This window comes from Streptomyces sp. Xyl84 (assembly GCF_059731885.1).
This window is the reverse complement of the sequence record NZ_AP029183.1, coordinates 1-55,766: the sequence shown is the minus strand read 5'-3', so window position 1 is coordinate 55,766 and position 55,766 is coordinate 1. Positions and strand designations below refer to the sequence as shown.

Sequence of the window (55,766 nt, the reverse complement as noted above, 5' to 3'; positions counted from 1 at the left end):
GCAGCTCCGTGATGGTGGTGCCGCGTTCCTCGGCGAGGACGCGCAGCCGATCGCGGACTTCCTCGCTGGTCTTGATACTCGTCGGCTTGCTCATGCCACCGATTCTACCGTCGGTAGAACCGCCGGGGACAGGGTCCGTCGTGCCGCCGCCCGCTGTCGTAGCCGTGTCTGCGCTGTCTGGCCCTGGGCCCTGCCGCCCGCCAGCCTGTGCCGCGCGTCCACGCTCGTCCGCCGGGCTGTGGCGATCCGCTGTCCGGAGCGTGCCGTCCCGGCCCGTCTTCCCGGGCCGCTCGCACCGCGCGGTCCCGGCCGTGCCAGCCGTGCCGGGGCGGCCCCGGTACGTCGTCCGGCCCGCGCCGCGGTAAGAAGAGTCACCACATTGGAGGCGGACGTGCACGAGATGCGCCCGCCCAAGAAGACGGCGAAGAAGCAGACAGTCGGGTAGGCCGGGAGGAAGCCGCTGGACCGCCGGTCCCGTAGCGCATGGGGCGCTGGCCGGGCCCGGGCGGGGCACGGCCATGGCGGAGCGCTGTTCCTGGCCGGCATCCGCGAGCTGGGCATCGTGTGGACGGAGTGTCTGCTACTGCCCCAGCTGTTCAGTTGGCGGCCCTTGCCGGCTGGAGCGCGCGGTATCACTGGGTTTTGGATCTACCCCGGATCGGCTCAGGCCGAGCTGTACGGCCCCTCGGCCGCCTTCAGCCGCTGCAGGGCCGTCAGCCGGGCCGCGAAGTGCACTGCGGCCGCCGCCGCGGCGATGTCCAGGATGTCGGCCGCTATCACCTGAAGCACGGCGTCCCGGATGCCTCCGAGGGTTTCGGCGTCCTGGTAGCGCTGCGAGGCGTACCGGTTGAACAGGGTCGTGGTGAGGAACAGGCCCCACCACAGGTTCACCGGCCAGAAAGAGACCTTGTACGGCTCGCCGTCGGCCGGCAGCCGCGTGCTGGCCCCCCACATGTCGACGGCGACCCGATAGGGCAGCCAGAGGTTCGCCAGCGGGATGAACCAGGACCCGATCGCCCAGCTGGGACCGTTGCGGAACCGGTCCGGCCCGAGAACCCCGGCGTTCCGGCGCATCCAGTGGAACCAGACGATGAAGACGATGGCGCAGGCAAGGAACGTGGCGATCTGGAGCTGTCCTGCCGTCTGGTACAGCGCGTCGGCACGGTCCGGCTCCTGCTGAGTGGCAAAAGCGAGGCCCCGGTCCTCGTCGATCAGCATGTATGCCCGGACGCCGGCGTAGACGGCGAACAGGTCGCTGAGGGCGACGGCCGCGAGCAGCGCCGACAGACCGGCCAGGAGGCCGCGCGGTGGCCGCGGTATCCGGTTGGGCAGCGCGGGCCGCGGACAGACATCGCTGGATGCGGACATGACGATGGCCCCCCACAGGCACGGAAACGGAATCGCCCGCGGAAGAGCGCGCGCTGAGGGAAGATACGCCGGCCGCGGGCGGCACGTCCATGGCAAATGTGCAGGACCGGCCCGGCACGCGGCGCATGACCGAGGGACGGCTCACATTGAGCTGTTCAGGCGGCGAGGCCCGGCGTCTGAAGCGCTCAACACCAGCAAGATCACGATTCGTCTACCGGGCGAGGGTGACGGTGATCGGGATGTCGGGGCACTGTTCGAAGACCTCGGCCAGCGCGGTCTGTTCCGGCCGCCTTCGCCGAGGTGCGCCGCCCGCACGGCATCCGGCGCAGCATGGGCCGGGTCGGCTCCAGCTACGACAATGCTCTCGCCGAGTCGTTCTTCCAGGGCCTCAAGCGCGAGTTGCTTCCCGGGAGGCGTTGGGCCCCGAAGGCGCAGACGCGGCTCGAGCTGTTCCGCTGGCTGTCGTACTACAACCGACGCCGCCGGCACTCCGCACTCGGCTACCTCACAGCCGAGTTCGAACAGCAACTGATCACGTCACGTACGCTGTCACTCGTCGCATGAGTCCCGGTGTCCACCGCCAGGGATCAACCTCACGCGCGACGTCACCCCGGCACAGCGACGCACCATCCGACCGGGACCGGCCGTGGCAGCACGCGCCGCTACAGCAGCAGGAGATCGAGCACAAGCTTGCCGATCTTGTAACGATGGGCCGCCACCTGTGACACGCAGGACCTGGGACGCGCTGAACACAGTGACCCCGGTCGGGGTCACGCCGCCTGCTCTCCGGGGGGAGGTACGCGGGCGGCATCAAGACAGGGGCGGGCCCGCCCCCTGTTCATCTCGCAGCGTTTCGAGCGGAGTTCACGCCGATGATCAGCGTCATAGTCGCCGCGTACGACCTTCACGGACAACTGGGGGTCTGCCTGAATTCGATACTGAACCAATCCTTCCGGGACGTGGAGGTTGTCGCGGTCCTGGACCAGTCCGCTGAATGCCCTGCGGGCTTGGTGGATGACTATGCTCGGCGCGATGGTCGGGTCTCGGTCGTGCGGCTGACGGGAGTCGCCGGCATCGGCCGAATACGCAACGCGGGGGCGGAGCGCGCCGCCGGTGACTACCTGCTGTTCCTGGACAGCGATCACATCATCGGGGGTGAAACGCTTCAGGCGATGGCCGATCGGCTGCAAGCGACAGGCGAGCCGGATGTTCTTCTCTTCGGGCACACTCGCCTCCATCGCGGCCGCTCATGGCCCGGTGCCGCCGCCGATCTGCTCGCCCGGCAAGGACGTGAGTCTTTCGCCCCGCTCGATCAGCCCGAGCTGTTCGGTGCTCCCGCCTACTCCTGGGACCGTTTGGTCCGCCGCGACTTGTGGATCCGGCAGGAACTCGCGTTCCCTGACGGTCTCCACGAGGAGGTCGCAGTCGTCCACCGCGCCATGCTCGCCGCTGACCGGGTCGCCGTCCTGAAGTGGAACTGCGTCCAGATCCGCCGTCGGCACACTCAACACCCCGCAGGCTCACCGGACGGCACCCACTTCGACGTCTTCAGCCGGTACGAAGAGAGCTTCGACTTGCTCGAGGAGCGCGACGCCCTGGACGTTGTGGCTCCCTTTCTCTTCACTCGTATGATTCGTCACTACCTCTTCCTCCTCAATCTGGAGGGATGTCTCTCCCGCTCCGAGCGCCCTCAGTTCTTCCAACGCGCCAGCGAGCACTACCGGCGGTTCCTCCCCGATGGCTACGAGCACCCCGAAGGCCGGGAGGGTGTCAAGTTCCAACTCGTGGCGAGCGGGAGATACGGTGCGCTGGAGGCCGCCAGTCTCCCTCAGCGCGCGCGGGGTCTCGTCTCCCGGGGCGCCGCCGTCCGCGGACGGTAGCCCCAGGCTGGGCGACTTCGACGGTTGCTGCCGCCGACAGAGCGGCGCCGCATGTACCGCACCCTGCACCGCCGGGTCAGCGCGTCCACCCAGATGAACGCATACGGTCCGGCGTCCAGCAGCCGGTTGCGAGCACCAAGCCGCCGAAGCTCTGGGAGCGGCGCTGCGGGACGTCCCGCCGAAGGTCGAGGTACGACGCAGCCTCGTGGAAGGGCCGACCCGCCGCGTGCTCCTGGGCGCCGCGTGCGAGGCCGATCTGCTCGTGGTCGGTGCCTGCCGTCGTCCGGGGCACTTCGGGCTCCAGCTGGGCCGGATCTCCCCCACCGTCCTGCACCACTCGCCCTGCCCGGTCGCCGTGGTGCCCGTCGCGGTCACCGATGACCGGGCACGGACCCGCTCCGCCGAGGAGAGACGCCACGGCTACCAGGGCGGCTGACGGGGACGGTCGTCTCTACCCGGTCGGTACCGCCGACTCGACGCGACCCGGGGATGTGAGGGCGGTCACCGCTCGGGCCGGAAGACGGGACGCAACGCAATACCTGGCGTCCGGACGAGGGGAGGCGTCGTCGCCACGTCGGCGCCGACCCGCCTCCCTGCCGGAGGGCCGCCCCGCGGGTGCGGTCGACCGGGGGAGGAGAGGGCAGACGCTGCGGACGTACCGGACCGAGGGGCCTGCGCCCCTCCCGCCGAGTACGCAGCACCGGTTGCTTCCCGGAGGGGGAACGAGCACGGCGCGGGGAAGGTGCACAGTTCGGGGAAGGAGCACCGGCGCTACCGCAGGGGATCGTGGCCCCGGCTCATCAGTGAGTGGCGCCAGCGTGTTCCGCGTACGTCACCGGACGGCCGCTGCGCGAGGTGGCGGCGGATGCAACCGACCACCTTGCGCATGTGCTCGTAGTCCGGCTCCGACAGATCCGCCTTCTTCTTGCGCAGGATGGCCACGATGCGGTGCCCCAGGCATGGCCCGCAGACTCGCCGCCGTCCGTGTGCCGACCGGCGGCCCGGGACTCCTCGGTCGCCGGCCACTCCTGCAACGCAGACGGTGGCATGTTGTCCACGTCCCGAAACGCGTCCCCCGTCTCGCGTCGGTGTTCGACCGGCACCGAAGGCTACTTCTTTCTCTTCAGGGCCGACGGTTTGTGGACGGCCGACCGTCCGCTCTTGTCACTGCGGACCTGGTACTGAGGCTCTTCCGGCGAAGCATCCACCGTGCGGCCGGCCGCCTCGGTCCGCTCGGTGATCTTCTTCTCCACCTGGCCCGTGGTCTCGCTGCCGTGGCTCCGCCAGGCGACTTCGTCGCCCTTGGCCGGGTCCTTCTTCCTGGACGAACTGTGCTTGGCCGTCATCACGGCGTCCTTCCGAACACAAGCGGACAGTGTCTTGTCCAGCATGGCGGTCGTCGCCTCCGCCCGCACATCGACGCAGCGCGTGCCGGCACACCGCGCCCTCGTCGAGACGCGGCACATACTCCTCGCACAGGGGTCCGCACGGGTCCGCGTGCTCCGGGCTTCCGCGCCCGCGGACGTGCTCCTCGCGCACGGGCGCCACAGCCCGGTCGGCGGATCACATGCGGTCCTGCAGGGGAATGCGCAGGTCACGTACGCATATTTCTGGTGCGTCGCGGTGCCGGCTGTGGCAGCCTCCCCCCATGCCGATCGTTGACGTGTCTCCTGCAGTGGCCCTCGCGTACGAGGCCTTCGGTGACCCCGGGGACCCCCCTGTCCTGCTTGTGATGGGCTTCGGGGCGCAGATGCTCGCCTGGCCCGAGGATTTCTGCCGGGCGCTGGCAGATCGCGGTCGTTACGTGATCCGGTACGACAACCGCGACTGCGGGCTGTCCACCAAGTTCGAGGATCACCCCGTCGACATGGACGAGTTCATCGCCGCCGTGACCGCGGGAGACATTCCAGCCGCGCTCGCGATGGTTCCCTACCGGCTCTCTGACATGGCCGACGACGGCTTCGGCCTGCTCACCGCGCTGGGTGTCGAACGTGCCCACGTGGTCGGTGCTTCGATGGGCGGAATGATCGCTCAGACAATGGCCCTCTCCTGCCCCGAGCGGGTTCTGACCCTGACGTCGATGATGTCCTCGACCGGCGAGAGCGAGTACGGCCAGGCCAGCCCGGAGGCCCAGGCGGTGTTGTTCAGGCCCAGGCCCGCGGACCGTGAGAGTCACATCGCGGCGGCGGAGGACGAACTGGTCTGGGCTTCCAAGCGGTACGGGGACGCGGCGGTGTTGCGCGAGCTGGCCGCCGCCGGCTACGACCGGGCCTACTACCCCGCGGGGGTCGGGCGCCAACTCGGTGCGATGATCCTCAGCGGCTCACGCGCGGACGCACTTCGCGAACTGCGGGTGCCGACGCTGGTGATCCACGGCCTGGAAGACACGCTGATCGACCCCAGCGGCGGTCGACGCACCGCGGACCTGGTGCCCGGCGCGCGACTCCTGCTGGTCCCCGACATGGGTCATGATCGCCCGCGGGAACTCTGGCCCACGCTCATCGATGCCGTGGTGGCCCACAGCAGCTGAGCAAGTAGCCACCCGGCGGCGGAACTTGCCTTCGGCAGGCTCGATGCAGTGTTTGCGGACCGGGGGAGAGCCGGGCTTCCACCGGCCCTGTGTGGTCGGGTCCCGGCCCGCTTCGCCGGTCTCCTGGCCGGACCCCGGCGCAGGGGGTGCGCGGTGACCGCGCGGTCGCCCGGAGCTTCGATCTCGGCGGTCCGGGCGTGGGCCCTGGCGAGGGAGAAGGCCAAGGAGGGCGGTTGGTACTTCCACCCCTCCTACAACCTGAACCTGTGCATGGACTCGCCGAACGCCTCCGACGACAGGCCTGTCATCTGGCGGTGCAAGGGCAACTCGAACCAGCGGTTCAACGTCTACGGCACCAGCGTCTACGGCGGAAAGTACTTCATCCAACTGCGCCGCAACGGGCGCTACGTCACGGAGGACGGCCGGGGCGGACAGGTGGTCATGGCCTACCGGCTCAGCGACTTCCACCGCGCTTCTCTATGGAAGTAGCGCTCCCGCCACCATGCCCTGCAACGAAACCGTGCCGGGACCGGCGCAGCGGACGGATGGCCTGCCACGCCACTGATGACGTCGTGGTCGGCGCGTGACCTCCTTCTCGCCCGCGCCGTCCCCCGCCCCCCCATTCGGTGTGGGCGAAGCAGGGGCTCAACCCTCCGGAACCGGCCCGCGATCCGGGCCATGACCTGGTCGGACATCGCCGACCGACGGGCAGGGTCTGGGCTATGCCGTGCAGCCACCGCACGATCTTCAAGAGTCGACACAACCCCCGATGATCACGCGATGGCCGTGCCCGTTCCCTGCCGGGTCCGATACAAGATCACGAACCCGGACTGAGGTGTCAGGAGCGATCGAACAGAGTAACTACGCTCTGCGGTGCTTCCTGGCCGAAGAAGATCTCCAGGTTCTGCGCCGAGCGGCTGGCCGCGTCGCCACTACGCAGGAACAGCCGCTCTTCGTAGGCGGTGAGCGCGACCTCGATGTCGGGTTGCTCAACCAGCTGGCGCGCCAGGTCCGCGCCGTCGTACATGGCGAGGTTCGCACCCTCGCCGGCGAAGGGCGACATCAGATGCGCGGCGTCGCCGACGAGCGTCATGCCGGGCACCCTGTCCCATTTGAGCCCGACGGGCAGGGCGTAGATGGGTCGGAGCCACGGTTCCACGTCGCTCTGTGTCACGAAGGCGGTGAGCAGCGGTGACCAGCCGTCGAACTCGTCGGCAAGTTGACGGAGGCCAGCGGACGGGTCGCCGAAGTCGATCGACCTCATCCACTCCTCGGGCTTGTTCAATGCCACGTATCCGCGCACGTGCCCGTCGGCGTAGCGATGCGCGATGATGCCTTTGCCCGGCGCGACCGCCATCAGCGTGCCGCTGCCGATCGCGGCCACGCTCGCCCGGCACTCCTGGCCGCCCGGGGCGAGGGCGATCTCGATGAAGCAGGTTCCGCTGAAGACGGGCTTGGCGGGGGTGAGCAGCGGACGCACCTTCGACCAGGCACCGTCCGCGCCGATGACGATGTCGGCGCGCGTGGCGGAACCTTCCGCGAAGGTCAGGACGTAGCCGCCCTCCGCACGATGCCGGACCGAGGCGAGCTTGTGACCCCACATGATCGTCCCGGGCGCCAACGAGCCGATGAGCAGGCGCCGCAGTTCGCCACGATCCACCTCAGGACGGGCCGAACGGGGGTTCGCAGGCATGTCGAACAGGATCGTTCCGTGGCGGTCCACCACGCGCTTGGCGTCCTCGCCCGGGCGGACCAGAGTGAGGAACTCGTCGTACAGACCGGCTGCGCGAACTGCGACCTGGCCAGTCTCTTCGTGGATGTCGAGCAGGCCGCCTTGCGTACGGGTCGTCGCCGAGGCCTCACCCTCGTAGACCGTCGCGGCGACGCCGTGAGCCTGAAGCACCCGGGCGAGCGTCAGCCCGCCCAGTCCCGCTCCGACAATGGCGATGGTCTTCTGCACGCTGCGCTCCTCTGTTGCGCCGGCACGCGCCGGCGATGGTCAGCGCCGAAAGGGGACGGGGTGCCCGATCTCGGCAAGGAGACGCTCACCGATCAGAACCATCTGCATCGATGTATGCGCGATGTCCGGCGGGTGGACCGCGGAACACCGTTTTTCGCGACCTCGTGACTATAGCTCGGCATCCGCCTCGCGGTGACCGGGGCCGCTCATGCTGCGACGCACCATGCCAGCCACGTTCATCCTCGACAACCGCCTCGACCGGCTCGGCAGTGCTGCCGGAAAGATGACACTCGCGGGTCGGCCGTGACGACGAGGACTGGCCCGACAGCCCGTTCCTTCTCATCGCCGACGAACAGACTCCAGCCTCGGCGGAGTTTCCGTTGCTGGCCGTGAACAACCTGCCCGACGAGGACGACGTCCCGTTCAGGATCACCCTTGCCGCGGCGGTTCCTTCGTCGTCCACCTGGAGCTGGGCAACACGAGCTTCGATGACTGGGCCCGCGGCGTCGGCACCGACGGTGTCTACCGAGGGCAGCACTACTGACAGTCGCCGTTTGTGGGCGAGTGAACCGCCGGGGTCCGGCCGCTGGGCACCATGCACGCCGCGCTCTACACGTACCCGGAACACCGCACGGAAGCGAACGGGAAGTGTCGTCTCGCTCCCTCACGGAGCCTGATCACGCCCCACAGGTGCGGTCGGTTCGTCTCGTCTTTGTGAGGACGGCTCTTCATCGCGGCATTATCCCGGTTGGCCGGATTCACGCTGTCCCAGTCTGGGGGACTCATGAATGCTGAAGGCGCCGGCTGTGGTTCGCGGCAGCCGCCCTTGCATCCCAGAGAAGAGGACCGCTCCGTGCGCGCATCCATCCGAACCGGGCTCATCATAGGTGCCGCCGCCGGCGTCATGCTGACCACAGCGACCGCGGCCACGGCGGCCACTCCCCGCGCACCGCAGGCGTACGTCCAGCGGTGCACCAACCTGGGCAACGGTGACCTCTGCATCGACGTCACCGGTGGGGTGGGCCAGACCGGCCGCATCGGGGTCGGCTACTGGAAGCACGCGGGGGACATAGTCCACGTCCGGCTCGGCTGGCAGAACACGACGGGCGGCGCCGCGAACTACAGCCGCACCGTCCACGGCCCGCTCTTCCCGGGCGATGACACCGGCACGGAAGTGTGGACCACCTATCTCGCCGCAGGCTGTGTCTACCCGCTCATCGAGGTGATAGAGCAGTACACGATGAAAGGCCAGGAAGTCTGCGTGCCGGCGTGAGGGCACCCGCGTCGTCCTCGGCAACCATTGCGGCACGGGTCTCACCTTTCGGCCGGGCAAGGCCGTGTGAGAACGGGACCGGCTCATGCCGACTGGAACCGATGCCCGCCGTCGCCGCGACCCCCGCTCTGCGCCACGGGGAGAAAGCGGGACGGGCGGCGAGCCGCCCGGCTCTCCTACGGGCTGCTCCTTGACCGGGCGCCGTGGCGCGGCCGAGGTCACCGTGATCTTCAGTACGGGACCGGTGGCGGCGTCTGGGATGGAGATCGATTGCCCGCGGACCAGCTGGCGGCTGGGCGGAGGCGAAGGCGCGCAGGGCGTCATCGCGTTACAACTCGCGACCTGAACAGCCCTCGCGCGAACGATAAGCCGCATCACCGCGCACCGGCCTGTCACCCCTCTCACCCCAGCAGTTATCGCGAGCCGTCCGGGGTGCGGGACGGTCGCCTCACAGGAATGGGGATGCGCGCGGTGCGCCGGAGCCCGTACGGGACCTGCGGATGACCGGCCGTGCAGCCGGCCTGACCCACGCACCATCGACCCTGCCGTGAAAACCTCAGTACCGGAGGACGTGACGGTGAGCTGTGAGTTCGAGCTGAGCCCGAACATCGACGGTTACCCGGGCACGGGCGAGGTCTACGTCACCGTGCTCGGAGTCTGAGGGCGACAGCCGCTGACCACCCGAACCAGTGCCCCCGGTGCTCGGTGCTCGGCGCGGGGCGCCGCATGAAGTGAGCCGCGCGGCGTGCCGTGTTGTCCATGACCGCGGCCAGTCGCGCCCCGGTCCCGTCGAACGGTACCTCGACCACCTTCCGCAGGTGTCCCTCAAACTCGTAGGACTGCTGCGCGGCCGCGAGATTGGCCACGCGTGGCTCTCCCGCCGTCCCATCAGCTTCAGCCCGCCGAGAGGCCCCGCTGATCAATGGCTCGTCCGATCCTCGATCACTCCTCGGCGGTCAACCCGTGCAGTGGGCCGGAGGCGAGGACTCTGGTGACGAAGTTCGCCAGTTGTGCCCGCATTCTTTCCCTCGGAATGCGCTCTTCTCCGGCCAGGTGTTCGACGAGGTCGGCTCGTGTGGCGGCGAGCAGGGCGTGGGCGGTGAAGTCGCTGCCGGTCAGGCCGGGGATCTGCTCCAGTGCCGCTCGGAGCAGGCTGTGCCACCGCTCGTAGTGCTCCGCCCGGTACGGGCTGCTGCTCCCGCCTTCCTCCAGGGCCAGCGCGAGGCGCCGGTTGTCGAGTTTGAAGCACAGGACGGCGTCGAGCAGGGCGGGTACGCGATCGCGTGGCGGGGTCGCGGGTCCCAGGGGTGGTGGGCCGGTCTCGACGGCCTGCCTGATCGGTTCGAGCCGTGCCTCGTACAGCGCGCGGAGCAGCCCGGCGCGATCGCCGAAGGCCCGGAAGAGCGTGCCCTTGCCGACGCCGGCCGCAGCCGCGACGTCGGCCATGGTGACGTCTTCGGGACTCTGGCGGCGGGTGAAGAGGGCATCGGCGGCCGCGAGCACGGCTTCCCGGTTGCGGATGGCGTCCTTGCGAGACGACTGGCGTTCGGACATGTCGCTCCCCTCTCTTTGCAAAACGGACCCGCGGTCCATATCGTTGAAGCGGACCCAGGGTCCGGGTTCTATGACTGGAGGATACCCATGTCCGCACCGACCTCCCCGGCGGATCTGTACCGCCACAGCCTGCGGCTGCTGCTCGACAAGAACATTCCCGCGTGGGTCGCCCTGTGGGCCGAGGACGGCCTCATGGAGTTCCCCTTCGCGCCCGACGGCTGGCCCCGGCGTCTGGAGGGCAAGGAGGCCATCGCCTCCTACATGCGCCACTACCCCGACCACATCGACCTGCACGACTTCCCCGACCTGCGGCTCCACCAGACCACCGACCCGGCGACCATCGTGGTCGAGATGCGCGGCGTGGGCCGCCTGGTGGAGAGCGACGCTCCCTTCGACATGACCTACATCGCCGTCGTGACCGTTCGAGACGGACACATCACCTCCTACCGCGACTACTGGAACCCCCTCGCCGTCCAGGAGTCCGGCGCCGACTTCACCGGGAGCAGCCGATGACGACCACCGGCACCATTTTGGTCATCGGCGCCACCGGCACCACCGGAAGCCGCACCGCCGCACAGCTGACGGCCGCGGGTCACCGCGTCAAAGCCGCCAGCCGCCGGGCCACCCCGGTCGCCGGCACCGAGCCGGTGCCCTTCGACTGGCACGACCCCGCCACCCACGCGGCCGCCCTCGACGGCGTCGACCGCGTCTACCTCATACCGCCCGTGGGTGACTCCGCTCCCGCGGCGACCATGCTTCCGTTCCTCCATCAGGCCCGCATTGCCGGCGTGCAGCGCGCGGTGCTGCTGAGCTCCTCGGCCATCCCCGAGGGCGGCCCGGCGGTGGGAACGGTGCACCAGGCCCTGCCTGATCTGTTCGAACAGTGGGCGGTACTGCGGCCCTCGTGGTTCATGCAGAACTTCACCGGCACGCACGCGCACGCCCGCAGCATCCGCGACGAGGGCCTCATCTGGACCGCCACCGAAAGCGGCCGGGTCGGCTTCGTCGACGCCGAGGACATCGCGGCCGTAGCCGTCCGGGCTCTGACCGACGAGCAAGCCCCCAACACCGATCTCGTCCTCACCGGACCCGAGGCACTCAGCCACGACGACATCGCCGCGATCATCACCGGGGCCACCGGTCGGCTGGTGGTCCACCGCCGTCTGTCCTACGAGCAGATGCGCGACCGCCTCACGAAGCAGGTGCCGGGCGAGTTCGCCGCAATGCTGGCGGGCATGGACCGTGCCATCGCCGAAGGGGCGGAGGACCGCATCACCGACACCGTCCAGCGCCTCACCGGTCGGCCCCCGCGCACCTTCCAGGCCCTCCTTGAGAGGGAGCTGCGACGCAGCAGCTGATGTTCCAGGAAGATCAGCAGTTCTGGTTCGAGACCCTGCGTGATCTCGGCCTGGCCGGCGGGCCGGTGGGGCTGGGCCTTCTACGCGAGACCGGTGGATTTCGGGAAGTGATCCGGACACGGCCGGGACGTCCGTTCAGAACACGCGATCGCGCCGGATGTGGTGCGGGACCAGGTCGAGGAAGGCATGCAGCGCCCGCGTCGGCGGACGCGTCGCGGAGGCGACCACGCTGAGCGTCCAGGCCAGCCGGGCGTCCGCGAGGGGGGACGGTGCAAACGGCGTCCCCGGCCGCCGCAGCGAAGTCCGGGGGCAACAGCGCCACGCCCAGGCCGTGCGCCACGTAATCCGCGATCGTGGTGATGTCTGAGACCTCGATGAGGACCCGCCGGAACAACTTCTCCTTCGTAAACGCCTCGTCCGCGTTCTGACGTTGCCCGAAACCGGCGGGCATGTCGACGGAGGCTTCCCCGGCGATGTCTCAGAGCCGCGCACTCTTCCGGCGGGCCAGTGGGTGATCGGCGGGGACCAGCAGCTGGTCGGTGACATGTTCGGCGTCATGCGGGCGACCCTCGCCTACCAGCAGCTGATCCTCGCCGGTGCGGCCGGGCCCATGGACCGTGTTCCCGGCCTGCCCACGTTCGACGCCGCGGACCTGCTGTCCTTCGCGACCATCGAGGGCGCACGGGCCGCGGGGATCGAGGACCGCACCGGCAGTCTGACCCCGGGCAAGGAGGCAGACCTGATCATGATCCGCCTCGATCACGCCCACATGCTGCCCGCAACGGACGCCGCGGCCACGATCGTCGCGGGCGGCCACGCCGGCAATGTCGACCTGGTCGTGGTGGCCGGTGCCGTCCTCAAGGAGAACGGTGTACTGAAGGGAGGCGACGCCGTCTTCGACGAGGCCGCAGCCTCCCGTGACCGGCTCTTCCACGCCGCCGGTCCGCCGCTCCCGGTCTGAGCCGACCACCAGGCAGGCGCGGGCCGACGCGAACGACGTCCCGGCCGGCAGATGCACCTCACCGTGGCGCACCGGAAACTGCTCCGACACGTACCCGGCGTCCCCGGAGCAGCGGAGCTGCGCACCCACTGCGCGACCGGTGTCCCGCACCGCGCAGATTCACCGTCAGGCCCGGGGCCTCCGTGTGTCCTCGCCGGACGCTCGGCGGCCGCGTTCACGGAACTGGTCATGCCATGCCCCGGACGACGGCGACCGGGCAGTGCGCGTGATACAGGAGGGCCTGGCTCACCGAGCCCAACAGCATCCCGGAGAAACCACCGCGCCCCCGGGCTCCGGCCACCATCAGCTGCGCATTCCGGCTCGCTTCGATCAGGGACTCACGGATCTCACCGCTCAGCACTTGCTGCCGGACGGTGATGTCCGGATACCTTTCCTTGCGACCGGTGACTGACAGGGCCAGCAGCCGCTCCGCGCTCTCCGCCCCGGTGCCGGGCGGCGCCAGGTCGGGCTGCCACGCGTGTAGGGCGTAGAGCTCGGATCCCCGCAACGAGGCTTCGGCGAAGGCGAATTCAACCGCCTTTTCGCCTTCAGGGGAGCCGTCGACGGCCAGCAAGACCGGTCCGACATCATCCGGCTCCTCACGGACCACCAGCACCGGACAATGGCTCTGGGCCACCAGAGACACCGCCGTGGAACCCAGAAGCACACCGACGACCTTCCCGATGCCCCGGCGGCCGACGACCACCACATCCGCGGTTCGCGACTCGGCCGACAGCACCGGCACCGCGTCGCCGACCACCACGGCATGGGTGACCTCCACCTCGGGCACCACACTGCGGGCGCGTTCCGCGGCGTCATGTGCCAGGCGGTTGAGTGGCGCCGGGTCCAGTGGCGCGTACATGGGCCTGGCCGGCCAGCTCAAGGCGTGCACCACACGGAGCCTTGCACCACGCCGCCTGGCTTCCCGGGCAGCCTGTGCCACCGCGGCGTCGCTCGACGACGAACCATCCACTCCCACGACGACCAGACCACTCATCGCGCCTCCGCGCTCGCCTCGATCCAGCACCCCCCGTCAGGCACTGCGATTCCAAGCCTCACTCCGGCCGAGCCCGACCGCCAGCCGACCACGGCCAGGAGGCCCCACTGCCACCACTCGCGCGGCTGGTCACCCGCCGGCGGCTGATGATTCTTCGGTCATCGAAGTGCCCCCCGGCCGCCCGGGGGCGGAGGCGCGCAGCCGGGGGACCCAGCGGCGCGGGGTGGTCACATCGTCCGGGCCGGTCAGCCGGGGCTGTGCCCAGGCGGCTTCTGGATGTCGCTCGGCCTCGGCGACGAGCCGGGCGAGGACGTCGGGGCGGGGGAAGCTGGCGTCGTTGTCGAGAAAGTACAGCCAGTCGGCCGGATCGGCCGCCTCGTGCAGCGAGTCGGCGCCAGCGTTGCGACCGCCGGGGATGCCGATGTTCTCGGGCAGGCACACGGTGAGCACACCGGGTGGCACGTCCTCGGGCTTGCAGCCGTTGCCGACGACCACCATCCGCACGTCGACGCCGCTCTGGGCAAGGAGTGTCGCTTGCGCGGCTGCTTCCTCGGCAGGGCGATCATTCATGGTGAGAACGACGACGTCGACGCGTGGGCGGGACATGGGTTCCTCCAGGCCGCGGCGGGCCGTGTTGTGGTCAGGGCGTGGGAACGGGGGTGCCGGTGAGGTGTTCGGCCTGGCGGGCGACGAGCGGGGCGAGGTGAGGGTGGACGCCCCGGGAGCACGCCTGGAGGAGTTGTCCGAGGGCGATGAGCTCTCCGGTCCGGCCGGCGTCCGTGTCCAGGACATGGCTGAACTCGCGCCGGATCCGGGCGGCGGTCGCCGGCGCGGCCAGCGAGTACGCATGAAGCAGACCCAGGTCGTAGCCCACGGGCAGCCGGCCCCAGTTCTCCCAGTCCAACAGGACCAGGGGCGCACACGTCAGGTTCGCCCAGTGCAGATCGGCGTGCCCGGTCGTTGTCTCACGGATCCGGACGGGGTCGATGCCGAGGAAGCGGCGGAAGTTCCGGTCGACCCAGTTCTGCCGTACCGATTCCCGGTCGGTGGGCACCGTAGCGAGCGTCCCGAGCGCGGACTTCAGCTCCGCCCACCACGAGTCCGGCAGCACGACGTCCTGGTCGAGAACGGGAGTGCCATTGGTGACCGGTGGGACGGACACGTACTCGGTGAGCTCCGCCCGGTAGGCGATGTCCGGTGAGGTCCAGTCGAGAACGCCGCGAAGCCGCGGCCGCGGTACCGACCGCGGCACACGCGTATCAGCGGTCGCCGTCCCCTCCCACAGCCGTCCGCCCGCCTTGCTGGCCTCGGCGGAGACGATGCGCAGCCAGCAGTCCCCGGCCCGCCGCCCCAGGGTGCGGCCCTGCCACCCCCACACCTCCCGCCCCGACGCGGACACCCGGAACTGCTTCGCCGCGGCCGCGTGCGCGCGACGCATCCTGTCGCGCTCGTCGCGCTCCGCCGGGGCGGCGAACACCGCCTGCCGCACGGCCCGTTCCACCGTCACACCCCCTCCGCCACGACGTCGGCCACAGGTCGCTCAATGGGGCCGGGCAGCACCGCGTCACGCCCTGGCCACCGGAACACCAAGCGGCAGTGCAGCTTGTCCAGGACGTCGCCGGCGGGCAGCGCATCGTCGGGCGTACCGGCCGGGAAGACCGTCAAAAGGGGATCGGCGTGCTGGTCGTTGTCGTCGGCGCGGATGTGGCGGTCCCAGGCCCGGACCGTGGCCACCAGCCGCTCGGCGAGCTCGGGCCCCTGCTCGCCAAAGGCATGGGCGACCCACTCCCACTCCTTGCCCTGTGGGCTGTCGCCGTTCTTGGTCTGGACGTGCATCAGGTAGGCCAACGACGCCCCGCCGACGATCGCGGGGGCGTCGTGGTCCTTCGCGATGGCGGTCACCCCCTTCTCCGGGTCCTGGTGGGCAACCAGGCGGCAGAAGCCCGGCAGGGTGGTAGCCGCGTACAACTGCAGGGAGCCGAAGTACGAGTTCGCCCCCATCGTCACACCGGTCGCGACCTCTTGCCGCCGCCCGCGCAACGCCTTCTCCAGGCCCTCCGTGTCCGCGGCGGCGCCGTCGTCGAAGCGGAGCGTCAGTCCGCCGTCGAGAAGGGGGACGACCGGGACGGCGTGGGCCTGCTGCCCCTGGGCGTGGACGAAACCGCAGTAGGTGAAGCGGCGGGCGTGCAGCACCTCGCCGCGCCGCTCGAACGCGATCGCCCTGGTGTAGCCGCCCATCTCCAGCGGCAGGACCAGGCGCCCGCCTTCGGCTAGCTGCTCACGCCAGGCCGGGGGGATGTCCCAGCAGTTGTAGGTGATCACGCCGGCGTCGAAGCCGCCGCGGGGAACGAGGTGGGCGGCCGCGCCGAGCGCCGCGTCGGCCTCGACGGCGGTGACGCGTCCGCTGCCGGCCTCCGTGAGGAAGGCGCGGGTGCGGCGTACGACCCACGGGTCGATGTCGACGCTCACCACGCGACCGTCGGGCCCGGCGACGTGGGCGAGTAGCTCGGCGTTGTAGCCACCGGATCCCGCCTCGAACACGATCGCACCCGGCTGAAGACGCAGGCTCTCGAGCATGTCGGCCTGGAGCCAGGCCGCGGACACCGAGCTGATCGCCGTCCCGGTCTCGTCGCGTCGGGTGATGACGGCCCGGTCGCCGCCGTCGTACGCGGCCACCAGGTTCGCTTCCGGGGCGAAACGATGGCGGGGCACTGTGCGCAGCGCGTCGCGGACGGGCTCGGACGGGGCCCAGCCGCCGTCGATCACCGTCTGGGCCATCACCTGGCGCAGCCGGACGGCCTCACCCGGCTCGCCCGGCACGGGCGGCCGATCGGCGGCGAGCGGGTAGGAGACCACAGGCGGCAGGTCGGGGATGACGCCAGGCCACACGCTGTCGACCGCGAGTGCCGCCGGGACGAAGACCGCGCCGACACAGGCGAGAGCGTGCAGGTCGAAGAACTCCCAGCGGGCGGACTTGTCCGCCTCCGCGTTGGTCAGGGTTCCCGTCCACGCGGTGATGCGGACGACGGCCGTGAGCCTCGGGATGCCGTGGCTGTCGTCGACCAGCATCGTCACGACGTGCGCATCCGCCGGGTCGGCGACCAGGCCCGTCTCCTCGGCGAGCTCGCGGACCGCCGCGGCGGCGAAGTCCTCCGGGCCGGAGGTCTTGCCGCCGGGCAGTTCGAGCATGCCGCGGCGGGAGCGGCCGAGCAGGACCCGGCCGGCGTCGTCGGTGACGACGGCGAGGGCGCCGGTCAGGGCATGGGCGGTGGTCGGCCGCTTCTCGACGGCCCTCGTGCCGGCGTGGCAGGGGCCGCGCAGGACCAGGAAGGCCAGACCGTCCGCGTCCAGGCGGTCCACCGTCTCCCACCCGGCGGCGAGCACGGCGATCTCGTCCTCGTCCAAGGCGATCCCGCGCCGCTCCTCGGGCGTGGTCTCCGCCACCGGGGTGATGACGACGAGAGCGCCGCCGTCCCGCAGCCGCTCACCCAGCCCGTGAAGGACGCGCCCCCTGTCCTGCACGAACGGGTACATCAGGCGGAGCGTGATCAGGTCGTACCCGTCTTCATGAAGCGGGGCGGGGTCGTCGCGCTCGATGTCCAGGTGCAGCCAGCGCACGCCCTCGACGGCGGCGTGCTCCTCGCGGGCCCGGGCGAGCGCGCTTTCCGTGAAGTCGACGGCGTCCACTGTGTAGCCGAGGGAGGCGAGGTAGGCGGCCAGCTCGCCGGTGCCGCAGCCCACGTCGAGCGCGCGGCCGCCGCCGTCCGGGGCGGGGGCGTGTTCGGCGAGGAGCTCCCGCTCGCGCTCACCGACGTGCCGGAACCCCTTTCCGTCGCTGAAGTGCCTCTCCCAGTCGTCGCGGGCTGTGTACGTCAACGTGCTGCTCCTCGTACGTAGGCGTGTGGTGTTTCAAGGGCGTTGTGCGGCGCGGAGCCGGGCCAGCGTGCGCCGGCCGCGCTCGACGAGCTCGGGATCGCCGTGGGCAGCGCCGTAGGACATGCCGGAGACGGAATCCAGGACGGACAGGACCGTGAGGTGAGCCTCTTCGTCCGGGGTGAAGCTACGGCCGTAGCCGTTCATCACGGCCTGGAAGAGGTCGGGCCGGCCGTGCCAGGTGTCGGAGAGCCGTACGAAGTCCCGCACGGCCGGGCCTTCTTCCGACCGCTCGAAGTCGATCACGTACAGAGCGTCGGCGGTCTCGTCCCAGCGCAGATTGCGGAGCTGGAAGTCACCATGCGTGGGCACCGTCATCAAGGGGGCCAGGCCGGCGGCCCTCTCGGCGGCGGCACGGATGAACTGCTCGTCGCCGGGGCCGAGGTGGGGAAGGGCGCCCGCGAGGTGGCGCTCCAGCTTCCCCAGTGGCAGGCCGTCGGCGGCCGGCCGGGGCGGGGCGCTGTGGTGGATGGCCGCCGCGAGTTGCCCGATGCGGTGGAAGATGAGGCGCTGCTGCTCGGGCGGGTGGACGGCGCCGGGCAGGGTGCGGCCGCCCACCGCGGTGAGCACGACGGCCCGCAGCGTGGGGTCGGCGGTCACCAGCCGGGGTGCGGCCGCCCCGAGGGCGGCGACCCAGCTGCGAAGGGCGTCCACTTCACGATGGTGGAAGCGGGCATTCTGGTGGATCTTGACGTACCACTCGCCGCCCTCGGCACCGGTAGCCCGCCACACGCGGCTCTCCTCCCGCGCCCAGGACACGTCCGTCCACGCGGTGATCCGGCCGACAGCCTGCTCGGTGAACGCGCGCACCGCCCGGTCCGGGACCGCGCCGCGCACGGCGGGTTCAGGGAGCAGGACCAGCCGGTCGGCGGACCGGTCGTAGGCGATCGGGTCGCCGGGCTCCTGGAAGTGCACGGCCATCCGCGCGCCGGCCCGGTAGGCATCCAACCCGGCCCGGCAGTACGCCACCATCGGCTCCGGTAGGGCGTCGAAGGCGAACCACCCCATGGCGTCACAGACATGGGGCTCCATGACCTCCGGGGTGCCCTCCCACCGATCCACCACGAAGAACACCCCGATCCTGGCGCCGCCGGCAGGGGCCCGGTGGTGCACGGTGACGGCCGCCCGGACATCGGCCCGGTCGATGACGACACCGGCCTCCTCCCGGGCCTCACGCACCAGGGCAGCGACCATGTCCTCCCACGGGCCGTCCAAATGCCCGGACACGAGATGCCAGCAGCCAGCCGCGTACACGTCACCGGCCCGCCGCGACAGCAGCACCTCAAGCCCCGCCGCGCCCTCGCGCACGGCAATCAGGTGGACGTCGAGCGGCTCGGTGTGCCGCTGGGTGCCGCTCACGCAGCGCCGCCGGGGCGGCACGCGAGCAACACGGTGAACACCGCTTTCCGAGGAGGCGCGGTCATGGCACCTGCCGGGGCACGGCGGCGAGAGGAGGAAGCGTCCAGGCCAGCGCCTTCGGGCCCGCGCCGGAGGTGACGTGCTGAGCCTCGACGCTGTCACGTAGGTCGACCCGGTACTGCTCGGGCCGTCCGGCCTGCTCCCAGCGCGCGTGGAGGTTCTCAAGTTCAGCCCAGACGTCACGCGGCCCATGGACTCGGACGGTGCCGTCGCCAGGGCCAGCCACGGCCCAGGAGTCGTCCTCGGCCGCGACGACGGTCATCGTCTCGGCCTGGAAATCCCGGACCAGACCGGGAGCGAGGTAGGCGGCGGCGAGCCAGAATCCGTACGCCTCGTCCGGCGGCGGCGTGAGCCGCGTGGACCGTGCCGTACCCGGGTCGTCTTTGATGCGGGCGCGGTGGTCCACAGCGTTGAGCCACCGATAACCGAGCAAGGGCCGGTACCCGCGCGGCCGGCCCCGCAGGAGCGCCTCGACCGTGCTGTCCGCGGTGCGGGTGACGAGGAGTTGTCCCGGCCAGCTCGGCGTACGGGTCGCGAGCGTCGTGACCAGCTGGCCGCCCGGCGCGAGCTGTTCCACCCACGGCGCCGGGACGCACGGCACGCCGATGCCGGAGTGGATCCGGTCGTACGGCGCCCTCGCCTCGTGCCCTTCGAGCGCGTCACCCTCGATCACCTCCGCACCGACACCGAGACGGTCCAGGTTCCGCTGGGCGAAGGCCGCCATGTGCCCGTCCCGCTCCACGCCGGTGGCGAGTCCGGGGCCGGTGATGGCGGCGGCGAGTGCGAGGGAGACGCCGGGGCCCGGCCCGAGCTCCAGATACCGCTGCCCGGAGCCGAGTTCCATGGCTTGGAGGACTTCGATGGTGGCGGGGGTGTAGGTGGACATGGACGTCATGTGTCCGCCTGTGACCGGCCCGCGGGGGAGTGCGTCGAGGGGTTCGCCGTCGCGCTGGAGCAGGATCGACTCGTCGCTGTGGATCAGGTCGAGCCATTCCTGGCGGTCGTCGGGGTGGGAGCCATCAAGGAGGCGCCAGTCGATCGGGTCCGCGCCCGGGTCGCTGACCCGGACGTACGCGTGCGGGAGCAGAACCTCGCGCGGCAGGCGAAGCAGCGCGTCGCGCAGCAGCGAGTCGGTCAGGACACCTTCGGCCGAGAGCCGGTCGACCATGCCCGCTCGCCGACGGCTTGTCGCTTCCTGGAGATCAAGAGGCATGAACGGGGCCCTTCACGGGAGTGGAAGGAGCAGAGGGCATGCTGGTCAGGCGGCGGACCGGAGAGGGCCACGACAGTCCAGCCGGCACGAGGCAGAGACCGTCCCGGCGATCAGCGCGGCCTGTGCGGAGGAGACGACGGCGCTGGCGCCCCGCCAGGAGCCCCCGCAGCACGTACCTGGACTCGGCCTGGGGCCGCCCGCCGGGGCCGCTACCGGCGGGTGTGCTCACCCTGCTCACCAGCCCAGCTGAGAGTAGGGGCGGCCTTCGGCGATCGCGGTGATGGCCGTGCGGGTGTAGGAGACGATCGGGTCCGGCAGCTCGTCCCGCGGCCACCACTGCCAGGTCAGGCACTTGTCGGACTCGCGCACCTCGGGGGTGCCCTCCCACCGGCGAGCTCGGAAAACGAGCTGCATCAGGGGCAGGCTGCCCGGGGTGTCGACGACGTGGACGACGTGCACGAGCTTCACGTCGGCGGGGTCGATGACCAGCCCTGCTTCCTCCCACGCCTCGCGGACCAGGCACGCGAGGGCGGACTCCTGCTCGCACCGCCCGGCGAGGTAGTGCCAGGTGTCCCCCGCGTATTTCGAGTCGGGGTGACGCAGGCCCAGAAGCACCCGGCCTGCGGAGTCTTCGAGGTGGAGGTGGACTCCGACGCCGTTCAGCACCACCCGGCTGCCCCCGTCCCACACGGGCGGAGCCGCGGCCAACGTGTTGTCCGGGGGGTTCTCGGCCGCATGCCGGCGAATCAGGTCCCGGGTGGCGGGGCTCACGCGCAGCCGATCCAGTTCATCGGGCGCGAACCAGCGCAGCAGCACACCCTCGTGCAGCGCGAGACGGTCGGGATTGCCGCGCCACCGGCCGGCGAAGACCTGGACCGGGACGCTGAGGCCGTCGATGCTGGTCGCGGCCTCCACGGCGTAGGGCTTCACGTCCTCGAGGCGTAGGTCGGGCACCTCCTCGGACAGCTCCCGCAGCAGGGTGCCCTCAAGGCTCTGGTCGTCGTGCGTGCGACCGCCGCCGAGAAGGGCGAACGCCCCCGACTCCCAGATGACGCCGGGCTTGTGGTCGCGCAGATGAAGCAGGTACCGGCCGGCCCCGTCGTGGATCAGCGCGGAAGCGTTCACCGGCTCCGGCAGGCCGTCAAGGTCCGCCGCGAGGAGCTTCGCGCGCAGTGTCGGCGAGGTGACCTCCGGCTGCGGGAGCCACTGGGCGCCGGAGACCTCCTCGTCCTGCAGCGCGACCTCGGGCGGCTCCTCGCCGGAGAGGCAGAAGACGTAGCGGACGTCGTAGTGGCGGTGGGCCGGTTCCCCTTGGGAAGGGCTGGCGTCGATGTCGTGGACGTCGATGTCGATCGGAGAGCCGAGCAGTTGCCGGGTCGGGCACAGGGCGCCTGGCGGGATACCGGCTTCTTCCGCCATCTCGCGCAGCGCCGCGGCGAGCAGTGTGCGGTCCCCGGGCTCGATGTGGCCGCCGGGGGCGAGCATGAGGCCGCCGGTGGCCCGGTGCCGGATGTGCAGGACCCGGCCCTGCCGGTCGATGATGACGGCGCTGCACGTGATGTGCCCGGGCAGCATCGTTCGGGCGGTCGCGTCGCCGGGCCGGTCGAGCGCGGCGAGAAGCTCGGCCAGGGCGTCACGCTCGCCCGGGTGCCGGCCGAGGTACGCCTCGACGGTCCTGCGGATCGCGGTGGAACTGGGTGGCATGGGCGTCGTCTCGCCTTCGATGTCAGGGGCGGGCAGGCGGGGCAAAGAGGCTCCGGTGGTTCAGCTGGCCGTTCCGTGGCCGGACGGCTTGACGCCTCGAGGACCTGGTACGCCGCCGGTCGACGGAGCGATTCCGTACTGGGGGCCTCGGCGGTGAAGGTGCCCTGGGAACAAGCCACGCTGGAGATCAGGTCCTCGTGGGTCTTGTCGCCGCCTGGTTCGGCTGGCGTCCATGTGTTCCCCTCTCGTGGATGTGGCGGTGACGTCGCCGTGTTCAACGACGCCACACGATTTCGAGCACCTGTTCCCTTCAGACGCGTTGTGCGCCCTGCAATTCAGCGGTTTTCCGAGGGTGCGCAATGCATCGACCCTTGCCGCGAAAGGGCCTGCGGCTCGGGGGAGGTTGGCCGAAACGCCGACGTTCGGTCGCTGCGGCGGTCGGCTGTCAGCCAGCCCCCGTCACTGAGGCTTCGCCCTGTTCGCCCGGGGTGGACGGCAGGCCCAGGCGCAGCGTCATGACCGCGTGGCCGGTCAGCCCCGCTTCGCGGGCTTCCAGGTGGTAGTCGCAGCTCAGGACGCATTCGGCGTGGGGTGTGGAGACGAAGAGGTGGTCGAAGCGGAAGCCGTTGCCGCTGCGCCCGAACCATGAGTGGGCGACCTCGCCGGGGTGGAGGTGGCGGAAGGCGTCGGTGAGGCCGGCGGCCTGGAACGAGTCGTAGAAGTCGTACTCCCAGTTGCCGAACACCTTGTGCGGCGACTGGTGGCCGCGCTCGATGACGTTGAAGTCTCCGGCCGCGATGACGGTCATGTCCGGGAAGGCGGCGAGCAGCCGTGGCAGGCTCTCGGTGACCGAATCCTGGAAGGCACGCTTGGCGACATTGCGCTGGTCCTTCGGGCCGCGGGAGGGCACGTACAGGCCCAGCACTCCGATGTCGTGGCCGCCGACGGTGACGCGGGCCGCCGGGGCGCGATGGGGGGTGACGGTGACCGGGCTGGGGACGGGCCGGACGGTACTGATGCGGCAGGCGATAACCGTGCGGTAGTCGGGCGTGGACGGCTGGGGGGCGACCACGGTGGCGTACCCGCGCTCGGTGAGCGCGGCGACGAGGGCGTCGCCGCTCTGAGTGGAGGACACCTCTGTGAGGACGGTGATATCGGCGCCTTCCTGGCCGGCGATCCATTCGGCCTGGCGGCGCGAGCGTCCGGCAGAGGCGTGCTGGGCGTTGAACAGCAGCAGCCGCACGGCGTCGGTGGCCGGCTGGTGGGCGGGTGCGTCGGTGGCGAGCAGGGACAGCTGCTCAGAGGACTGAGTCATGCTGAGCCGCACTGCCACCCTATTCGAACAGCGCGCCGCAGCCGGCGACAGCAACCGAACCGGAGCCACCCGCCGCCAGCGAGACCTGCACCTCTTCGCGAACACCAGCGCCTGCCTGTCCGGCCCGTGGGTCAACGGCACACCTGAGCGCGGCGGCCGGTCACCGATGCACCGGTGGTGGCAGCCGAAAGGATGGCCCGGGTGACACTCCGGCCACCCGGGCGGCGGCCCCGCGAATTGGCCCCAGAGCGGTTCACCCGGCCACGACGGCAGCGCGCGCACAGATCTCCCCAGTGATCACAGAGCGTCGCAACTCCCTGATCAACCGGAGCTGTGCCCGTCCTGCTACCGGTATCCCCCAACCGCGCCTATCCGCGCGACCTCTAACCCTGTCCCCTCTCTCTGTGCCGGGGACGCAGCGGCAACCGACGTTACACCTGACGCAGAGACGGGAACGACGAGAGAGACGGCTGCGCCGGAAGAGGCCACCGCTTCGGCTGCTGCCGGAGTCCCGGCGCCCCGCGACTTGAACGCGCGACGGTGGCCCGTGAGGCCCTGGGCGACGCAGCCTGACAACGTCGTCGACAATCACCCCATGGATGTCACCGAGCTGCTCGAATCGGCTTCCCTTCTGGTCCCGGAAGAGATCGCCACCAAAAACGACGTCACAGTGCGAGACGTCTGGGACTACCTCGCCCACGACGAATGGCAGATCGCCCTGAGCCTGCTGGAGGAGCTCGGGGACGGGCATCCACTGCCCCTGTCGTTCTGGGAACAGATGGCTAAGGCGGCTGAGCAACTCCGTCTCGAGCGGAGCGCAGCTTGGTGCCACTGGCGGTGTTCTGAGATTCGAAACGGGATGGTCCGGGCGGACCTGACACTTCGTCCAGGCGCGGAAGCCCGACGCAGGACACCGATCGCCGGCCACGGTGTTTTGCGGCCCATGTGGGACATCGGGAACCTCTCACCCGCTGGGGTGCTTCGGTGAGTATTGCCGGGCTTTGGGTCGAGGACGTGCCCCTCCTGGAGCCCGGCGGCCGGGCCACTGTTCGCCTCGTGCCTCTCACGCCGTCTCACTGGAAGCACGTCGAAACCGGTCAAGAGATCAGCATGCATGAGGACCGGACCGTGTCCGGCACCGCAGTCGTGCTGGAGGTTCATCTTCCTGCCACCGCCACGCCCACGAGCTGACGTCGACTGTCCCAGACCTCTCAATGGCGCAGATAATCACCGTAACTCGCGGAGCACACACGGGAGTGCGCCGTCAAGGAGGAAGATGGGGCTGAACAAGAAGGGTTCCCGGCGCATAACCGTTGACGGGACCGAGTACCGCTGGCGGATCCGCAGGAAGCCCTCCTCCATGCAGGGATTCTGCTGGACACCCATGACCTACGCAGTCGAAGCGGCCAGCGGCAGCCAGCCAGGCAGGACCTTGATCGTCACCAGCGGGCAGGCCCATCCCGGTAACTGGGTGGGCCTCGAGACAGAGCCCATTCGCCCAGTTCACGTTGCTGACAGCATTCGAGCAGCACGGGATCAGGGCTGGGATCCAAGCCGGGTCGGCTCTCCGTTCCAGCTCGACCGATCCGCAGGATTCATCGCCCAGCCATGAGACAAAGCGGAGTAGCGCGACGCATCTGGCCCGGCATCATGGCCTGGTGACCACATGGATGCGCTGCTACTGGGACGAGGAAGACACCTGGTTCTATTTCGAGGTCAACGCCGAAGGCTGGGTGATACGGCAGGTCGAACTCGAAGGGCCTGAGCTGATCCCGATCGCAGCTGCCTCACTCGCCGAGTGGCAGGGGGCTCGCGATGCAGGCCGCCTCGATGAGTACGACAACAGGTTCGGGATCACGGCCGAGCTGCCTGTCTCGGAATGGGAAGGCCACGACACCGAACGACTCACCTCCGAGGAGTTCGAGGAAGTCTGGGCTTTTGCCCGTCGGCAGATCGTGTCCCGGCCAATCTGACCTCTCGGCGCCGCGGAGGCTTCTTGGGATCATCTCGACATGGCCCCGACCCTTCCCCGCACCGTCCGAGCCATCGACACCGCTCAGCTCCTGGGCCTGGCCCAGGAGGCCGCCATGCACGGCTTCAGCCAGCGGCTCCCGGTCGACTGGCTCCGAGAGCACCTCGCCGCAGATGCGACGCACTACCTGTTCCCGACACTTGTGCAGCGGCTCACGCACCGGCCCGAGATGCCGCTGCAGTGGAGGTGCCAGCAACTGCTGACTGTCAGCACCGGCGAACAGATCTGGGGTCTGCTTGATGTCCTTCCCGACACCTTCGACAAGATCCCGGAGACCTTGGACACGGCGTCCAAGAAGGACATCGTCAGCCGCATCGAGCGAGCAGCGAAGGTGCGCGAGTGGATAGAACGGATGGGTGTCGAAGCCGAAGCAGGGTCGTGATGCCTCTGGGCAGCGATGCGGAGGTAGTCGGCGACCTTGCCCGGCATGTCGAGGGTGACCGGCAGCTCCGGGGCGGGCGCGTCCTCCTCGGCGGTGGCATGGTCGGGCAGGAGGTCGGCGACGGCTGTGCGGATTGCGCTGCGGCTGACCCGGTGCTCGCGGGCCCAGGCGGCGATGGAGCGTCCCCCCAGGTGCGCCGTGCGCACGTCGCAGGTCTGCGCGGCCGCGACGGCGGGGCGGCGTCCGCCCTTGCTGCCCTTGGCCTCGGCGGCGCGCAGACCGTCGCAGGTCAGCTCGCGCTGGAGGTCGCGTTGGAGTTCGCCGGCGGCGGCGAGGGTCTGCACCATGAACTTCACGGTGGACAGCAGCTTGCCGGTGCGCGGGTGGCGGACTGTGAGGTCCATGGCGGAGAACGCGCCGTCGTGGATGCGCAGGGCGAGCTGGTCGCGGTGCAGGACTTCGAGGACGTCGAGGATGTGCTGGTTGCCGCGCACGAGGCGGAACATCTCGGAGATGTGCACGGTGTGGCCCGGCCGCGCGTAGGTGAGCAGTTCGCCGAACTTCGGGCGTTGGAGCGGGTGGAGGCGGCTGGAAGTCCCCGGGTCTTCCTCGAAGACGATCGGGTCCTCGATGCCAGCCTCGGCCAGGACGAGGTCGTGGCGGGCGGTGGACGTTCCCACAGCCTCGCTGCCAACCTGCAGGATGACAGGGCCACGAGATCCCGAGCCATTGCGGGACAGCCCTTACGCAGCCGAGATCAGCCGCCGTCCCGACAGGCTCACCGACGCACCCGCACACGACACAGGGCAGGACACTCGATGACCACCCCAGACCTCTCGGCGGACTGGCTCGCCGTCTGGCAACGCGAGATCAGCACCATGCTCGACCAGATGCTCGCCCTCTTCGAGACCGCCTACGGCTACCCACTGGGCGACAACGGCGTTCTCATGGCTGACGACGAAAGCCGATCTGCAGCCGCACAACTGCAGAGCACCGCCGCCGTCCCCGCTGCCCTGGTCGCCTTCTACTCCTCGATCGCCGAGCTGCGACTGCCCGACATCGGCCACGGATACTTCATCCACTCGCCCGACCTGGTGCTCGACCACCTCACCGGAAACGGACCAGTCCGCCTCACTGACCACAGCACCGGTATCGTGTTCGGCAGCGACGGCGGAGGCATCCTCTTCGCTCTCGACCAGGCCGGGCAGGTTCACCGAACCACCACAGCGTCGTGGTTCGACGACTTCGAACCGGAAGCCCCAGCCCTGAGGCAGTTCCTCGAACGGCTCCACCGGGCCGTTGCCGACTTCACAGACGACACTAAGCGCCCCTCGGCTACCGAACACCGCTGACCGATCACGCCCTGGGCACCGCCCACGAGGCATTCCGAGGGTTCCAATACCCGACTCCATCATGAGAGGTCTTCCAGGACGACTTGATCAGGACTTACCGCGGCTTCCTCGACCGTCGACGCGCGGCGCATCCCCAGGAGGAGTACCGGGCGACCACTCCGCAGGAGTGGCGCGACTTCCAGCAGCACTCCGGCCAATCCCAAGGGCGGCCGACCGCCCAAGCACGGCGGCGAGTTCGTCTTCGGCAACTCCGCAACCTGGGGCGCCGAGCAGGCCGTGACGGTCACGGACATCCGCCTCTACGGGAAGGCGACCGCGCAGGCGTGGGACCGGCTGCACCCGCGGCTCACCCGCCGGGCCGCATGGCTCGACCACGATGGGCTGCTGCCACTCATCGAGGGCACCGTCATCCGGCTGGTCGTTCAGAAGCTGCCCAGCGGCGGGGTCAACGCGCCGGTCTGGCTGTGGTGGTCACGCACCGGCGCCACCGAAGCGGACGTCGACCGCTGCTGGCAGTCCTTCCTCCGCCGCTTCGACATCGAGCACACATTCCGCCTGCTCAAGCAGACCCTGGGCTGGACCAAGCCCCGGCTCCGCAGCTCGGAAGCGGCCGACCGGTGGACCTGGCTCGTGATCGCTTCCTAGGCCCAGCTCCGACTCGCCCGACCGCTGGCCACCGACCTCCGCAGGCCCTGGGAGAAGCCGACTGAACCGAACAGGCTCACGCCCGCCCGCGTCCGCAGAGGGTTCAGGAACCTGCGCGCGAAGACCGGCTCCCCGGCTGGTGCACCGAAACCATTCCGTCCCGGCCCAGGCAGGCCGCCAGGCTCGAAGAACCAGCGACCGGCCACCCGTCACGACATCGGGCGAGTCCTCGCCACCGGTGAGGCGTTCAGCCGCCCCGCCCACCACGAAGTCGGCACCAAGCCCCGCCGCGGGGCGCCTGAAGTCCCGCCTGCCTGAAACGTCAGGAAGCCGACCAGGTTGGATGGCTCCATGGTGAGACGGAAACGGGAGAAGGAGAGGCAACCGCCCTTTGCCGAAGGGCATCGTCCTGCTCGCGACGCCGGAAGGCTGGCGCCACAGTGTCCTCACCGTGGACGGCGGGATGCACTGCGGGCGCCTCACCGACGTTCCGGTCAACGCCGACCCAGCCGAGGCACGGGCCGCCGCGGCGGCCATGGTGATCGGACTCGCGCATGACTTCCACGAAAATCGGGTTGACGTGACCTGGGATCCGCCCCGGGAGCCCAGGTCCTGGACCGCCCAGGTGACCGTTGCCGCGTCCCCGCCGAACACCTTTGGTCAAACGACAAGCTGAGGGCCGGAGTTCGTGGAGAGTGCCGCCTTGGAGCAGCACGCGGTTCAGCCTCCGAGGCGGTGTGCAAGGTGGAGCAGATCTGCTACGTGCAGTACCCGTCCGTCGAAGCCTGGGAGGGGGACATGGAGTGGCTGGGTCCAGCGGGCGGGGATTGCGTCCAGCCCGTAGTACGCCCCCGCGAGGCCTCCGGTCACGGCGGCGACGGTGTCCGTGTCGCCGCCCAGGTCGATTGCCGCGCGTATCGCGTCTTCGAAGCTGGTGGTGGTGCGCAGGGCCCAGACGGCGGAGCCCAGGCAGGGCCAGACGGCACCGTTGAACTCGGTCGCCTGATCGGGGTGCCAGTCGGGCGAGAGGACGGTGACGTAGCGGCCGCGGTGGTCGGGGTGGACATGAGCCAGGATGTCCGGGAGCGCGGTGAAGGGGTCGGTGTCCTCGAACGTGACGCGGATGAGTTCGTGGAAAATCGCGGTTCCTTCACAGGCCGCGCGGTCACCGTGGGTGAGAGCAGCGATGCGGCGCGCGGCGTCCATGGTGGCTTCTTGGCCGGCGGCCGCGAAGTGGACTGCGGAGGTCGATGCCCGCATCAAGGAGCCGTTTCCGGCCGCTCGTTGGTTGACCTGGAAGTGGATCGCGGCGGCGAGGTCCCAGGGCATGCCGTTGGTCAGGACGTCTTCGGTCTGCAGGCCGATGTCCTTGGGGCCTGATGCTGCCCACCGCTGGAAGCGGGCGAAGATGTCCGGCAGATCCAGTCCGCCCTGCTCCAGCAGTGACTCCGCGACCAGGACGGCCATCTGCGTGTCGTCAGTGGCCTCACCGGGGTCCCAGCCACCGCCTCCGCACATCTCGCCACCGGCACCAGGCGCGGGAAAACGCGCGGAAAACGCTCCCTGGGGACCAAACTCGAATGGGCCGCCCAGGGCGTCCCCCACCGCTGAGCCGACGACCGCGCCAGCGGCCTGCTGAATCCGCTTCATTCGCGCAGGTTATCTGTGCCGCGCTGACGGCCCACACGGCCCTGTTCTCGGCTCCCTGAACCAACGGCGGCGAACGCCTCTCGTCTACAGAGGTGCGCCACATGAGACACCCTGGGGCTGAGACACCCGCACAGGTCACATAACGCCGTCCATCCCGGTGTCCGACGGCAGCTGGGTGAGGGCCGCGGCCTGGATCTCGGGGAACGCGGCGGTTATGTCCCCGGTGCCGTGCCGCAACAGAGTCTGACGATCGAGGAGGTCCTCGCAGCTCGACCGCGTGGGGTGCAGGTCGCTCGGCGGCGGGTTCGGCTTCGACGAGGACGGGCCGGCCAGGCTGCGCGCATGGATGGAGGCCGATGACCCTGCTGATGACGGCGGCACCTTTCTCAGGGGTCTGACCTCGCAGTGATGGGCTTTCGACGCCGCCGTACGAAGACCCGGTGACGGGCTGCCGTGCATGCGTTGCCTTTGGCAGCCCGCCGAATTCGGGATGACGGTCCGGCCGGGCGCACGGTAGAACCCGACCTGTGACTGTCTTCTGCTGCGCCAAGTGCGGGACCCCTCTCACCGGGGACCTGGTGGCGCTCCCGGCCGTTCCGGACGTCGATGACCCAGATCAGGGCCGGGACAAGAAGACCGGTCGGGCTCGTTCCACCGTCCCTCGCGGGCACTACGCCGTCGACCCCGACCCGTGGGGAGCCTCGTTCGTCGCCGCCCCCCGCAACCCGCCTCGCCCGCAGCAGCGGGCGGGAACTGCTCCGAGCCGACACAGGGGTTACGGTGTCCGCCGGATGGCGTGACAGCTTCGTTGTCCACCCTGACGATGCCCTGCCCCACCTCGAACCCTTCACCTTCGGTGACAACTGGCTCGGCTGCTGCGGTCCCACCGGCTCGCACGGCCCGAATCTGGCTTGCTTGTGCGGCTCTCCCCTTGCCACCTGGGCTGCAGACTGCATGGGCCCGAACGAACTCCACCTCGACCGCATCCGTGTCTATTGATCCGCATCTGTCGCCGTCGGCGCAGGAGGCCCTGCGGTTGTGAGCGGTGGCTGCGTTGGTGACGGGGCGGGACCGTGAGGACGTAGCGGCGGTGTTCGGTGTGTCGCTGAAGGCGGTCGATATCTGGTGGGCGAAGTGGCAGGCCGGCGGCCGGGAGGCGCTGGTCATGCAGCCGCGGGGCATGCCGGTCGGGGTGCACCAGGTGCTCGGAGAGGCCGAGCAGAGTGCCGTGCGGCAGGCGGTTCTCGTCACCGGCCCTGTGACGTGGGTCTGAGCGGGCAGCTGTGGTCGCGGCGGCTGGTGGTCGAACTGATGGTGAAGCTCTGCCGGGTGCGGCTGACCGAACCGGGGGTGGGCAAGTACTTCCGGCGCTGGGGGTTGTCCTTCCAGCGGCCGGACGAACGAGCCGTCGAGCAGGACCCCGAGGCCGTGGCGCGTTGGCGCCAGGAGACCTGGCCGGAGATCCGGGCGAAGGCGAAAAGGGAGGGTGGCGAGGTCCTCTTCGCCGGTCAGGTGGGCATCCGATCCGAGCAGGTCACCGGCCGCACCTGGGGCGAGAAGGGGAAGACGCCGGTGGTGAGGCGGAGCGGGAACCGGTTCTCGGTGAACGCGATGTCGGCGATCAGCACCAGGGGCCGGATGCACTTCATGGTCTTCACCGAAAGCTTCACCGCCGAGGTGATGTGCCGTTTCCTGGACGGGCTCGCCGGCCACTTCGACCATAAGGTCCACCTCGTGGTCGACGGGCGCTCCGCCCACCGCTCCAAGAAGGTCCGCGACTGGCTCGCCGCCCACCTTGACGACGTCGAACTGCACTTCCTGCCGCCGTACCCGCCCGAGCTGAACCCCGACGAGCTGGTCAACGCCGGCCTCAGGTACAGCCTGCCCAAGCAGCACCGAGCCCGCGATCAAGCCGAACTCGCCGCTGAGACCCGCCGCTTCTTTCGCAGACGCCGGCGTCAGCCGCACATCGTCCGCGCCTACTTCGGTGGCCCACACGTCCGCTACATCCTGGACGAGAACCCCCATGAGTTCCTGATCAATATGACAGGACCGCCCGGTGCCGGCGGATCGGCGCCGAGCGGTCCCGGTGGTCAGGACGGCGCAGCCATTACCTGAGATAGATCGTCAGCCCGAAGTCGTTGCCCCGGTGCCAGCCGGAGATGTATTTCGGGCTGCCGTGCTTCTCATTGCCCCAGCCGTAGAACTGCTGCCAGGTCACGTCGTCGCCGTACCAGTGGTTGTAGTCGGTCTCCGCGTAGGCCTGCACAGCCTTGCCGTCGTGCTTGGTGTCCCACAGGTAGAAGGCCCCGGAGGCGTACGACTTGCCGTTGACCTTCTTCGTGCACTCCATGTACTTGGCGGCACCGCCCTTGATGTGGATCTCCTTCCAGCCGCTGCACTTGTTGGCAGTGGCCTGGACCTGCCCGATGACCGGGGCAGCGATCGCGGCAGAGGGCGTGACGAGGCCGACTGTCAGAGCCAGTCCGGTGGCGGCGAGGGCCAGACGCTTGCGTGACATCACGTGAACCCTTTCCGTCGGCCGACGGGTGGCCCCTGCCGGGTCCCCCGAGTCCGTCGGCACGACAATTCCCTGTGCTTCCACGTAGAGGAACAGATGGATGGTTCCCGGCAGGCCGCCGATTTTCGGACACCTTGCAGGATGTTTGGCGCATCGGTAGGCGATGAGCATCCCGACCCGGATGAGCGTGACGCCCAGGTGGCGGGCGGTTTCTGGCTGGGACATCCAGGCGTCGGCCCGCCTCCTGAAGGACACGATCAACTGGTTCTGATCACTGAGCCACAACTCGTGACGACGGCTCAGCGATTCTCGTCGAAGGTTGAGTGACTGCGCCTGGGCATCATCGCTCGTCGGCGGCAAGTAGCTGCTCGCGCAGGATGTCGGCGTGTCCGCAGTGGTGGGCCAGCTCGCGCAGGACTTGGAAGTAGACCCAGCGCAGCGTGCGCGGCCCGGCCCGGTGGCCGGTCACGACGGTGTCCAGCGGAAGGTCGGCTACCACCGCCCGCGCCGTCGCGCATGCCTCCTGGTGGGCCGCCGTGACGGAAGCGATGGTGTCGTCGTCGGCGAGCTGGAAGGATTCGTCCGGGGTCTGGACCAGGCCGAGCTCCCGACGGGATGTGCCGCCGACGCACTCCTCGAACCACACCCGCTGCATCCACGTGACGTGCTTGAGCAGCCCGAGCAACGTCGTCGCCGACGAGACGAGTCGGTGTCGGACCTGCTCCTCGGTGAGGCCCTCGAGGGTTACCTCGAGGGCGCTCCGGTACTCCGTGACGAACGCATCGAGTTGGGTGCGTTCGTTATCCAACGGCACATCGAACGAGCCCATGAGAGTCTCCCATCCCGCCGTATGCTGAGGGCGCATCAGCTCGTGCGAGCGGCAACCCACGGCGACATTCAGTATCAGCCCGGATAGCTGCGGCCGCCCCGTCGAGCGGGGCCCGCGCATCGGAAGCACGTTCTCGACTCGAACACCCTACCCGGCGCCTAAGAGCTGCGAACAAAAGTGGGCCCCGGCGGCCGGCGCCCGGCACGCGCCCTCGCCGCGTTGCCGAAAAGCCCTGGTAGCTCCGCTACAAGGACCTTCCGGCGCCTTGCGATCGCACGCACCGGACACCGCCCGCTGATCGGAACCCACTTTTGTTCGCAGCTCTAACCTCCGCGTTTCGCTTCGGGTGGCTGAGCTGGTGTGATGGCCGTGAAATGGGGGTTCTGGTTGTTGGCAGCCGGGCGGGCATGGTCGAGGCCCGACGCGCGGGTCGGGTTCTCCAGGGTTCCTCGGTCGTGGGTGTGCAGGGACGGTGCCGAGGTTCAGGTGGCTGGCCGTGGCAGCGCCGCTAGGCGGGCGAATGCGCTGGTCAGCTCGTTTCGCCAGGGCCAGGTCGCGGCGATCCGCAGGTGCATGCGGCGTCCGCCGCGAGTGATGCGGGCAGCGGCGTGCAGCAGCCGGTAGCGGAGCTTCTTCGGCTCGGCGGCTGCCAGTTCGCCTTCCAGTAGCAGGATGCGTGTCCAGGCGAGCAGGTCGAGGGCGGTCAGGGACAGCTCCAGCCACGCTTGGTTGACCTGGAAGTGTCGGGAGGGGAAGCGGCCGAAGCCGGTGGTCTTGCCGCAGCGGATGCGGTCCTCGACGCGGGCGTGCGCGCGGTGGCGAACTTCCAGGTGCTGCAATGAGCCTTCGCCGTAGGCGGTGTCGGTGAGGAAGACCTGGTGGCGCATGCCCTCGTCGAGATCGAACAGGGAGAGCTGGGCGCCGGGATGCGGGCGCTCGCGGCGGACGATGACCCGAGTGTCCTCGGGCAGGCCCGGCAGGTCGACCAGGCCGGTGAGCTCGGCGACGTGGGCGCCTTGTCGCAGGGTGCCGTCCTGTTCGAGGGCGGGGTGCCAGACCTGGTCGGGCAGCTGGCGTATCGCTCGGCGGACCGGTTCGGTGATGGACCATCCGACGGAGAAGGAGGTGTGGATTCCGCGCGAGCGGAGGCCGCGGATGTGGGCCAGGAACGCTTTGGCGGATCCGGCGCTGTCCGCACGGATGAGGATGTCGGTGCCGTGGCGGTGGACATCGGGGAGCTGGGCGAGCGCGGCGTCGAGCACGGTGATGTGGTCCTCGGCGGTGTTGGCCGCGGCGTTTCCGGGCCGCAGCAGGCCGGCCAGGGCCTCGCCGGTGTTGTCGAGGAAGCACAGCAGCGGGTGGTAGCCGAAGCCGTGTTTGTAGGTCGGCGCCGCGTTCTCCTTCTCGGAGTGGCAGGTGACCAGGGTGGCGTCGATGTCCAGCACCAGGCCCGGCAGTTCGCGGCCGCCTGCGCGGGAGGCCGGTATTGCCTCCCGTCTCTCGCCGGCTTGCAGCCAGGCGGCTTGCAGCCAGGCGACCTCGCGGGCGGTGGCACGGGCCGCGCGCAGAGCGCCGAGTGCGGCCGGATCGATGCCCGCCAGCAGGCGCCATGCGGTGGGATTGGAAGCGACCGGGCCGAACACCTCGGCCTGATCGCGCAGCAGGGCCAGGTCGGCGATCGCCTCGCCGCCGTCGGCCAGCATCACCGCCAAGTCCACGGCGATCCGGCCGGGGGCGTGTCCGGTGCCACGCGGCCGTAGTTGGCGCAGCGCGTCGGTGAAGGCCGTGGTCAGGCCGGTGGCATCGGCGAGATCGGCCAGCAGCCGGGACCCGGCATGACTGACCACCCCGCGCCCGTCGGCTGATACGACGAGCTTGGGACGCGACCCGGTAGTGTGCACGCAGAAAGTGCCTTCCTGCTGTGGTGACAGAAGCCCTAGACAAGCCTCATCATCCCAGCTCAGAAGGCACTTTCGCGTTCCCGCTCAAGATCCGGACGCCACCGCAAGTGAAACGCGGAGGCTAAACGCCGAGCAGAGACGCTGCCCGCTGCCAAAGACGTTCAGAGGCCGCACAGATAGGCGGCGCGAGGCAGCCATGACAGCAAGGCAGGCACAGGTCTAGGTGATCATGGAGTTGCGACGCTCTGTGATCACCGGGGAGACCTGTGCCTGTCCTGCCATCATGGCTGACCGAACCGCTCTGGGGTCAATTCGCGGATCTGCTGCCCGAGCGCCCGACGGTCGATCCGACCCATCCGCTGGGCTGCCACCGCCGCCGCATCAGCGACCGGATCATCTTCGGCAAGCTGCTGCAGCTGCTCCGGTTCGGCTGCTCCTACCAGGCGATCGCCGACACGACCTGCTCGGCGACCACCATCCGCAACCGCCGCGACGAGTGGATCCGACTCGGCGTCTTCGCCCGCCTGAAGCAGATCGCACTCGAGTCCTACGACCGGATTGTCGGGCTGCTGCTTGACCAGATCGCCATCGACGGCTCCATCACCAAGGCCCCCGGCGGCGGGGAGGCCGCCGGGCGCTCACGGGTCGATCGCGGCAAACAGGGCATGAAACGCTCGGGCATGACGGATGGTTACGGAATACCGCTCGGTAGGGTCCTGGCCGGAGCGAACCGCCACGACTCCCCGCTGCTCACCGCGACCCTGGACCGTCTGAAGGACCTACGGCCATTGCCCGACCACATCACCGTGCACCTGGACGCCGGCAACGACTCGGACAAGACACGCACCGAACTCGCCACCCGCGGTCTGTACGGCCGCATGGCGCGCACAAGGGTGAATAGGCGCCGATCCAGGCCGGCCAGCTATGGCACGCCGAGCGCACCCACGCCTGGCAGAACGCCTTCTACCGGCTCGCCCGCTGCTACGAACGCCGCGCAACGGTCATCGACGCCTTCTTCGACCTTGCGGACACCATCACCGTCCGTAGCCTGATCCGCCGGGCCTGGACGACCCACCCCTGGGACGACCGCCCGAACCGCCGTCCATGAGTACACGCTTATCTGCGAGCTCTCAGCGGCCCAGGAGTTCGAGCGCGGCCTTGACGGAACCGAGCAGGGGTTCACCGACCGCGCCGACGGTGGCGGCGATGGCCGCGAGCGCCATCAGTGACCGGCGCCGGGCCGGGGGCTCGGCGGAGGCGGGGCCCCTGCCCGGACCCCGCCGAGTAGATCTGAAGAACGTGATCGCAGCCCACACCGGACGCTCGCCGGAGACAAAAGGAGCCTGGTGACCCTTCTTAACGCCTGTCGGCAAACGATCGTTTGACGACAGGCGGACGGCGCGTCCAACGAATCCGGACATTCCGGGACACCAGGGCGGCGCCGGTCCAATCGGATCCGATGGTGATTGCTGACAGGGTTTGACGGCAGATAGGGTCTGATCCTCCGCACGGAAGGCGGCTCTCGGTGGCGAACCTGGGGTGTCGGTAAGAACCCTGTCACCAACCGCAAACGGTGGCGATTAGTCCTCCAGGCCCTCGCTCTCCCCCTCCGGGCTCGGCGGCTGCCGCAACGTCCGGATCGCCGCCGCCTGGAAGTTGAACCGTGCCGTGTTAGCCCGGACCGTCACCGGGTTCCACTCATCCCAGTGCGGACAGGTCGCACCGGTCGCCATTTGAGCTGCGATCACGTCCCGCATCTCCCGGAAGGCGTCCTCCATCGCCCGTACCGCGACGTCGATCCGCTGAGGGCCCAGCAACTCCACCCGTTCGAGATCCCTACGGACCGCGCGCCGCGCATCTCCTAGCAGACGGCTTGGTTCCTCAGTCGGGTCGTCGAGTCGGTCGCCCTGCTGGTACTCACGTATCCGCGGCTCCCACGACTGCTGCAGGCGCTGGAGGCTGACCACCGTGGTGTCCCAGGTGTCTAGGAACGCCAGGTAGGCCTGCTGGCGTTGCCCGCGTAGCCATTGGCCGTGTTCGACGGTGGCCTGGTCAGTGGTCTGCCGCCGGCCAGCCCTGTAGCCGATGTATGCCACTGCGAGGGCGAACAGTCCGCCCGCTATGGCAGTGAAGATGGTTGCCGTTGCATCGCTCATGGTGCGCATCCTGCCGTTTGCGGCTGGTGACAGTGATGAGGATCTCTGAATTCGGCTGTGGCGGATATTTCGTGATTCCTACTGTCACGCGATGCTGATCAGCGGGGCAGGAAGGATGCCAGAGCAGAATCCCACTGTTCAGCGGCGTGAAGCAGCGCATCCGTATCCGCCCGTACCTCCACGGCGTACTGGTGTCTGCGGTGCGGTCGGGCAGGAGATCGATGGGCCGGCGTGTTTCGACGTCGATGAGGACGGTGCCGTAGGCTGCATCCTTGCGGAACGCGAACTCGTCGATCCCCAGCACCCTGACATGGGCGGACGCTGGGTCCGGAAGTCGCCGGAGTTCCCCGAGAATCACGTCCCGGCTCGTCCGCACCGGCAGGCAGCCGGCGAGCCGGGCACCGGCCCGGGCGCCGACGGCCAACCCGATCGCCTGCACCATCCGGGCCAGGGCTGTCGTCCGGCGCCGGTACCGCGCGGTCAGGTTCGGCACCTGTTCGGCCATCGTCCGGCGGGAGCACAGGCCGTTGTCGCAGAAGAACCGGCGGACCCGCAGACGCAGCAGCACCCGTCGACCGCCCAGCGGACGGTCGGCCAGGCGCCGCATGTACGTGCTGCACGCGTAAGGCGGTCACACCGCACAAGGGACATGCCACCGCCGCCTGCCGAGCATGCAGATCAATCCGTATCGCATCCCCAACGACGCCCACCGCGTCGAGGACCAGCCTCTCAACGTCAGGCCACACCAGATCCCAGAACTGTTCGTCCCCCACGAACACCATGCTGATGAAGAGGCATTGCCGGGCATGACGATTGTTTAGGGCTGGCCTTCACGAAATATCCGCCACAGCCCTGAAATCGGCCAGGGCCGCTCGTCGCCTCATTCGGTCCGGAGTTCAACGGAGTGCGGAGCTTCAACGAGCACCCGCGCGTGATTCCGGCCGAGGCCACCGGCTCGTGGGGTGTGGGCTCGTGTCGGACGGCCAAAGGTGCCATTGGGGTCCACCGCAGCAGCATCTACGCTCTCGGCATGCAGCGCAGCGATGTCATGAGGGACGACGGCACGTGGGTGGGCCTGTCCCTGGACGTGCAGGACCGCCACCAGCCGGGGCTGTGCGTGCTCAGTGCCGGGCCGCAACTGCTGGTCTCCCAGCTGTCGCGGCCTGTGCTGCTCGCTGCTGTCGACGAGCAGCTGCAGGGCGTGAACTTCTGGCGCACCGACGAGTACCGCTCCTTCGTCCCGCCGTTGCGTGCCGATGTGGGGCGAGCCCTGGCGGGCAGCCCGGAGCGATGGGCTCACCGCTTTGCGCAATACCTCATCGATTCGCCGGACAGCCCGTTGCACGAGGGCCGGTGGCTGCTCTCGTGCGAGAGTCCGCTTCGGCGCTGGCGTCACGCTGGCACTTCGCACGGCGAGCACTGGCGCTCGATGCTCGTCGACGGCCATCCGGACGGATACATCGACTGGTTCCTCCATTCTCATTCGTGGGAGGTTCTTCCGCTGCGGCCAATGCCCGATTCCGACGACAGCCGGGTCAAGGCGTACCGTAAGCAGGCCCGGGAAGGGACGCTCCCGCCCGTCTTGTTGTGGTGGGTAAGTGGCCTGGACTGCCATTTGATCCTGGACGGTCACGCGCGGCTCGCTGCGGCGATCACCGAATCCGTCGAGCCGCCGCTGCTGCAGTTGCACCGCACGGTGCCGCGGGGTGACCTGGCCACACGCATCGATCAGGCCGTGGACTTCTACGAGGACGAACTGGCCCGCTTCGCCGCACTCCGCGCCGTCCACGGCCCCACAGTCCCAGACGGCGCCGCCACCGCCGGTCCACGGCTCGTCCGCCTCCTCCACGACCTCAACACCGCGGAACAACCGACCTGGGCCTGGCCCCTGCCCGGCGGAGAGGACCAGTGGCGTCACGTTGCACGCGAGGTGACAGCCGGCCAGGACTGGCTGTGATGGAGCGTGTTCAAAAGGAGTCTGAGGCGCACCGACGGACTTCGCTGATCAGCGGGTACGCGAGGGCGGACGGAGGTCGTTCCCCGCGCTCATGGAGATCGTTTCCCACTGCTCTGACCGTCCCGCATCTGCTCAGGGCCCGGCCGATGTCGTACCCGAGGACGGGTCGAATTGTCGCTCGCTTCACAGACTGCATCTTCCGGCGGCTAGCGCCGTGATCGCGCACTCGGCGGCATGCCGCGCCGCGAGCGCGGAAGGGATCGGCCCGCAGCCGTGGGAGGCGCGTCCGGTCGGTCCGTTCGTGATCCGCCACTGCCAGGCAGTACGTGCGTCTGGGGGTGACGGGCGGTGCCAGACGGGCTGTGCGGCAGAGAGCGCGTGCTCCGCTTTCTGGACCACCACGTCGTGCACCATTCCGCCGATCACAGCCGAGGCCCGCCATCCGTCGTCGTCGGCGGTCCAGCCCAGGGGTGTCGGGGTGGATTCCGACACTTCCAGGAGGACGTCGGCGAGGTCGGCCAGAGTCCGGTACAGAGCGGCACGAACGGCGTCGGTGTGGTGACGGCCCCACCGGCACGGGGTCCGTTCGGCGAGTTCGTCCACGATGGCCTGCGCGGCGAGTTCGTCGAGAAAGTCGGGCTGTGCGAGGCGTTCCCGCGCCAGGGTCGCGGCAGCACCCCATGCGAGGTCGCCGCGGGTCATGGCGGTGTCGCGGGCCAGTGTCCACAGGTCGGCGGGGCCCAGGTCGTCGACCCTGTGCTGGATGCAGAGGGCGGCCGCGTCGGCCGCTGGCGGAACGTCGGCGTTCAGGAGGCCGGCGCGCACCTCGGTGGCCGCGCTCACGTCGCCCGGTTGCAGCGCGCCCGGCGGCAGCGAGGCCGCTGCGTGGAGCACCTGACCATGGACCCGACATACCGGATGGGGTCCTGAAGGCGGTGAAGGGCGCCCGGACAGGGAGCACAGGGCGTCCAGCAGGTCCGTCGGCACAACTCTCAGGTTGATGCAGGCCTTCGACAGGCGGCCGTCCATCCTGTCCTCCCCCTTTCCGCTCTCTGGGATGGCCGGCCGGTCCGGCGCGGTCCCCCTTTGAACCGCGCCGGAGCGGCCTTGTTCTGTGGCTGTGTCAGTCGTCCAGCACGGCCAGGGCGTCGATCTCCACGAGGAGTCCCGGCGGGAGCTGCATGTAGACGGTGGTGCGGGCGGGGAAGGGCTCGCCGACGGCCGCGGCATACGCCTCGTTCAGCTCGGGCAGGTGGGCGGGGTCGGTGAGGTAGACGCGGAGCATGACGACGTCCTCCAGGCCCGCGCCGGCCGCCTTGAGTACGGCGGTGACATTGCGCAGGACCTGTGTGGTCTGCTCGGCGACGGTGGTGCCGGCGACCGCGCCGGTGTCCGGGTCGAAGGGGAGCTGTCCGGAGACCTGCAGGACGGGGCCCTTGCGGATGCCCTGGGACAGCGGGGCCGGGAGAGAGGGGGCATTCTCGGTGGTGATGACGGTTCTGGTCACGGTGGTCCTTGAAGCGGTGGTGATCCCTGAAGGGGGTGAGCAGGCAAAACACATACGGGCGTCAGCTCCAGGCCTGACGTTCCCGGCTGTGGGGGTCGTCGATCTGGGTCCACTCGGCGTCGACGTGCATCGTGGCCCTGCGTTCGGTGTCGTAGGCATCCCAGCCGGGGTCGCCGGTGGCGGCGAACCGGATCCAGGTCTCGTGCATGCGGGCCGCGAGATCCGCCGGGGGCTTGTCGGGGCCGAGCAGGGCGGCGGGGCCGTTCAGCTCGGGCCGGTCCGCGAGGTCGAAGACGAAGGGCAGCTCGACGGCGTGGGTGGCGCCGAGCTCTCCGTCCAGGGCCTGGGAGCGCCAGGCGAACTCGTACGCGTAGGTGGCGGACTGCGGATGGGCGGCATGGGCGCCGGCCAGAGCGCGGGTGCCCGCGCCGAACAGGGCGTCGGCCATGATGGCCGAGCGCAGTTCCGCGAAGGACGCCTCGGGACGGGACTTGCGGTAGGTCTCGACGAGCCGCGCCGGATCCGGATGCGAGCGCGCCGCCGCCTCGTCGACATCGGCTGCGGTCGAGGTGGCGTACTTGCCCACCGGGACCAGGTAGAGGTTGCCCTCCTCGGTGTTGGTGCCGACGAGCAGGTCGACGTCGGCGGCGAGGCCGGCGGCGACGGATGCGGCGGGCTGGGTGTCCAGGACCAGGCTGAAGGGGCTGAGGCCGATCAGCGGGTCGTGGTGGGTGGCGGTCTGCAGGTCGATTCCCGAGAGCTTGGAAGCGGCCTCCACCAGACGCTCGTCGGAGATCTCCGCGAAGGCGTCCACGTGCGGCTCGACGCCCAGGACCTCGGCGGCCGCGCCGGTGACGCGGGCGGCCTGCTCGGTGCTGAACGCGCCCAGGCCACTGCCGCTCTGCACGATCGCCCTGCGGAACAGACCCGCGGCCTCCGCAGTGGCGAGGACGCCGCCGACGACGGTGGCCCCGGCCGACTGGCCGAAGAGCGTGACGTTGTCCGGGGCACCGCCGAAGGCGGCGATGTTCTCCCGCACCCAGCGCAGCGCGGCGACGACGTCGAGCAGACCGCGGTTGGCGGGGGCCCCGGGCAGGTCCAGGAAACCGGCGATGCCTAGCCGGTAGTTGAGCGTGACGAGGACGACGCCGTCGCGGGCGAAGGCGGAACCGTCGTACATCGCGGACCGCGTCGATCCGGCGACGAACCCGCCGCCGTGCACGAACACCATGACCGGCAGGCCGCTCTGCGCGATGGCGGGCGTCCACACGTTGACGGTGAGGTAGTCCTCGCCCCGGCTCCAGCCGGTGCCGAAGTAGGGAGCCATGTCGATGCTGCCGAGCTTGCGCTCGGACTGCGGCGCGTTGGGTCCGGGGACAGTGGCGTCCCGTACGCCGTCCCACGGCTCATGCGGCTCGGGCGGCGCGAAGCGGCCAGCGCCCAAGGGCGGGGCGGCGTAGGGAATGTTCAGGAAGGCAGCGGTGCCGTCCTCCTGACGCAGACCGCGCACGGCTCCCTGCGCGGTGGTCACGACTGGTTCGGCATGGTGGTTCATCTCTGGGTGCCTTTCCGCGGGCTTCAGCCCTGCTCGGTGTACGGGGTGAAGGGCGCCCAACCCTTGACGGCGAAGGTGCTTCCCTCGCGTACGACTTCGGTGGCGCCGTGCCCGCCCAAGTGCGCGGGGATCACGAGCGCGTTGTTGTCGGCCGCCCAGCCCAGCACCTTGCGGCGGGTGGCGCGGGCTTCGGCGGGGTTCTCGCAGAAGCAGCTGTTGGCGTCCGGCTCCAGGATCTGCACCGGGCTGTGCAGCATGTCGCCGACGAACACCGCGCGGTCCGTGCCGGAGGTGAGAGTCAGCACGGAGGAGCCCGGGGTGTGCCCGGGAGCGGCGTCCAGGCGCAGGTTCGCGTCGATCTGGTGGCTGTTGTCCCACAGCTGCGTCAGGCCGGCCTGATACACCGGGGCCACGCTGTCCTCGAAGACGTTCTGGTTGCCGCGGCCGAGCAGCGGTTGATGGCCGTTCTCCGGGTTCCAGAAGTCGAAGTCGTCCTTCGGCATCAGGTAGGTGGCGTTGGGGAACGTCGGCACCCACTGCCGCCCGTCCAGGTAGGTGTTCCAGCCGACGTGGTCAATGTGGAGATGCGTGTTGATCACGATGTCCACGTCCTCCGGTTGGACGCCGGCCCGGGCGAGGTTGGCCAGGAAGTCCGTTTCGAGGTGGCTCCAGACCGGGGCGTAGGGACGCTCCTTGTGGTTGCCCACGCCGGTGTCGACCAGGATCGTCCTGCCCTCGCTGCGCAGCAGCCAGGTCTGGATCGCCGAATTCACGATGTTGGTCTCGGAATCCAAGAAATGCGGGGTGAGCCAGTCGGCACCGTTCTCCCAGACTTCCTTCGAGCTTTCCGGGAAGAAGGTTTCGGGCGTCATTTCGACGGAACCGTAGTATTCCCACACTCGCGTGACGGATACATTGCCGAGGGTTATCTGCTCCATGGGATCTCCTTGGAATCCGGGGGATTTACTCAACCGTACGAGCGGCCCCGGTGGGTGCGGTATCCGTCACGTGACTGCACCTGCTTGTACAGCTCTGAGCGGGGACTTTCCTTTTGCAGGCCGGCGAAAGTCGGCTACTGTTCCGCATTCCATTCCTGGATACTTCTTCAACGGGCACATGGCGACTCGCTGCGGCCACGAGGCCGGAGCCGGGCCCGTACCGGGCCGCTTGCCGGTCGTGTCGTGCGCGATGGCCGCGCCGGCTTTCACATCGGCGGCATCGACGACCTTCCGATCAGCGAAAAGCCAAGGATGTCCGTTTCTCCTGAAACCGATGCTGTCCCCACTCAGCCCCCAGTCTGCCAACTGCCCTGTATTTCACGTCGTGTTCGTCCCGGTCCCTCGTCAGATGTACTGCTCACCCTCGCTGCAAATCCGCAGTCCCACCGGCCTTCCGCCAGCACCTGCAGCAAGCCACACTGCCGGTCCTGGCCCGATACGGGACGGCGCGGCAGGTCCGGAGCATAGAAGTGGTCGCACGCGTCTGCGACCAGGCGGCCGCGGAAGACGCATGCCCCCACGTTCCGATGTCCCCTACGTCTGTTACGTCTACGAGTTCGTCTCCGCCGCGACTGCCGGACGATGCCATCGGCCTCCGGCTGACCGACCACACCGTGCGCGTGGTGCAGGACACGGTTCTCCAGCAGTTGCTGCTCTGGTCCGGGATCGGGCCGGCACTGATCGCCCTGCTCACCGGATTCATGGGCTGGTGGCTCGTCGGCCGGGCACTCGCACCGGTCGCGCCATGACGGACACCGCCCGCCGGATCAGCGAACAGCACTTGCACGAACGCCTCGCGCTCATCGTCACCGACGACGAACTGAACAGGTTCGCCGGCACCTTCGACAGCAAGTTCGACCGGTTGGAGAAGTCCTTCGAGAGCCGGCGCCGCTTCGTCGCCAACGCCTCATACGAGCTGCGCACCCCGCTGGCCGTGCAGCGCACCAGCCGGGAAGTGAGGCTCACCGACCCGCTCCCGGAAGGTCTGGCGGACGTACGCGAGAAACCTGCTCGCCATGGACCGCGACGCGGAGAAACTGATCGCCTCGCTGCTGCTGCTCGCCCGCAGCAGCCTCGGCCCTCGACGGGACGAGACCGAGGAGAGCGGTCTCAGGAACGCCGCACATCAGGCGGTCGGGAATCTGCTGCCCCAGGCCGAGGAGAAGAAGGTCTCCCTCGAACTGGCGGCCCACGGGCCGATGCCGGTCATCGGAGACGCGGTGCTGCTGCGCCATCTGATGGCGAACCTGGTGGACAACGCCGTGCCGTACAACCGGGCCGGCGGAACGGTGTGGGTCCGGCTCACCGGTCGGACACTCACCGTCACCACCACGGGGACACCCGTGGACCCGGACCGGGCGGTCGGTCTCTTCGAACCGTTCCGGTGCCTCGGCCAGGACCGCACCAGCACCTCCGGCCACGGTCTGGGCCTGTCCATCGTCGCATCGATCACACCGGCGCACGCGGCCCGCGTCACCGCCCGCCCGAGACAGGACGGCGGATTCACCGTCTCGGTCACGTTCACCGGCACCTGACCACCACTTGGTCTATCCGGCTCGGGCGCGTTCGCACCGGTCGGCGAGGACGGCGCAGTTCACTGCGGCAGCGTGGACCGGGCCGTGCGGCAACGGGATGTCCACGCTCTCGGAGGGCACCATGGTGGTGCGGTCGGGGTCCGAGGCGAGTGGGTCCAAGGCTCGTACGAGCGCGGTCAGGGTCGCGTCGAGGCGATTGATGTGAAGCAGCAGGCGATGCTCTGGCGACGGCCAGATGCGGCTCACGCGTTGCTCCTCCGAGAGCAGGGCCAGTGCCCTGACAACCGTGGGGCGTGCCGTTTGTGGGGCGCTTTCGGGTCGACGGCCCGTGACCTGGATCAGGTGGGTCACGGTCTCGTGCGCGCGGTCGGCCGCAGCAGTGAGGCGGACGGCGCACTCCGGGACGTGGCCCGCCGGGAGACGTGCGGCCGTGGCGGCCAGGCTTCGTGCGTGGTACGCGCCGGTCTCGAGGAGTTCCAGCAGGTGGCGGGTGCGGTGACGGCGGCGGCGCTGCGGATTGAGCGGATGGGTGAGAGGCAGACTGGCCTTGCGGAAGGATTCCAGTGCCTGGTCGAGGTCATGTGCCGCGCGGACCCAGCTCGTCGGGGTTTTCGTGTCCGTGCTTCCTGCCGCGACGGTCCGAAAGAGGCGGTCGAGGACTTGCAGGAAGGCGACCAGTTCCTCGTCGCTGGCGCGGCGGACCGTGGTGGGAAGGACGAGGACGGCGGCAAGGATCCCGCAGGACACTCCCAGTGCGGTCTCCTGGACGCGCAGGAGCAGCACGTGGGTCGAGAAGGTGTCCATCAGCGCGAGCAGCATGCCGAGCGTGCCGGTGATGAAGAACGTCACGGCCCAGTAGGCGTGCGACGGTGTGTAGAACATCCCGAACATGCACAGCAGGAGCAGGATCAGGAGGACGGGGCCGTCTCCGCCGACCAGGGCGGCGAGGCCGTAGCCGAACACCACGCCGAGGACCGTGCCCGCCAGCCGCCGCAGGCTCTGCAGCAGTACCTCGCCGGTGCTCTCGTTCTTGATGAAGACGACCCATGCGGCCGCGACGGCCCAGTACCACAGGTGCGGAGACAGGAGATGACCGCCCGCGATGGCGAGGGCCGAGGCAGCCGTCACCTGAAACGCCTGACGGGTGGCTCCCCGCTTCAGGCTCTCGGTGTCTGTGTCCCTGCGCGGCAGCGCCCCGAAGGTGAGTGAGGCGTGCTTGCCTGTCGGAGGTGTCCGGCGTCCTGCCGGGCGGTCACGTGGGCCGAGAACCCGCAGGGCTTCGGCGAGTTCGTCGACCGCGGGGAAACAGTCCAGCACGAGAGCGGAGCCGGTCGGCCGGTTCGCCGGGCCGCCTTCGTACCCCTCTGCGCACCGCTCGGCTGCGCAAGTGGTTCCCACGGTGGGCTGGTGCCGGAGAGCCCGGATCCGCTGGGCGAGCCGCTGTCGCACCGTCCGTTCCGACAGATCACTGCGGGCCGCCGGGGTGCGCATCGCACGGACCGCCAGTACGGCCAGGCGATGCGCAGCCACCTCCACCCGGCTGAGGTGCGGCAGCAGGGCCTCGGTGTCCTCGTCGGCGGCGCGCTCGGCGAGAAAGTCCTCGATCAGCAGCACGGACGCGTGCAGCCGGCCGAGGCGGTCCTGCAACGATCGGCTCCGGGTGTCGATGTCGTGCCCGGTGGCGATCACCGAGGCCGTGTCCCGGAGGACGTCGTGCAGACGCACGTCGAAGGTGTGCCGCAGCCGCCTCAGGGCTTGGGACGCCGTGACGGGGCCGACGCAGTACCACACGGTCGTGACGGCCCCGAACGCAACCAGTACCGATGCCCCGAACTGCGGAAGCTGGTCTGCCCGGGCCTGGGTGAACCGAGACAGCAGGAAGGCCATGAAACCGAAGATCCCCAGGCCCAGCCCTCGCGGGCCGAACTGGCGGGCCTGAACGGCGAGGTAGATCACCACCAGGAAAACCAGCTTGGCTGCTGTCGGGTACGGCGTCAGCGCGGCTCCGGCGGCCAGGGACGCCAGGGAGAGCGGAACGCCGAGTCCGAGCGTGATGAGCCGGTTGCGCGGGTGCAGGTCGCTCACGGCCAGTGACGTCGTCATCGCGGTGAAGCCGCCGGCCACCAGCACCGTCTCGGGCGCTCGCAGCGCTGTCAGCACGGCGAGGGTCGCGGCAGTACCGAGCACGGCGCGCATCGCGGAGGTCAGGCGCACGAGCCCAGGGTCGAAAGCCGCGAACCGGTCCCACGACGATGTCGTCCTCCTTACCACCATGGAGATCTCCGTAGGTCCTTTCGCGTGCGCACGGCCGTGCGGGATCCTTCGGGTTCTGACCGGCCGCCGCCCGCGTCACCAGTCTCGGCAGGCGAGGCTCCGTCCGGTATGCGCCAGGTGACTGCTTTCGCAGGGTTCTGCAGCACGTGGACGTCCGTCGCCGGCGTCGGCGACCGCGCAGCACTGGCAGGTGCCTGCATCCGTCGACGACGGCTTCCGGGCTCAAGGGGCTACGCAGTGCACGGACTTGGGGCGGACAGCTGCCAGGCGCCCAGAAGGTCACGCGACATTCGACGCATCTCGACACAGCCATCATCGAGCCGCAGGTTTCCGTGCGCCGCTCGTTCACTCGGGTCGTACGCCCGCTCAAGAGCAGCCTCATGGGCCTGCTCCGGACCAGCCATGCCGTCGACGACGTAGAAGTGGCGTACAAGCCGACCACATGGAGTGCGGAACCCGAGTCCGACCAGCCACCAGCGTCCAGTAACCATGACAGTGCCTTCCGGTCGGGATGTACGGCCTCCGCGATCCCCGTCTGTGATGGCACGACGCCACCGCCGACGCACGATCGTGCCTGCCCACCGACCCGGAAAGGCGCGACCGTGCTCGCTTCACGATTCTGTGGCCGGACGAACAGCCGGGGGTATGCGTCACGTGACTGCATCAGTGCTGGTCGGCCACCGGATGGGGTGTTTGCGCCTGCCGGCCGGTTGTCCCGTCGTGGCGATCCCGAGGCCGCCGGTGCGGAGACGTACTGCTCCACGCGTGCGGAGGTCGGCGGTCGACTCGCCACGATGTCCGCGCGGCGCGCGACTCCGCGGGTGAAACCAGGCCTCCGGGAGAACTCCATGGATGCCACGGGCCGGAAGATCCCGGACGACGACTGCGTGTTACTGACAGACTGCGCTCGGATATGCTTCTGACCGGCTTCGAGGCCGCTCCCACAGGCGCTGCCCGCGGTTCTCCCAGGCTAGTATCTGGGGTATCTCAATTCCCTGGAGCATCCGTGGAAAACGATGGAAAGGCTCGTGGGTACCAGCGCTCGACGCGGAATTCCGGTCTGGCACTGGTCGGCCGGGAAGCCGAGACCGCAGAAATAGTCCGGCGGGTCGGCACCGATCGCTCCCACAGCGACGTGTTGATCCTCACGGGTGACCCCGGTGCCGGAAAGAGCACACTCCTTGACATCGCAGCCGATCGCGCACGGAGTGCGGGTGGCCGAGTGCTGCGAGCGGTGGGGAGCGAATCCGAAGCCCACCTTGGATTCGCGGGCCTTCATCAGATGCTCCGCCCGGTACTCGGTGCCACGGAGGGCCTGCCGTCGCGGCAGCGCGCCGCGCTCCGCGCCGTCCTGGGGCTCGACGAGTGTGCCGAGGCCCCCGACGCGATGATCGTGGGTCTGGCGGTTCTGACCTTGTTGTCGGACCTGGCGGAGACCGCCCCGCTGCTGGTCGTGGTCGACGACGCCCAGTGGATCGACCGCGGGTCCCTGGACGCTCTCTCCTTCGTGGCGCGACGCATGGACAGCGAGCCCGTCACACTGCTGCTGGGAGTCCGCACCGCGGCCGTACTGCCCGGCTTCGACAAGGGGTACGAGCGCCTCGAACTCGGCCCGCTGGACAGTGCGGCAGCCAACCGGTTGCTCGACCGGCAGCCCGCACCGCCCACCGGCCGAACCCGCGTGCGGATCCTCGAGGAGGCGGCCGGCAACCCGCTGGCCCTGGTGGAACTCGCCCACGCCACTGCGGTCCGCCACCCCGAGGGCAGCAGCGTGGAGGGCCCGCTGCCAGTCACCGACCGGCTGGAGCGGATCTTCGCAGGGCACGCGGCCAACCTGCCGGAACCAACCCGCCGCATCCTGCTGCTCCTCGCGGCCGCCGATGCAGCGGACGCGCAGGCAGCCGCCATGGGACTGCCAGAGGCGGACGACGCTGCATGGGAGCCGGCGGACCGGGCCGGTCTCGTACGCCAGGACGGAACCAGGATCGTTTTCCGTCACCCGCTCATCCGCTCCGCCGTCTACCATGCCGCGTCCTTCGAGGAACGCCGCCAGGCACACCTGGCTCTCGCGGAACTGCTGCGCAAGGAGCCCGACCGCCGCGCCTGGCATCTGGCCGCCGCGACCGTACGCCCCGACCAGGACGTATCGGCCGCGTTGCAGCAGACGGCCGACCGGGCCCGGCGCCGGGGTGGCTTTGCGGCCGCCGCCGCGGCCCAGGAGCGCGCCGCGGAACTCAGCCCACGCCGCGAAGACCGGGCGCGCCTGCTCGCCGAAGCCGCTGCCAGCGCCGTCTTCACCGGTCAGCTCGGCTGGGTGGAGCACCTGGCCGCCGCAGTCCATGAGTGCACCGACGACCCGGAGCTGCGGGGCAGAGCCGCGCTGGCCACCGGTCGGCTCATGTCGCTGGGCCCCCACCACACAGCAGCCTTCGCCCTGCTCATGCGCGTCGCCGACGAGGCGGCGAACGCCCGGTCACCCCTCGTACTCGACGCGCTGGCCGCAGCAGCGGTGGTCCGCTACTACTCGGGCGAGGAGTCCCAGCAGCGACAGATCCAGAGCCTGCTCTCCGGCATGTCCGACGATGCCGCCGGAGCGGCGCTGCACGCCTGGGTCATGGCCGTCTCCGACCCCGGCGGCGCAGGGGCGTCCCTCGCACCGGTGCTGCCCGAGCTCATCGCCGAGGCCAAGGGCGACGCCCAGCGCCTGACCGCGCTGGCCATCGTCGCCTGGCTGCTCGACCAGACCACCCTCGCGGCCAGGACCTTCGACGAGGCGTTCGACCAGTGGCAGGCCCACGGCCCGCTCCCGGACGGACTGGGATGCGCGGCCGGCTGGACCCGCCTGGAGCAGGGCCGATGGGCCGAGGCCCGCTCGGTGGCTGCCGACATCGCGGCCATGGCATCATCGGCCGGACTCGACCATGCCGAGGCGTGTGCTCAGGCACTCGACGCCACGGTGGTCGCCCTGCTGGGCGACCCGGCCGGCGCGCGCCGGCTCGCCGAGCGAGCCCTGTCTCTCGTCGACCCGCTGGAGAGCCGCTCCGTCGCGGTCTTCGCCCGCCGGGCCCTGGGAATGGCGGCCGTGGCCGAGGGCGACTACGACACCGCGTACACGCAGTTCCGCTCCGCGTTCACCGACGACGGCGATCCGGTCCACTACCACGTCTCTTACACCGTCCTGGCCGAATTCGCGGCTGCGGCCGTCCGCCGCGGACGGCAGGAGCACGCCGCACAACTGCTGGAACGGTCGGCGCAGCGCCTCGGTACGGGCATGTCGGCACGGCTGGCCGCACTGATCGCCCGTGGCCGCGCCCTGCTGGCGGATCCCGAGCACGCGGAGCCGTTCTTCCAGGCCGCGCTCGCGCAGCCCGCGGGTGAGCAGTGGCCGTTCGAACGGGCGCAGACCCGGCTCGACTACGGGGAATGGCTCCGGCGACAGCGCCGTATCGCCGAGGCCCGTCCCCTGCTGAGCGGCGCTCTGGAAACCTTCCAGCGCCTCGGCGCCCGGCCGTGGGCCGAGCGGGCACAGGCAGAACTGCGCGCCGCCGGCATCGAGACGACCGACGTCGTGCCCAGCGCCTTCACCGAACTCAGCCCCCAGCAACAGCAGATCGTCCGACTGGCGGCCCGCGGTCTGACGAACCGCGAGATCGGGGAAAAGCTGTTCCTCTCACCGCGCACGGTCGGCTCCCACCTCTACCGGGTCTTTCCTAAGCTGGGCATCACCGCCCGCTCGCAACTCCGTGACGTACTCGAAGGCACCCTGTCAGATACCGGCGTCCAGAGCTGACAGCCGAATCCGCCGCGGCTACGCGCTGACGCGCGTGCCGCCTGCCGGGCGTCTTCCGACACGGCGACGGCCGTCGCTGTGCAGTCGACTGACAGATACCGCGACCGGATTCCGCGTGACAGATTGATAGAGCGCGACGACGGCAGACCGCACAAACTCGTACCATCCGCCCACCACACCCGCCGAACTTACGAAAAGATCAGTAGTGGGGCCTCAGTCGTTATGGGCGACCGGCTCGGAGTCGGCGTCGAGTGCATCGAGCACTGCGTCGCCGTTCGCCCTCGCCCACTCGGTCAGCATGTGGATCGGATCGATCAGTGTCGCGCCGAGCGGGGTGAGTTCGTACTCGACGCGGGGCGGCACCTCGGCGTAGGCGTGGCGGCGGATGAGTCCATGCGCCTCGAGCCGTCGAAGCGTCTGGGTGAGCATCTTGCGGGAGATGCCGCCGATCAAGTCGATCAGCTTGCCATGGCGCACCGGGCCCCTGCTGAGGCCGTAGAGCACGACCACCGTCCACTTGTCGGCGATCAGCTCGACCGCAAGACGCGCCGGACAGTCGGCGAGAAAGGAATCCCCGGGACCGAAACCGCTCATGGCGCCAAAGGGTACCTGCGCCGAAGGTACCTGCTGGTGCCTATCACATTCATAGCCTGGGTCCTCTCCCCTTCCAAAGCCAGGAGAGTCATGCGAGTCATCACCCAGCAGACGCTCGGCGGTCCCGAGGTGCTCACCATCGTGGACGCGCCCGAGCCCCAGCCCCTCCCGACCGAGGTTCTCGTCCGCGTCAAGGCGATCGGGCTGAACCCGCTGGAGGCGCGCCTGCGCGCCGGCGAGTTCCCGCTGATCGGCCAGCCGCCGTTCATCCTCGGCTGGGACATCAGCGGCGTGGTCGAGGAGGCGCCGCAGACGTGGCGGTTCAGGCCCGGCGACGAGGTGTTCGGGATGCCGCTGTTCCCCCGGGCGGCGAGCGCGTACGCCGAGGTCGTGTCGGCGCCGGCGTTGCACCTGGCACGCAAGCCGGCGTCGCTCTCGCATGTCGATGCGTCGGCGCTGCCGGTCGTCGGGCTGACGGCGTGGCAGGGCCTCGTCGACCTCGGCGGCGTGAGGGAGGGCGACCGCGTCCTGATCCACGGCGGTGGGGGCGGGGTCGGCCACGTCGCGATCCAGATCGCGAAAGCGCTCGGCGCGCACGTGATCACCACCGCCAGTGGAAGCAAGCGGACGTTCGTCGAGGGGTTCGGCGCCGACGAGGTGATCGACTACACGGCGGTCGACTTCACCGAGGCGGTCCGCGACATCGACGTCGTGCTCGACACGATCGGCGGCGACACCGTCGAGCGGTCGCTCGAAGTGCTCCGCCCGGGCGGTCACCTGGTGACCGCGGTCGCCGAGGAGGATTCGGAGCTCATCGCCAGGTACGAGGCGGCCGGCATGCGCTTCAGCGGCATCGCGGTCGAACCCGATCCGGTCGCCCTGCGAGCTCTCGTCGAACTCGTCGAACAGGGCAGGCTCCGGGTCCACGTGCAGGAGACGTTCCCGTTCGAGCGCGTCGCCGACGCGCACCGGCTGCTCGACGGCGGTCACCTCCAGGGCAAGCTCGTCCTCACCGTCTGATCCCGTCGTGGGGCCTCGCGTAAGCGAGGCCCCACTGAGGTGTCCTCTGAGTCCCCACGGCCAGCTCCGGCCTTCCGTCTCAACGAACCGAGTCGACCTGTCTCATCCAACTCAGTCCACGCAGGTCACCGTCATGCGGACGCCCAACTTCATCGAGACAGGGCACTTCCCCTCGGTCGCCGCCTCTCGCTGTTCCCGGCCCGAGCTATGGTCTCAGGGGGAAGGACACTCAACCCGCAGATACTGAGGTTTTCGGGTTGTCGTCGGGTGGTGACGGTTCATGATCCCTGCGGTATGCCGGTGAGGTGAGGTATCCGGAGGGTGGGGGCCTGACCGCTGAGCGTCGGGCGTTTCGTGAGGGGATCCGGCTTCAGGCCGCGCAGCGGTTCGCGGCAGGTGAGAAGACGGAGGTGATCGCGAAGGATCTGCGGGTGAGTGTGCGGTCGGTGGAACGGTGGCGCCGTGCTTGGCGCGAGGGCGGCGCGGAGGCCTTACGCTCGGCGGGGCCAGCGAACTCCCCGACCGTCACCGATGCCCAGTTCACCGTGCTCGAGGAGGAACTCGGCAAGGGTCCGTCAGCGCACGGCTTCGATGACGAACGCTGGACTCTGGCCCGGGTCCAGACGGTGATCCGCCGCCGTCTGCGGGTGAGCCTGTCGGTGGCGACGGTGTGGCGGCTGCTGAAACGGCACGGCTGGTCCTGGCAGGCACCGGCCCGCAGAGCCCTCGAGCGTGACGAGCACGCGGTGGAGCTGTGGAAGAAGGAGGTGTGGCCCCAGGTAAAAGGCTCGCGGCGGCGTGTGACGGCTGGATCGTCTTCGAGGACGAAGCCGGCTTCTCGATGACGCCACCGGTGGCCCGCACCTGGGGCCGGCGCGGACACACACCCGTCATCCGCGTTCGTGGCAGGTCCCGTCGCCGGACCTCGGTCGCCGCCCTGTGCTGCTACAAAGCCGGTGAGAAGAGCCGTCTCATCCACCGGCCCCGCACCCATCTCCTCCTCAAGGGCACACGCAAAAGCTTCTCCTGGAAGGACTACCGCGACCTGCTGGTCCGCGCGCACATCCAGCTCGACGGCCCGATCGTGGTGGTCTGGGACAATCTCAACACCCACCTGGCCGCTGGACTGAAGCAGTACGAGGCCGAGCACGACTGGCTCACCACCGTCCGTCTCCCGCCCTACGCACCCGACCTCAATCCCGTCGAGGCCGTCTGGTCGCTGGTACGCAGGGCGATGGCCAACACCGCCTTCGACACAGCCGATGACCTCGACCGCATCCTTCGCCGCGAGTTACGCAAGATCCAGCTCCATCCCCACCTGATCGACGGCTGCCTCACCGCCACGGGTCTGACCATCACCCCACCGACCCCGCCCTGAAAACCTCAGTAGGTACTACCGGGACACCTTCGTGAAGCGGCGGGTGTGGTAGGCGCAGGCGACCGCACCGCCGCGCGAGCGGCACGGCGAGCCGGGTTGGGCGTCACACTTCGGACAGGTGTGCTGTTCGACGTCGTCCGCGTCCGGCCGGTTGGTCGGGGAGGGGTTCTGAGGGCCCGTCATGAGTCCGGATTTTCGAACGATGCAAGTCTCAGAAGGGGGTCCGTCCCGCTTGTGAGTGAGAACGGGTGCTGAGAACGAATCCGGTCCGGTGAGGGTCCGATGGCCTACTGTTGATCTCGCTCGCGCAAAGGACCGTTTATGCGAGATCAGACTGTCCACGAACGGCCTGGAACGTCCCTGCGGCGGTGAACGCGTTGGCGATCGGCGCGATGAGCGAGGCGAAGCGGCGGGCGCCTGCGTTGCCGATCGGTGCCCATAGCGCGGCGCAGTGTTCGTCTGTCTCCACTTCGATGCGCTCGCGTGCCGCACGGCCGGCGCCGGTGATCACGCCATGGCGGTCGAGCCAGCCGCGCGCGACGAGGCGTGCTGTCGCCGCGCTCCACTCCTCGTCGTCCCACTGGCGGGTCGTTCGCGCCAGAGCTGCCGGGAGGCCGCCGGTCGCGGTGTGCAGAACGAGACAGTCGCACGGCCCGAGGCCGTTGTCGGCGAGCACGACGAGATGGGCGTCGCCGCGCCACTCGCGTGCCACCGTGATCTGCTGCCAGAGTGCGACGAGAGGGTCGGGGGGAAGCACGACCGAGGCGTTCGCGGCAGCCAGCACCTTGCCGGCGTAGTCGGCACCGGCGACGACCGGGTCGATCAGCGCGCGCGCCTCGGCAAGGTGGTCGTCGATGAGATGTACGCCGACGCGCCGCATCGCCCGGCCGACGGCCAGGAAGCGGGCGGCCTGCCATCGCTCGGGCGGCGCGATGTCCCATACGCCCGCCATGGCCCGCACTGCCCGCGGGCTGAAGTTGTAGAAGGCCGCGAGCGTGACCTGCCACGGAACCGCGCCCATCGCGGCCGACCGGAAGGCCAGATACGCAGGCCCGCGGTCGGTCACGCCGAGCCCGGCCGCCTCCTCGGCGGTCTCGGGGACGAGATAGATGAACAGGTGGGCGGCGCTGACGGCGCGGCTGACGTCACGGACGGCGTTCAGGTCCATCGGGCCGTCGCCGGTGCGGGCGGAGTCTGCAGGGCTGTCGAGGTGCATGGCGGTGGTGTCTCCGGGAGTCGGGGGGCGCTGTCAGGCGGGTGTTTCGGCAGTGGCGGTCAACACCGCGCGTCCGAGGGCGTGGCCGGCCATGGTGAAGCCGAGGACGGCCGGTGTGGCGTCGGCCGGGACACCTGTGGCGGGGATGTCGAGGGCGTGCACCACGACGAAGTAACGGTGCGAGCCGTGTCGGCCGGCGGGGCGGCGCCGATGTAGCGGGCCACGCGGGCGTCGTTGGGCAACTGGTAGGCGCCCTGGGGCAGATGTGAGCCGGTGTCGTCGCCGGCGCCCTCGGGCAGCTCGGTGACCGTGGCGGGGATGTCGGCGACCGCCCAGTGTCAGAACCCGGACCCGGTGGGGGCGTCGGGGTCGTAGACGGTGACGGCATAGCTCTTGGTGCCGTCCGGGGCGCCGCTCCAGGACAGCTGCGGGGATGTGTCCTTCCCGCCGGGCAGGCCGGAGGAGTGCTGCTCGGGCGGCCACGCGGCGCCGTCGGTGACGGTGGTGCTGGTGACGGTGAACGAGGCCGCCTGGGGGAGGCGGGCGAAGGGGTCGTTGGCAGGCACAGCGGTCGTTCCTTTCCGGACGAGGGTGCCCTCATCGGCTATTTAATCGACAGTAACACGGATAATCGATTATCTGGTGGATCGTCTAGGATGGACTCATGACTCAGACGGCGCACTCCTCGACCTCACCGGGGAAGCAGATGCTTTCCGAGCAGGTCTACGCACACCTGCGGGACGCGATCATGCGCGGGGGACCACTGCCCCGGCGCCCCCCTCAAGCCGCAGGATCTTGCCAAGGAGCAGGGCGTGAGCCTGGCCGTGGTGCGCGAGGCGCTCGTGAGGGTGGTCGGCGAGGGGCTCGCCGACCGGCTACCCAACCGCGGTTTCGCAGTCCCCTCCTTCTCCGACCGCCGCTGGCAGGAGATCGCGGAAGCCCGCCGGACCATCGAACCGGTCGTCCTGCG

General features: G+C 69.6%; 48 protein-coding genes and 10 pseudogenes (1 of these 58 running past the window's edge). 28 read left to right on the top strand and 30 right to left on the bottom strand.

Translation table 11 applies throughout. The annotated features are described in order from the left end of the window. Positions 1-94, bottom strand: partial view of a hypothetical protein gene (locus tag AC6I72_RS31845; protein WP_031102198.1) — the 5' end (the start) only. The gene continues 161 nt to the left of window position 1, outside the view; 94 of the gene's 255 nt are visible here — the first part of the coding sequence; its start codon is at positions 92-94; its stop codon lies beyond the left edge, outside the window. Between the two features lie 569 nt (positions 95-663). Then, positions 664-1,368 carry a DUF4328 domain-containing protein gene (locus AC6I72_RS31840; protein WP_498004931.1) on the bottom strand — a complete coding sequence of 235 codons (705 nt, stop codon included), beginning with the start codon at positions 1,366-1,368 and terminating at the stop codon, positions 664-666. A gap of 291 nt (positions 1,369-1,659) precedes the next feature. On the opposite strand from AC6I72_RS31840, the pseudogene AC6I72_RS31835 reads away from it, so the two are divergent. The 3 genes and pseudogenes from AC6I72_RS31835 to AC6I72_RS31825 all read left to right on the top strand — a co-directional run. Further along, positions 1,660-1,932 (top strand): annotated as a pseudogene (locus tag AC6I72_RS31835) (integrase core domain-containing protein); the annotation flags it as partial. 308 nt (positions 1,933-2,240) lie between these two features. After that, positions 2,241-3,248 carry a glycosyltransferase family 2 protein gene (locus AC6I72_RS31830; RefSeq protein WP_498004930.1) on the top strand — a complete coding sequence of 336 codons (1,008 nt, stop codon included), beginning with the start codon at positions 2,241-2,243 and terminating at the stop codon, positions 3,246-3,248. A 115-nt stretch (positions 3,249-3,363) separates the two neighbouring features. Further along, positions 3,364-3,684 (top strand): annotated as a pseudogene (locus tag AC6I72_RS31825) (universal stress protein); the annotation flags it as partial. A 335-nt stretch (positions 3,685-4,019) separates the two neighbouring features. Here the strand turns inward: AC6I72_RS31825 and AC6I72_RS31820 are convergent. Then, a pseudogene (locus AC6I72_RS31820) lies at positions 4,020-4,297 on the bottom strand (DUF3140 domain-containing protein). Positions 4,298-4,357: 60 nt separating this feature from the next. Beyond that, entirely contained in the window at positions 4,358-4,594 is a 237-nt protein-coding gene (locus AC6I72_RS31815) for a hypervirulence associated TUDOR domain-containing protein (RefSeq protein ID WP_498004929.1), read from the bottom strand. Positions 4,595-4,896: 302 nt separating this feature from the next. Here AC6I72_RS31815 and AC6I72_RS31810 point away from each other — a divergent pair, with 302 nt between their 5' ends. Together AC6I72_RS31810 and AC6I72_RS31805 are read left to right on the top strand one after the other, a co-directional pair. Next, positions 4,897-5,778 carry an alpha/beta fold hydrolase gene (locus AC6I72_RS31810; protein ID WP_498004928.1) on the top strand — a complete coding sequence of 294 codons (882 nt, stop codon included), beginning with the start codon at positions 4,897-4,899 and terminating at the stop codon, positions 5,776-5,778. Between the two features lie 153 nt (positions 5,779-5,931). Continuing rightward, on the top strand, positions 5,932-6,267 hold the full coding sequence (locus AC6I72_RS31805; protein WP_498004927.1) for an RICIN domain-containing protein: 336 nt from the start codon (positions 5,932-5,934) through the stop codon (positions 6,265-6,267). 349 nt (positions 6,268-6,616) lie between these two features. On the opposite strand, the gene AC6I72_RS31800 is transcribed toward AC6I72_RS31805, so the two are convergent. Beyond that, a complete protein-coding gene (locus tag AC6I72_RS31800) occupies positions 6,617-7,738 on the bottom strand; it encodes an FAD-dependent oxidoreductase (RefSeq protein ID WP_498004926.1) in 1,122 nt (373 codons plus the stop codon). Between the two features lie 326 nt (positions 7,739-8,064). Here AC6I72_RS31800 and AC6I72_RS31795 point away from each other — a divergent pair. Both AC6I72_RS31795 and AC6I72_RS31790 read left to right on the top strand, forming a co-directional pair. Next, positions 8,065-8,415, top strand: a pseudogene (locus AC6I72_RS31795) (hypothetical protein); the annotation flags it as partial. 227 nt (positions 8,416-8,642) lie between these two features. Next, on the top strand, positions 8,643-9,011 hold the full coding sequence (locus AC6I72_RS31790) for a hypothetical protein (RefSeq protein WP_234438738.1): 369 nt from the start codon (positions 8,643-8,645) through the stop codon (positions 9,009-9,011). Positions 9,012-9,953: 942 nt separating this feature from the next. On the opposite strand, the gene AC6I72_RS31785 is transcribed toward AC6I72_RS31790, so the two are convergent. Continuing rightward, a complete protein-coding gene (locus tag AC6I72_RS31785; RefSeq protein WP_498004925.1) occupies positions 9,954-10,565 on the bottom strand; it encodes a TetR/AcrR family transcriptional regulator in 612 nt (203 codons plus the stop codon). Positions 10,566-10,652: 87 nt separating this feature from the next. Here AC6I72_RS31785 and AC6I72_RS31780 point away from each other — a divergent pair, with 87 nt between their 5' ends. Beyond that, positions 10,653-11,078: a nuclear transport factor 2 family protein gene (locus AC6I72_RS31780; RefSeq protein ID WP_498004924.1), complete on the top strand. Its 426-nt coding sequence runs from the start codon at positions 10,653-10,655 to the stop codon at positions 11,076-11,078. Further along, positions 11,075-11,923, top strand: a complete 849-nt coding sequence (locus AC6I72_RS31775; protein WP_498004923.1) for an NmrA family NAD(P)-binding protein — start codon at positions 11,075-11,077, stop codon at positions 11,921-11,923. Before AC6I72_RS31780 ends, AC6I72_RS31775 begins: the two co-directional genes overlap by 4 nt. A gap of 13 nt (positions 11,924-11,936) precedes the next feature. Here AC6I72_RS31775 and AC6I72_RS31770 read toward each other — a convergent pair whose 3' ends face one another. Beyond that, positions 11,937-12,374 (bottom strand): LysR substrate-binding domain-containing protein, encoded by a 438-nt coding sequence (locus AC6I72_RS31770; protein ID WP_498004922.1) that lies wholly within the window; start codon positions 12,372-12,374, stop codon positions 11,937-11,939. A 60-nt stretch (positions 12,375-12,434) separates the two neighbouring features. On the opposite strand from AC6I72_RS31770, the gene AC6I72_RS31765 reads away from it, so the two are divergent. After that, the gene (locus AC6I72_RS31765; RefSeq protein WP_498004921.1) at positions 12,435-12,884 is read left to right on the top strand and encodes an amidohydrolase family protein; all 450 of its coding nucleotides are present in this window, start codon (positions 12,435-12,437) and stop codon (positions 12,882-12,884) included. A gap of 226 nt (positions 12,885-13,110) precedes the next feature. Here AC6I72_RS31765 and AC6I72_RS31760 read toward each other — a convergent pair whose 3' ends face one another. The 8 genes from AC6I72_RS31760 to AC6I72_RS31725 all read right to left on the bottom strand — a co-directional run bounded on the left by AC6I72_RS31760 (position 13,111) and on the right by AC6I72_RS31725 (position 23,504). Further along, entirely contained in the window at positions 13,111-13,920 is an 810-nt protein-coding gene (locus AC6I72_RS31760; RefSeq protein WP_498004920.1) for a universal stress protein, read from the bottom strand. Positions 13,921-14,049: 129 nt separating this feature from the next. Further along, complete coding sequence (locus AC6I72_RS31755; RefSeq protein WP_498004919.1) at positions 14,050-14,526, bottom strand: glycosyltransferase family 2 protein; 477 nt, start codon at positions 14,524-14,526, stop codon at positions 14,050-14,052. Between the two features lie 34 nt (positions 14,527-14,560). Next, positions 14,561-15,427 (bottom strand): hypothetical protein, encoded by an 867-nt coding sequence (locus AC6I72_RS31750; protein ID WP_498004918.1) that lies wholly within the window; start codon positions 15,425-15,427, stop codon positions 14,561-14,563. Next, positions 15,424-17,796: a methyltransferase, FxLD system gene (gene fxlM / locus AC6I72_RS31745; protein ID WP_498004917.1), complete on the bottom strand. Its 2,373-nt coding sequence runs from the start codon at positions 17,794-17,796 to the stop codon at positions 15,424-15,426. Before fxlM ends, AC6I72_RS31750 begins: the two co-directional genes overlap by 4 nt. 33 nt (positions 17,797-17,829) lie before the next feature. Then, the gene (locus AC6I72_RS31740; protein ID WP_498004916.1) at positions 17,830-19,212 is read right to left on the bottom strand and encodes a phosphotransferase; all 1,383 of its coding nucleotides are present in this window, start codon (positions 19,210-19,212) and stop codon (positions 17,830-17,832) included. 61 nt (positions 19,213-19,273) lie between these two features. Next, positions 19,274-20,485 (bottom strand): methyltransferase domain-containing protein, encoded by a 1,212-nt coding sequence (locus AC6I72_RS31735; protein ID WP_498004915.1) that lies wholly within the window; start codon positions 20,483-20,485, stop codon positions 19,274-19,276. Positions 20,486-20,719: 234 nt separating this feature from the next. Then, on the bottom strand, positions 20,720-22,189 hold the full coding sequence (locus AC6I72_RS31730; protein WP_498004914.1) for an NUDIX hydrolase: 1,470 nt from the start codon (positions 22,187-22,189) through the stop codon (positions 20,720-20,722). A 445-nt stretch (positions 22,190-22,634) separates the two neighbouring features. After that, positions 22,635-23,504 (bottom strand): endonuclease/exonuclease/phosphatase family protein, encoded by an 870-nt coding sequence (locus tag AC6I72_RS31725; RefSeq protein WP_498004913.1) that lies wholly within the window; start codon positions 23,502-23,504, stop codon positions 22,635-22,637. A 595-nt stretch (positions 23,505-24,099) separates the two neighbouring features. Between AC6I72_RS31725 and AC6I72_RS31720 the strand changes: the two are divergent. From AC6I72_RS31720 to AC6I72_RS31705, 4 genes and pseudogenes are all read left to right on the top strand, one after another. After that, positions 24,100-24,695, top strand: a pseudogene (locus AC6I72_RS31720) (hypothetical protein). An 85-nt stretch (positions 24,696-24,780) separates the two neighbouring features. Further along, entirely contained in the window at positions 24,781-25,116 is a 336-nt protein-coding gene (locus AC6I72_RS31715) for a hypothetical protein (RefSeq protein ID WP_498004912.1), read from the top strand. Positions 25,117-25,174: 58 nt separating this feature from the next. Continuing rightward, positions 25,175-25,477, top strand: a complete 303-nt coding sequence (locus tag AC6I72_RS31710; RefSeq protein WP_498006398.1) for a hypothetical protein — start codon at positions 25,175-25,177, stop codon at positions 25,475-25,477. 39 nt (positions 25,478-25,516) lie between these two features. After that, on the top strand, positions 25,517-25,918 hold the full coding sequence (locus tag AC6I72_RS31705) for a hypothetical protein (RefSeq protein WP_498004911.1): 402 nt from the start codon (positions 25,517-25,519) through the stop codon (positions 25,916-25,918). 263 nt (positions 25,919-26,181) lie between these two features. Here the strand turns inward: AC6I72_RS31705 and AC6I72_RS31700 are convergent. Further along, positions 26,182-26,598: pseudogene (locus tag AC6I72_RS31700) on the bottom strand (recombinase family protein); the annotation flags it as partial. Positions 26,599-26,736: 138 nt separating this feature from the next. Between AC6I72_RS31700 and AC6I72_RS31695 the strand changes: the two are divergent. From AC6I72_RS31695 to AC6I72_RS31685, 3 genes and pseudogenes are all read left to right on the top strand, one after another. Further along, a complete protein-coding gene (locus AC6I72_RS31695) occupies positions 26,737-27,270 on the top strand; it encodes a hypothetical protein (RefSeq protein ID WP_498004910.1) in 534 nt (177 codons plus the stop codon). Positions 27,271-27,468: 198 nt separating this feature from the next. Beyond that, positions 27,469-28,233 (top strand): annotated as a pseudogene (locus AC6I72_RS31690) (NF041680 family putative transposase); the annotation flags it as partial. Positions 28,234-28,306: 73 nt separating this feature from the next. Beyond that, positions 28,307-28,591, top strand: coding sequence for a hypothetical protein (locus AC6I72_RS31685; protein ID WP_498004909.1), 285 nt, complete (start codon positions 28,307-28,309; stop codon positions 28,589-28,591). 44 nt (positions 28,592-28,635) lie between these two features. Here the strand turns inward: AC6I72_RS31685 and AC6I72_RS31680 are convergent, their stop codons facing one another. Then, positions 28,636-29,565 (bottom strand): ADP-ribosylglycohydrolase family protein, encoded by a 930-nt coding sequence (locus AC6I72_RS31680; protein WP_498004908.1) that lies wholly within the window; start codon positions 29,563-29,565, stop codon positions 28,636-28,638. 1,045 nt (positions 29,566-30,610) lie between these two features. Here AC6I72_RS31680 and AC6I72_RS31675 point away from each other — a divergent pair. Beyond that, complete coding sequence (locus tag AC6I72_RS31675) at positions 30,611-30,838, top strand: helix-turn-helix domain-containing protein (protein WP_498004907.1); 228 nt, start codon at positions 30,611-30,613, stop codon at positions 30,836-30,838. Next, entirely contained in the window at positions 30,829-31,683 is an 855-nt protein-coding gene (locus AC6I72_RS31670) for an IS630 family transposase (RefSeq protein WP_498004906.1), read from the top strand. The genes AC6I72_RS31675 and AC6I72_RS31670 overlap by 10 nt, the downstream gene beginning before the upstream one ends. Here AC6I72_RS31670 and AC6I72_RS31665 read toward each other — a convergent pair. The 3 genes from AC6I72_RS31665 to AC6I72_RS31655 form a co-directional block, all read right to left on the bottom strand. Next, positions 31,676-32,086: a hypothetical protein gene (locus AC6I72_RS31665; RefSeq protein WP_498004905.1), complete on the bottom strand. Its 411-nt coding sequence runs from the start codon at positions 32,084-32,086 to the stop codon at positions 31,676-31,678. The genes AC6I72_RS31670 and AC6I72_RS31665 overlap by 8 nt on opposite strands. Positions 32,087-32,426: 340 nt before the next feature. Then, on the bottom strand, positions 32,427-32,915 hold the full coding sequence (locus AC6I72_RS31660; RefSeq protein ID WP_498004904.1) for a DinB family protein: 489 nt from the start codon (positions 32,913-32,915) through the stop codon (positions 32,427-32,429). A 482-nt stretch (positions 32,916-33,397) separates the two neighbouring features. After that, a complete protein-coding gene (locus tag AC6I72_RS31655; RefSeq protein ID WP_498001755.1) occupies positions 33,398-34,816 on the bottom strand; it encodes an IS1380 family transposase in 1,419 nt (472 codons plus the stop codon). A gap of 266 nt (positions 34,817-35,082) precedes the next feature. On the opposite strand from AC6I72_RS31655, the pseudogene AC6I72_RS31650 reads away from it, so the two are divergent. Continuing rightward, positions 35,083-35,924: pseudogene (locus AC6I72_RS31650) on the top strand (IS5 family transposase). A gap of 472 nt (positions 35,925-36,396) precedes the next feature. On the opposite strand, the gene AC6I72_RS31645 reads toward AC6I72_RS31650, so the two are convergent. Beyond that, positions 36,397-36,972, bottom strand: coding sequence for a hypothetical protein (locus AC6I72_RS31645; RefSeq protein WP_498004903.1), 576 nt, complete (start codon positions 36,970-36,972; stop codon positions 36,397-36,399). Positions 36,973-37,643: 671 nt separating this feature from the next. On the opposite strand from AC6I72_RS31645, the gene AC6I72_RS31640 reads away from it, so the two are divergent. Both AC6I72_RS31640 and AC6I72_RS31635 read left to right on the top strand, forming a co-directional pair. Beyond that, a complete protein-coding gene (locus AC6I72_RS31640) occupies positions 37,644-37,793 on the top strand; it encodes a hypothetical protein (protein ID WP_498004902.1) in 150 nt (49 codons plus the stop codon). A gap of 209 nt (positions 37,794-38,002) precedes the next feature. Then, positions 38,003-38,929, top strand: coding sequence for a hypothetical protein (locus AC6I72_RS31635; protein ID WP_498004901.1), 927 nt, complete (start codon positions 38,003-38,005; stop codon positions 38,927-38,929). Between the two features lie 183 nt (positions 38,930-39,112). On the opposite strand, the gene AC6I72_RS31630 is transcribed toward AC6I72_RS31635, so the two are convergent. The 4 genes from AC6I72_RS31630 to AC6I72_RS31615 all read right to left on the bottom strand — a co-directional run bounded on the left by AC6I72_RS31630 (position 39,113) and on the right by AC6I72_RS31615 (position 42,929). After that, positions 39,113-39,958, bottom strand: a complete 846-nt coding sequence (locus tag AC6I72_RS31630; protein ID WP_498004899.1) for a hypothetical protein — start codon at positions 39,956-39,958, stop codon at positions 39,113-39,115. Between the two features lie 94 nt (positions 39,959-40,052). Continuing rightward, a complete protein-coding gene (locus AC6I72_RS31625; RefSeq protein WP_365536057.1) occupies positions 40,053-40,436 on the bottom strand; it encodes a RidA family protein in 384 nt (127 codons plus the stop codon). 61 nt (positions 40,437-40,497) lie between these two features. Beyond that, a complete protein-coding gene (locus tag AC6I72_RS31620; RefSeq protein WP_498004898.1) occupies positions 40,498-41,991 on the bottom strand; it encodes a carboxylesterase/lipase family protein in 1,494 nt (497 codons plus the stop codon). Between the two features lie 23 nt (positions 41,992-42,014). Then, complete coding sequence (locus AC6I72_RS31615; RefSeq protein ID WP_498004897.1) at positions 42,015-42,929, bottom strand: MBL fold metallo-hydrolase; 915 nt, start codon at positions 42,927-42,929, stop codon at positions 42,015-42,017. Between the two features lie 683 nt (positions 42,930-43,612). Here AC6I72_RS31615 and AC6I72_RS31610 point away from each other — a divergent pair. After that, the gene (locus AC6I72_RS31610; RefSeq protein ID WP_498004896.1) at positions 43,613-43,738 is read left to right on the top strand and encodes a hypothetical protein; all 126 of its coding nucleotides are present in this window, start codon (positions 43,613-43,615) and stop codon (positions 43,736-43,738) included. Between the two features lie 267 nt (positions 43,739-44,005). Continuing rightward, entirely contained in the window at positions 44,006-44,524 is a 519-nt protein-coding gene (locus tag AC6I72_RS31605) for a sensor histidine kinase (RefSeq protein ID WP_498004894.1), read from the top strand. A gap of 12 nt (positions 44,525-44,536) precedes the next feature. Here the strand turns inward: AC6I72_RS31605 and AC6I72_RS31600 are convergent, their stop codons facing one another. Next, positions 44,537-46,738 (bottom strand): FUSC family protein, encoded by a 2,202-nt coding sequence (locus AC6I72_RS31600; RefSeq protein WP_498004893.1) that lies wholly within the window; start codon positions 46,736-46,738, stop codon positions 44,537-44,539. Positions 46,739-47,804: 1,066 nt separating this feature from the next. Here AC6I72_RS31600 and AC6I72_RS31595 point away from each other — a divergent pair. Further along, positions 47,805-50,588: a helix-turn-helix transcriptional regulator gene (locus AC6I72_RS31595; RefSeq protein ID WP_498004892.1), complete on the top strand. Its 2,784-nt coding sequence runs from the start codon at positions 47,805-47,807 to the stop codon at positions 50,586-50,588. 213 nt (positions 50,589-50,801) lie between these two features. Here AC6I72_RS31595 and AC6I72_RS31590 read toward each other — a convergent pair whose 3' ends face one another. After that, entirely contained in the window at positions 50,802-51,182 is a 381-nt protein-coding gene (locus AC6I72_RS31590; RefSeq protein ID WP_498004891.1) for a winged helix-turn-helix transcriptional regulator, read from the bottom strand. Between the two features lie 90 nt (positions 51,183-51,272). Between AC6I72_RS31590 and AC6I72_RS31585 the strand changes: the two genes are divergently transcribed. Next, positions 51,273-52,202: an NADP-dependent oxidoreductase gene (locus tag AC6I72_RS31585; RefSeq protein WP_498004890.1), complete on the top strand. Its 930-nt coding sequence runs from the start codon at positions 51,273-51,275 to the stop codon at positions 52,200-52,202. A gap of 305 nt (positions 52,203-52,507) precedes the next feature. After that, a protein-coding gene (locus tag AC6I72_RS31580) for an IS630 family transposase (RefSeq protein ID WP_498004479.1) occupies positions 52,508-53,580 on the top strand; the annotation gives its coding sequence in 2 pieces (ribosomal slippage) (positions 52,508-53,018 and positions 53,018-53,580; 1,074 coding nt in all). A 15-nt stretch (positions 53,581-53,595) separates the two neighbouring features. On the opposite strand, the gene AC6I72_RS31575 is transcribed toward AC6I72_RS31580, so the two are convergent. The 3 genes and pseudogenes from AC6I72_RS31575 to AC6I72_RS31565 form a co-directional block, all read right to left on the bottom strand. Further along, on the bottom strand, positions 53,596-53,763 hold the full coding sequence (locus tag AC6I72_RS31575) for a zinc finger domain-containing protein (RefSeq protein WP_498004889.1): 168 nt from the start codon (positions 53,761-53,763) through the stop codon (positions 53,596-53,598). A gap of 136 nt (positions 53,764-53,899) precedes the next feature. Then, a complete protein-coding gene (locus tag AC6I72_RS31570) occupies positions 53,900-54,796 on the bottom strand; it encodes an SCO6745 family protein (protein WP_498004888.1) in 897 nt (298 codons plus the stop codon). A gap of 33 nt (positions 54,797-54,829) precedes the next feature. Then, positions 54,830-55,362 (bottom strand): annotated as a pseudogene (locus AC6I72_RS31565) (YbhB/YbcL family Raf kinase inhibitor-like protein). A 98-nt stretch (positions 55,363-55,460) separates the two neighbouring features. On the opposite strand from AC6I72_RS31565, the pseudogene AC6I72_RS31560 reads away from it, so the two are divergent. Then, a pseudogene (locus tag AC6I72_RS31560) lies at positions 55,461-55,766 on the top strand (GntR family transcriptional regulator); the annotation flags it as partial.

Bases quoted from the DNA above. Each gene is read 5' to 3' on its own strand.
- AC6I72_RS31840 (WP_498004931.1), bottom strand. From the start codon at position 1,368: ATGTCCGCATCCAGCGATGTCTGTCCGCGGCCCGCGCTGCCCAACCGG.
- AC6I72_RS31830 (WP_498004930.1), top strand. From the start codon at position 2,241: ATGATCAGCGTCATAGTCGCCGCGTACGACCTTCACGGACAACTGGGG.
- AC6I72_RS31815 (WP_498004929.1), bottom strand. From the start codon at position 4,594: ATGACGGCCAAGCACAGTTCGTCCAGGAAGAAGGACCCGGCCAAGGGC.
- AC6I72_RS31810 (WP_498004928.1), top strand. From the start codon at position 4,897: ATGCCGATCGTTGACGTGTCTCCTGCAGTGGCCCTCGCGTACGAGGCC.
- AC6I72_RS31790 (WP_234438738.1), top strand. From the start codon at position 8,643: ATGCTGACCACAGCGACCGCGGCCACGGCGGCCACTCCCCGCGCACCG.
- AC6I72_RS31785 (WP_498004925.1), bottom strand. From the start codon at position 10,565: ATGTCCGAACGCCAGTCGTCTCGCAAGGACGCCATCCGCAACCGGGAA.
- AC6I72_RS31780 (WP_498004924.1), top strand. From the start codon at position 10,653: ATGTCCGCACCGACCTCCCCGGCGGATCTGTACCGCCACAGCCTGCGG.
- AC6I72_RS31775 (WP_498004923.1), top strand. From the start codon at position 11,075: ATGACGACCACCGGCACCATTTTGGTCATCGGCGCCACCGGCACCACC.
- AC6I72_RS31770 (WP_498004922.1), bottom strand. From the start codon at position 12,374: ATGCCCGCCGGTTTCGGGCAACGTCAGAACGCGGACGAGGCGTTTACG.
- AC6I72_RS31760 (WP_498004920.1), bottom strand. From the start codon at position 13,920: ATGAGTGGTCTGGTCGTCGTGGGAGTGGATGGTTCGTCGTCGAGCGAC.
- AC6I72_RS31755 (WP_498004919.1), bottom strand. From the start codon at position 14,526: ATGTCCCGCCCACGCGTCGACGTCGTCGTTCTCACCATGAATGATCGC.
- AC6I72_RS31735 (WP_498004915.1), bottom strand. From the start codon at position 20,485: ATGCCTCTTGATCTCCAGGAAGCGACAAGCCGTCGGCGAGCGGGCATG.
- AC6I72_RS31730 (WP_498004914.1), bottom strand. From the start codon at position 22,189: ATGCCACCCAGTTCCACCGCGATCCGCAGGACCGTCGAGGCGTACCTC.
- AC6I72_RS31725 (WP_498004913.1), bottom strand. From the start codon at position 23,504: ATGACTCAGTCCTCTGAGCAGCTGTCCCTGCTCGCCACCGACGCACCC.
- AC6I72_RS31715 (WP_498004912.1), top strand. From the start codon at position 24,781: ATGGGGCTGAACAAGAAGGGTTCCCGGCGCATAACCGTTGACGGGACC.
- AC6I72_RS31710 (WP_498006398.1), top strand. From the start codon at position 25,175: ATGCGCTGCTACTGGGACGAGGAAGACACCTGGTTCTATTTCGAGGTC.
- AC6I72_RS31705 (WP_498004911.1), top strand. From the start codon at position 25,517: ATGGCCCCGACCCTTCCCCGCACCGTCCGAGCCATCGACACCGCTCAG.
- AC6I72_RS31695 (WP_498004910.1), top strand. From the start codon at position 26,737: ATGACCACCCCAGACCTCTCGGCGGACTGGCTCGCCGTCTGGCAACGC.
- AC6I72_RS31680 (WP_498004908.1), bottom strand. From the start codon at position 29,565: ATGAAGCGGATTCAGCAGGCCGCTGGCGCGGTCGTCGGCTCAGCGGTG.
- AC6I72_RS31665 (WP_498004905.1), bottom strand. From the start codon at position 32,086: ATGTCACGCAAGCGTCTGGCCCTCGCCGCCACCGGACTGGCTCTGACA.
- AC6I72_RS31660 (WP_498004904.1), bottom strand. From the start codon at position 32,915: ATGGGCTCGTTCGATGTGCCGTTGGATAACGAACGCACCCAACTCGAT.
- AC6I72_RS31645 (WP_498004903.1), bottom strand. From the start codon at position 36,972: ATGAGCGATGCAACGGCAACCATCTTCACTGCCATAGCGGGCGGACTG.
- AC6I72_RS31640 (WP_498004902.1), top strand. From the start codon at position 37,644: ATGCAGATCAATCCGTATCGCATCCCCAACGACGCCCACCGCGTCGAG.
- AC6I72_RS31635 (WP_498004901.1), top strand. From the start codon at position 38,003: ATGCAGCGCAGCGATGTCATGAGGGACGACGGCACGTGGGTGGGCCTG.
- AC6I72_RS31630 (WP_498004899.1), bottom strand. From the start codon at position 39,958: ATGGACGGCCGCCTGTCGAAGGCCTGCATCAACCTGAGAGTTGTGCCG.
- AC6I72_RS31620 (WP_498004898.1), bottom strand. From the start codon at position 41,991: ATGAACCACCATGCCGAACCAGTCGTGACCACCGCGCAGGGAGCCGTG.
- AC6I72_RS31615 (WP_498004897.1), bottom strand. From the start codon at position 42,929: ATGGAGCAGATAACCCTCGGCAATGTATCCGTCACGCGAGTGTGGGAA.
- AC6I72_RS31605 (WP_498004894.1), top strand. From the start codon at position 44,006: ATGGACCGCGACGCGGAGAAACTGATCGCCTCGCTGCTGCTGCTCGCC.
- AC6I72_RS31590 (WP_498004891.1), bottom strand. From the start codon at position 51,182: ATGAGCGGTTTCGGTCCCGGGGATTCCTTTCTCGCCGACTGTCCGGCG.
- AC6I72_RS31585 (WP_498004890.1), top strand. From the start codon at position 51,273: ATGCGAGTCATCACCCAGCAGACGCTCGGCGGTCCCGAGGTGCTCACC.
- AC6I72_RS31575 (WP_498004889.1), bottom strand. From the start codon at position 53,763: ATGACGGGCCCTCAGAACCCCTCCCCGACCAACCGGCCGGACGCGGAC.
- AC6I72_RS31570 (WP_498004888.1), bottom strand. From the start codon at position 54,796: ATGCACCTCGACAGCCCTGCAGACTCCGCCCGCACCGGCGACGGCCCG.